Here is a 55,391-nt window from a genome sequence, read left to right as displayed (position 1 = left end):
GTCGACAGGACGACCCGTACGCAGCCGTCCGTGGCCCGTGCGCGGTCGACGCAGGCCCGGACGAGAGCCTCTCCTGTGCCCCGGCCGCGGGCGGCGTGAGCGACCGCGAGCATCCGTATCTCGGCCTCCTCCGGGCCCGCGATGTCGGCCATGGGGCCGCCGCCGGTCGGTACGAAGGCGACGCCGCCGAGCACATGCCCGCCCGCCACGGCCACCAGCACCTCTGCCGCGGCCGCCCGCCCTGCCACGTCCTTCAGTTCGTCGAGGTAGGCGTCGCTCTCCCCGAAGTCGAGGAGGCCGTCCCGGAGGTAGGCCTGCGCGGTGATCTCGCCGAGCGTGTCGTACTCGTCGGGGGTCGCCTGCCGGATGGTGAGGTCCATGGGGCCGAGTGTGCCGGACGGGTACGACAACGGGCCGCCGGATTTTCTCCGACGGCCCGCTGACCGGTGTACGACGTGGACTCAGTGCGAGGCGCCGGCCGTGGCCGGCGGCAGCTCCACCTGCACCCCCGGGTCGCCCGCGTCCGCCGTGTAGTCCTCCGGCTTCGTCTCGTCGATGCCCTCCGGAGCCTTCAGCGCCTTCAGGACGAACGTCAGCACCACCGTCACCACCACGTTCATCACGAACGCCGTCAGGCCGATGTAGCCGATCTCGCCGATGCCGGGGATCTCCTTGGCGGAGCCGCCGAAGTGCGGCTGGGTCGGGGACGCTACGCCGTACGCCGCCAGCGTGCCGTAGACCATGCCGACCGCCCAGCCCGCAAGCAGCGCCCAGCGGTGGAACCAGCGGGTGAACAGACCGCCGACCAGGGCCGGGAAGGTCTGCAGGATCCAGATGCCGCCGAGCAGCTGGAAGTTGATGGCGACCGTCTTGTCCATGGTCAGGACGAAGACCAGGGCGCCCACCTTCACCAGCAGCGACACGATCTTGGAGACCCTGGTCTCCTCTGCCGCCGTGGCGTTCGGCTTGATGAAGTCCTTGTAGATGTTGCGGGTGAAGAGGTTCGCGGCCGCGATCGACATGATCGCCGCGGGCACCAGCGCGCCGATGCCGATCGCCGCGAAGGCCACGCCCGCGAACCAGTCCGGGAACATGTTCTCGAACAGCTGCGGAATCGCCAGCTGCCCGTTCTTGACCTTCACGCCCGCGGCGATCGCCATGAAGCCCAGCAGCGCCAGCAGGCCCAGCATCAGCGAGTACAGCGGCAGGATCGTGGTGTTGCGGCGGATCACCTCACGGCTGCGCGAGGACAGCGTCGCCGTGATCGAGTGCGGGTACATGAACAGCGCGAGCGCCGAGCCCAGCGCCAGCGTCGCGTACGTCCACTGGGTCGCCTCCGAGGGCGCGAGGGCCCCGCGCGGCTTGCCCGTCACCGGGTTGACCTGCGCGAACGCCTGCCCTGCCTTCGCGAAGACGTCATCGAAGCCACCCAGCTTGATCGGGATGTAGATGATCGCCACCGCGATGACGATGTAGATCAGCGCGTCCTTCACGAACGCGATCAGGGCGGGCGCCCTGAGGCCCGACGAGTACGTGTACGCGGCCAGCACGCCGAAGGCGATCAGCAGCGGCAGGTCCTTCACGAACCAGTTGGTGTTCTCGCCGCCGCCCACACCCATCACGTCCAGCACGGCCTGGATGCCCACCAGCTGGAGCGCGATGTACGGCATGGTCGCAAGGATGCCGGTGAGCGCCACCGCCAGCGACAGGCCCTTCGAACCGAACCGGCCGCGCACGAAGTCCGAAGTCGTGACGTATCCGTGCCGGTGCGAGACCGACCACAGGCGCGGCAGGAAGGTGAAGATCAGCGGGTACACCAGGATGGTGTAGGGCACCGCGAAGAACCCCGAGGCGCCCGCCGCGTAGATCGCCGCCGGGACGGCCACGAACGTGTACGCGGTGTAGAGGTCGCCGCCGAGCAGGAACCAGGTGATCCAGGTTCCGAACGAGCGGCCGCCGAGGCCCCACTCGTCGAGGCTGGGCTCGTTGTCGGCCCTGCGCCAGCGCGCCGCCAGGAAGCCCATGACCGTGACGGCCAGGAAAAAGAAGATGAAGACGCCGAGCGCGACGCCGTTCACGCCGTCCTTCACTGCGACGCACCCCCCTTCTGGCCGGAGCGGGCGCGCTGGTCACGCTGCCACAGCTTGTACGCGAGCATCGTCAGCGCCGTCGAGATGAGCACCCAGAGCATCTGATACCAGTAGAAGAACGGGATGCCGATGAACGCGGGGTCCGTCTTGGCGTACGAGCCGACCCACAGCATCGCGACGAAGGGTGCTACAAGGCAGAGGGCGATGACGACGCGCACCGGCGTCATCACCGCCGCTCTGGCTGCATCTGGCTGATCGGACATGCGGCTCCGTCCCCTCACTGTCACCTGTGTAATGCGCAGGCAATGTAGGTGACCCCGTCATGAAAGCGGAAGCCCTCGTCCGCATATCGGTCGTGACCAGGTCCGGAAGGCGCTGCTTGGTTTACTCCGCGGGCCGCTTCAGCCGGGCCACGAACTTGTAGCGGTCCCCTCGGTAGACGGACCGCACCCACTCCACCGGCTTGCCCTCGCGGTCCAGCGAGTGGCGGGAGAGCATCAGCATCGGCAGGCCCACGTCCGTGCCGAGCAGACCCGCCTCGCGCGGGGTGGCCAGCGAGGTCTCGATGGTCTCCTCGGCCTCCGCGAGATGGACGTCGTAGACCTCCGCGAGCGCCGTGTAGAGGGAGGTGTACTTCACCAGCGAGCGGCGCAGCGCCGGGAAGCGCTTGGCGGACAGGTGCGTCGTCTCGATCGCCATCGGCTCGCCGCTCGCCAGCCGCAGCCGCTCGATGCGCAGCACCCGGCCGCCGGGCGAGATGTCGAGCAGCCCGGCGAGCGTGTCGCCGGCCGTGATGTAGCCGATGTCCAGCAGCTGCGAGGTCGGCTCCAGGCCCTGCGCGCGCATGTCCTCCGTGTACGAGGTCAGTTGCAGCGCCTGGGACACCTTCGGCTTGGCGACGAACGTGCCCTTGCCCTGGATGCGTTCGAGCCGTCCCTCGACGACCAGCTCCTGCAGCGCCTGGCGCACCGTCGTACGGGAGGTGTCGAACTCCGCGGCCAGCGTGCGCTCGGGCGGCACCGGCGTGCCCGGCGCCAACGTCTCCGTCATGTCGAGCAGATGCTTCTTCAGACGGTAGTACTTGGGCACGCGCGCGGTGCGGACGGTCGTCCCGCCCTCGCTCTCCGCACTGCTGACGTCGGTGCTCATGCTCTGCCTTCCCGGCTCCGGATGCCGAAGCGACCGACAGCCCGTCGGTCACGGCTCACATCGTGGCACGGCTTCATGGGGAGCAGAGCCCCACGCTCCGTGATCCCCGTTCCACGGACGGGGATCCCCTCTGTATACCGTCGGCACCCTCGCTGGTCTAGTCCACACCGCCGAAGTGGTCCAGTCGCGGCCGCAGGAATCCGGGTGCCCGTTTTCGCTGGGTTCCTACTTAAAGGTCCTTTCATATGTAGGTCGCATAACGAACGCCCTGAGCGGCTCGAACACCCTTGACGCGCCTATTGGTCTGAGCCAAGCTCCCCCCTACTGGTCTACACCATTGGTCCAGGTCCCGGCCCCACGGGCGGTGCGCGTCGTCACGCCGCGGGGACAAGGGGGGTTTGTGGCATCCCTGAGGAGGATGGCGTGAAGCGCAAACTGACAGTCGCGATCGGTATCGCGGGCATGATGGTCTCCATCGCGGCGTGCGGGGGCGGGAAGTCCGGCGGGTCGAGCACGGGGGCGGACGCCAAGGAGCTCACCGTCTGGTTGACGGTCGACGCCCAGAACAACTGGCCGGCGCTGGTGAAGGCCGCCGACGACGCGGTGCTGAAGAAGCACCCGGACCTGAAGATCAACCACGAGTACTACGGCTGGCCGGACAAGAACACCAAGCTCGACGCCGTCCTCGCCACCGACAAGGCGCCCGACGTGGTCGAGATGGGCAACACGGAGATGCTCGGCTACATGGTCAAGGGTGCCTTCGCCCCCGTGGACGTGGCCAAGTTCGACAACTCCGCCCAGTGGCTGGACGGCCTCAAGGCCTCCGTGACGTACGACGGCAAGACCTACGGCGTCCCCTACTACGCCGGCGGCCGCGTCGCCAACTGGCGCAAGGACATCGCCGCTTCGGTCGGCGCCAAGACGCCGCCGAAGACGTACCAGGAGCTCACCGCCGACCTGGACAAGATCCAGAAGAAGGAGGGCAGCGGGTTCAGCGCCTGGTACCAGCCCACGCGCGACTGGTACGCGGCCATGTCCTTCGTCTACGACGCCGGCGGCTCCATCGCCAAGCAGGAGGGCGGCCAGTGGAAGGCCAACCTCTCCTCGCCGGAGTCCCTCAAGGGCCTCAGCGAGTTCAAGACGGTCATCGACAAGTACATGCACGGCGACAAGACCAAGGACGAGTCCGACCGGTACATCGTCTACGGCCAGGGCAAGTCAGCCATGATCTTCGCCGCCGCCTGGGAGGGCGCGACCACGGCCGACCCCAAGAACGACAAGACCGGCAAGCTGAAGAACAACCTCGAGAACTTCGTGATGCCCGGTCCGTCCGGCAAGAACATGCCCGTCTTCCTGGGCGGTTCCGACCTGGCGATCCCGGTGAAGTCCAAGGCGCAGGCACTGGCCGCCGAGTGGATCAACGCGTTCACCGGATCGCAGGGCCAGAAGGGCCTCATCGCCAAGGGCAACCTGCCCAACAACAAGACCGACCTCGCGACCCTGAAGAACGACCCGGCGACGGCGGTCCCGGCCACCGCGGCCGAGTCCAACTGGTTCGTCCCCATGGCACCCGGCTGGGGCCAGGTCGAGAAGGCGCAGGTCCTGCAGACGATGCTGCAGGACATCGGCACCGGCAAGAAGTCGGTCGAGGCCGCCGCGAAGGACACGGACGCCGCGATCGACAAGGTCATCAACACCAAGTGAGCCGACGGCAGGGCCCCGTGGAACCCGGGGGGTGTTCGGGGAGGGGCCCTGCGTCTCGTACGACCTACAGGGACCGCTGAGGAGCGCGCGATGAGTGCCGCAGACACGACCACCCCTGCCAAGGTGCCGCCGCCGCGGCCGGCGCCTCCACCACCGGGCGCCGTCGCCGCGAGGCCACGCAGAGGGCGGGCGCCGGGCGCGGCCGCCGTCCCCTGGGCGCTGCTCGCACCCTGTCTGCTGGTCCTCGCCCTGGTGATGGGCTATCCGCTGGTCCGCCTGGTGACCCTGTCCTTCCAGAAGTTCGGCCAGTCCCAGCTGTGGGGGTTCCAGCCGGCCCAGTCGGCCGGGTTCGCCAACTTCATCAACGTGCTTGAGGACGGCGAGTTCTGGGCGGTGGTCGTGCGTACGACCGTCTTCGCGGCCGGCTCGGTGATCTTCACCATGGTCCTCGGCATGCTGATCGCGCTGCTGCTCCAGCGGGTCTCCGGCTGGATGAAGACGCTGATCAACATTGCCCTGGTGGCCAGCTGGGGCATGCCGGTCATCGTGGCCACCACCGTCTTCAAGTGGCTGTTCGACTCGGACTACGGCATCCTCAACGCACTGCTGAGCAAGCTGCCCGGTGTGCATCTGATCGGCCACAACTGGTTCGCGAGCGGACCGCAGGGCCTGGCCGTGATCATGCTGCTCGTGGTCTGGGGCGCCGTCCCGTTCGTCGTCATCACGCTCGGCGCGGGCCTCACCCAGGTGCCGAAGGAGCTGGAGGAGGCGGCCCGGCTGGACGGCGCGGGCTCCTGGGGGGTGTTCCGCCACGTCACCCTCCCGATTCTTAAGCCGATCATCGTGATGCTCGCGACCCTCTCCGTCATCTGGGACATGGGCGTCTTCCCGCAGGTCTTCGTGATGCGCGGCGGCCACCCCGAGGCCGAGTTCCAGCTGCTCACCACGTACTCGTACGACCGGGCGTTCGTGGTCGGCGACTACGGCCAGGGCTCCGCGATCGCGCTGATCACCGTGCTGTTGCTGCTCGGCGTCGTCGCCCTCTACATGCGCCAGATGCTGAAGATCGGAGAAGTCGAATGAGCGGCATGAGCGCGACGACGCTCACCGGGCGGGACCTTGCCCGCCGCCGGACCAGGTCCCGGCTCGGCTGGAACCTCCTCGGACTCCTTGTCTTCCTCACCGCGGGCTTCCCCGTCTACTGGATGGTCGACACGGCGTTCAAACCGGCGAAGGACGCCATCGACCCGGACCCGAGCCTGCTGCCCACGGGCGTCACACTGGCCAACTTCCGCCGGGCGCTGGACATCGCCGACTTCTGGGGACCGGTCGGCCGCAGTCTGATCGTGTCGCTGTCGGTGGTCGCGATCGGCATCGTCTTCGGCATGCTGGCCGCGCTCGCCATCTCCCGGTTCGCCTTCCGCGGCCGGAAGATCGTGATCGTGGGCATCCTGGCGGTCCAGATGGTCCCGCTCATCGCCATGATCATCCCGGTGTTCCTGCTGCTCAACGACCTCGGCCAGTACGACAAGCTGTCCGGCCTCATCATCACCTACCTGACCTTCATCCTCCCGTTCACGGTGTGGACGCTGCGCGGATTCATCGTCAACATCCCGCGGGAGCTGGAGGAGGCGGCGATGGTGGACGGCTGCTCGCGCACCGGGGCCTTCCTGCGCGTGGTCGTCCCGCTGCTGGCCCCCGGCCTGGTCGCCACCTCGGTCTACGGCTTCATCCAGGCCTGGAACGAGTACCTGTACGCGCTGATGCTGATGAGCCAGCAGAACCAGACCGCGACCGTCTGGCTCGGCAACTTCACCACCAAGCACGGCACCGAGTACGCCCCGATGATGGCCGGTGCCACGATGATGGCGGTGCCGATCGTCGTGCTCTTCCTCCTCGTCCAGCGCAAGATGGCCGCGGGCCTCACCGCGGGCGCCGTGAAGGGATAACGCCCCCGATGACGACATTCGCCAGCGGCACGGACACTCTGACGCGCGACGCGCTGACGGTCCTCCAACCCGGCTTCATCGGCACCACCGCCCCCGACTGGCTGCTGCGCCGCCTCGGCGAGGGCCTGGCATCCGTGGGCCTGTTCGGCCGCAACATCACCTCGCCCGGCCAACTCGCCGCCTTGACCGCCCAGTTGCGCGCCGAACGCGACGACGTGCTCGTCGCGATCGACGAGGAGGGAGGAGACGTCACCCGCCTGGAGGTGCGGAACGGCTCCTCCTTCCCGGGCAACCACGCGCTGGGCGCGGTCGACGACGCCGACCTGACTCGCGAGGTGGCGTACGCACTCGGCCGCCGGCTCGCCGAGTGCGGGGTCAACCTCAACTGGGCGCCCTCGGCCGATGTGAACTCCAACCCCGCCAACCCGGTGATCGGCGTCCGGTCCTTCGGTGCCGCCCCCGAGCTGGTGGCCCGCCACACCGCCGCCTACGTCACCGGCCTGCAGTCCGCCGGTGTCGCCGCCTGCACCAAGCACTTCCCGGGCCACGGCGACACCGAGGTCGACTCCCACCACGCCCTCCCGCGCATCGACGCGGAACCAGCGGTGCTCCATGACCGCGACCTCGCCCCGTTCCGCGCGGCGATCACCGCCGGCACGCGGGCGGTGATGAGCGCGCACATCCTGGTCCCGGCCCTGGACCCGGACCGCCCGGCAACGTTGTCCCGGCGCATCCTGATCGACCTGCTGCGCGACGAGCTCGCCTACGACGGCCTGATCGTCACCGACGGCATGGAGATGCGGGCGATCGCAGGGACGTACGGCATCGAGCGCGGCAGCGTCCTCGCCATCGCGGCCGGTGCGGACGCCATCTGCGTGGGCGGCGGACTCGCGGACGACGAGACGGTACGACGTCTGCGGGACGCCCTGGTGGCGGCGGTCCGCTCCGGCGAGCTGGCCGAGGAACGGCTCGCCGAGGCCGCGGAACGCGTACGGGAGCTGGCACGGTGGACGGCGTCGGCGGCCGCGGACGGCGCCGGCGCACACCGGCCGCCCGTCGCCGACATCGGCCTGCTCGCGGCCCGCCGCGCGCTGAAGGTCACCGGCGAAGAGGGCTTCACCCCGCTCACCGAGCCGCCCTATGTCGCCGCCCTCACCCCCGTGGCCAACATCGCGGTGGGCGAAGAGACCCCGTGGGGCGTGGCCGCCGAACTGCTCCGCCTGCTTCCCGGCACGGAGACGGGCAGCTTCTCCGGGGAGGTGGCGGGCCGCGCGGCGCTGGCCGCCGCCGGGCCCCGGCGGATCGTGGCGGTGGTCCGCGACGAGCACCGCCACCCCTGGATGGCCTCCGCCCTGGACACGCTCCTCGCGCAGCGTCCCGACACGGTCGTGGTCGAGATGGGCGTGCCCCAGGCCGCTCCTCGCGGCGCCCTGCACATCGCCACCCATGGGGCGGCACGGGTGTGCGGTCAGGCGGCGGCGGAGGCCATCGCGGGCCGTTGAGCCGTGGCGGGGAGGATGCCGGGTCCGGGTGCCGTCCGGTCCCGGCGTCATCCTTTTGAGGCGTCTTCCTTGTGAGGGTGCTAGATGCCCTGCCAGTCGGGCTTGTTGGCGTAGGTGTGGCGGAAGTAGTCGGCGAGCTTCAGCTTGGACGCGGCGGCCTCGTCCACGACGACGGTCGCGTGCGGGTGGAGTTGGAGCGCGGAGGCCGGGCAGACGGCGGCGACCGGGCCCTCGACGGTCGCGGCGACCGCGTCCGCCTTGCCCTCGCCGGTCGCCAGCAGCACCAAGTGCCGCGCCTCGAGGATGGTGCCTATGCCCTGGGTGATCACATGGTGCGGCACCTGGTCGATGTCGCCGTCGAAGAAGCGGGCGTTGTCGATACGGGTCTGCTCGGTGAGCGTCTTGATACGGGTGCGGGAGGCGAGCGAGGAGCACGGCTCGTTGAACCCGATGTGCCCGTCGGTCCCGATCCCGAGCAACTGCAGATCCACGCCACCGGCCTCGGCGAGCGCCCTGTCGTACGCCGCGCACGCGGCCTGAACGTCCTCCGCAGTGCCGTCGGGCCCCAGGAAGGCGTCCATGCCTATGCCGAGCGGCTCCAGCACCTCCCGCCGGAGGACGGAACGGTACGACTCCGGGTGGTCCGCGGGGAGTCCGACGTACTCGTCGAGCTGGGCGACACGCGCCCGCGAAACGTCCACGGCACCGGAACGCGCCCTCGCTGCGAGGGCCTCGTACACGGGCAACGGTGTCGACCCGGTGGCCACACCGAGCAGGGCGTCGGGCTTGCGTCGGAGCAGCTGTGCCATGGCCTCGGCGATGAGCTCGCCACCCGCCTGGGCGTCCGGAACGATGACAACTTCCACGCTGGGCCTGCCGATCTGAGGAGAGGGGACTGGGAACCGGGGAAAGGGACCATGTGGTTTAGACCAATCTAACAGAGCCGGGACCGTCGGAGGGGCTGCGGACAGGGGTGTTGGCGGGAGGTGGGGAGGTGGTCCGGCGGGAGTCGGCGGCGACCCGAACGCGGGGCCCGACCAAGGCCGCCTGCCTGGCGGATTCGGGCCGGCACGCTTACAGATCTGCGCTGCTCTGCCCGGTATCGCCCGGCGCAGATCCGCCACTGCCTCCCGCCGAGGCATCGCCGGGTCCGAGGGGGTGGAATAGGAGCCGTCAGGCCAGAGCGAGAGCACTGCCCACCCCGGGAGGAACCCCCATGACGCCGACGACACCGGACCCCCAGCGAGACCTCCCGGGACGGACCATGGCCCGGGAGATGGCCGAACAGCCCGCCGTGCTGCGCCGCCTCCTCGAGGAGGGGGCGCCGCGCATCCGGGAGGTGGCCCGCGAGGTCGCCGCCCGCAAGCCCCGGTTCGTGCTGCTGACGGCCCGCGGCACCTCGGACAATGCCGCGCTCTACGCCAAGTACCTCCTGGAGATCCGCCTCGGCCTGCCCTGCGGTCTCACCTCGATGTCCACGACCACGGCCTACGGCGCTCGCCCCGACCTCACTGACGTCCTCGTCATCACCGTCAGTCAGTCCGGCGGGTCCCCGGACCTCTCCGCCTCGACGCGGGCCGCCCGCGAGGCCGGCGCCCTCACGCTCGCCGTGACCAACAACCCGGACTCACCGCTGGCCGCCGTCTCCGAGTACCACATCGACGTCATGGCCGGTGAGGAGAAGGCCCTCCCCGCGACCAAGACCTACACCGCCTCCCTTCTCGCCCTCTATCTCTTCGTCGAAGGACTGCGCGGCGGCGACGGCGCCCCCGCGAAGGCACTGCCCGACCTCGCCGAGCAACTCCTCGCCCGCCAGGACGAAGTCCGCACCCTCGCCGCCCGCTACCGCTTCGCCGAGCGCATGGTCATCACCTCGCGCGGCTACGGCTACCCCACCGCCAAGGAAGCCGCGCTGAAGCTGATGGAGACCAGCTACATCCCCGCGCTCTCCTACTCCGGCGCCGATCTCCTGCACGGCCCGCTCGCCATGGTCGACAACGTCTCGCCGGTCATCGCCGTCGTGACGGACGGCAAGGGCGGCGCCGCGCTCCAGCCCGTACTCGACCGGCTGCGCGGCCGCGGCGCCGACCTCGTCGTCATCGGACCGCCGAGCCAGGTCGAGCAGGCATCGGCGGGGTTCGTCCTGTCGACCGAGGGCGTGGCCGAGGAGGTCCAGCCGATCCTGGAGATCATCCCGCTCCAGCTCCTCGCGTACGAGGTCACCATCGCCCGCGGCCAGGACCCGGACGCCCCGCGCGCCCTGGCGAAGGTGACGGAGACGCACTGAGAAGCCTCTGGATGTGCCGGAAGTCCGCGGGAGGCCCTACGCCAGCGAACCTCCTGTCGCGTCCACCCAGCTGCCCGTGACCCACCGGCCGGCGTCGGAGGCCAGGAACGCCACCACGTCGGCGACGTCCGCCGGGGTGCCCACGCGGCCCAGTGCCGATATGGAGGCGGCCCAGGCCGCGCCGTCCTGCGTGGCCTGGGCGTCGCCCGGCAGCCCCAGCTCGACGCCGATCGCGAACGCGGAACCGCCGGCCGCCTCGATCGCTGCCACCGTCTCCTTCGCCGCCGCCTCGTTCCGGCCGTAGTGCACCGCCACCCGCGCACCGTCACGAGCCAGCCGCTCGGCGATTCCCCGGCCGATGCCCCTGCTCGCCCCCGTGACGAGCGCGGTCCTCCCCGCGAGCACGCCCATGCCGACGTCCCTCCCATTCTCTAGCGATCGATACACAAAAGACCGTACTGCAGGGCGGCGTCATTTCTCTAGCACCCGCTATAAAATCCACCCCATGGTGGAGAGCCAGGACGGCGACCGACAGACCGATCCGCGATCCGAGGGGCTGACGCGGGCCGTGGCCGAGGGAGAGCCGACGACCAAGTCGACGCCTGCGCGCGGCGGTTCCGGGTCCTCCCGCCCGCGCGGACGCCCCCGTTCCTTCGACCGGGGGACCGCGCTCGAAAAGGCCCTCCTCGCGTTCTGGGAGCACGGTTACGAGGCCACCTCCGTCTCCGACCTCACCCGGGTCATGGGTATCGGCGCGCCGAGCCTGTACGCGGCGTTCGGTGACAAGCGGTCCCTCTTCGAGGAGGTCGTCGGCGTCTACGACGAGCGGTACGGATCCTTCGGTGACCGTGCCCTCGCCGAGGAGCCCACCGCTCGCGCCGCTGTCGAGCGGGTGCTCCGCGAGGCCGCCGAGATCTACACCGCCCCCGGGCACCCGCACGGCTGCCTCGTCGTCCACGCCGCCGCCAACTGCACGACGCCGGAGATCGAGGAGTCCCTGCGGGCGCGGCGCAACGCGAACATCGACGCCTTCGAGAGCCGCATACGGGCCGGAGTCGCCGCCGGTGAGCTGCCCGCGGGTACCGATGCCCGCGTCCTCGCCCGGTACGTCGGCGCGATCATCCAGGGCATGTCCCAGCAGGCGCGCGACGGGGCCACCCGGGAGGAACTGGAAGCGCTCGCCGAGGTCGCCCTCGCCGTCTGGCCCCACGCACGAACCGACGGGGACTACGCTCCGAGTGGGCCGTCGGGATGGCCGGGACGGATGCGTGAAGGCATGGATGTCTGATTGAGAGACAACAACAAACATCCTCAAACGCATGGACACACGCACCCGGACCCCGGCACCATGGTCTCGTCGGCGTGGTCTAGTCCATCGGGTCGACAATGCTAGGTAAGTAAGTAAATCCACAAGCCCCGTCTTCCCCGCACAGGAAGACGGACCGAGGAACCGGCGCTCTCTGCCCTGACTGCTCCGGCTCCTCGACCTTCGGCCGATCGGGACCGCACACCCCGCGGCCGTTGATGCTCCGGGCTGCGGTGCCGGGAGGGTTGAGGGTCCCTCCCAGGCGCCGCGGCCCGTGGGTGCTTTCGGGGGCTAGCGCCGCACCCGGACCGCCTCCCGGGCAGGGTCGTACCGGGGTACCTGCACCGGCCGATCTCGATCGATGTCCGAACGCCCAGGTACCCTCGCACACGTGCCCTCCATGAACGAACTGGTCCGCCAGCACACCGCCCTCAGCGACTCCGACCTGGAGTGGCTGCATCTGCTGGTGTCGGAGTGGCAGCTGCTGTCCGATCTCTCCTTCGCCGACCTGGTCCTGTGGGTGCCCACTCTCGACGGCACCCGGTATGTTTCGGTGGCCCAGATGCGCCCCAACACCGGCCCCACGTCCTACCAGGACGACATGGTCGGCCACCTCGTCCCCCGCGGCCGCCGCCCCATGCTGGACGCGGCCCTGGACGAGGGCCGGATCGTGCGCGAGGGCGACCCGGAGTGGCGCGAGGAGGTCCCGGTCCGGGTCGAGTCCATCCCCGTACGCTGCGGGGGGCGGGTCCTCGGCGTCATCGCGCGCAACACCAACCTGCTGACCGTGCGTACCCCGAGCCGCCTGGAGCTCACGTACCTCCAGAGCGCCTCCGACCTCGCCCAGATGATCGCGGCCGGCGCCTTCCCGTTCCCCGACCAGCAGGTCGACATGGACGCCTCACCGCGCGTCGGCGACGGCCTGATCAGGCTCGATGCGGACGGCATCGTCCAGTACGCGTCACCGAACGCGCTGTCGGCGTACCACCGGCTCGGCCTCGCCGCCGACCTCGTCGGCCACCACCTCGGCAAGACCACCGCGGAACTCGCCCCGACCAAGGGGCCGGTGGACGAGGCACTGGTCAAGCTGGCCAGCGGATGGGCGCCGCGCGAGTTCGAGATCGAGGCCAAGGACGGGGTGATCCAGTTCCGGGCGATCCCCCTCAAGCCCAAGGGCACGCGCATCGGCTCGCTGGTCCTGCTGCGGGACGTCACGGAACTGCGGCGCCGCGAGCGCGAGTTGATCACCAAGGACGCGACCATCCGGGAGATCCACCACCGGGTGAAGAACAACCTCCAGACGGTCGCCGCCCTGCTCCGCCTGCAGGCCCGCCGCATCGAGTCCGATCGCGGCAGGGAGGCCCTCGAGGAGGCCGTGCGACGGGTCGGCTCGATCGCCATCGTCCATGAGACGCTGTCCCAGAACCTGGACGAACGCGTGGAGTTCGACGAGATCGCCGACCGGGTGCTCGCCATGGTCGCGGAGATCTCGCCCGGCATGGTCACCGGCCGGCGCAGCGGCCGCTTCGGCATCCTCGACGCGGAGGTCGCCACCCCGCTGTCCATGGTGCTCACCGAGGTCCTGCAGAACGCGCTGGAGCACGGCTTCCGTCAGGGCGACACCGGCACGGTCGAGGTCTCGGCCGTCCGCGGCGGTACGCCGAAGGAGGCGCGCCTCCTGGTCACCGTCCAGGACGACGGGGTCGGCCTGCCCGAGGGCTTCGACCCGCAGACCGCGGGCAACCTCGGGCTGCAGATCGTACGGACGCTGGTGGAGGGCGAGTTGGGCGGGACCTTCGACATGGTCCCGGCCCCGGGGCGCGGCACTCGGGTGATCCTGGACATCCCGGTCCGTGCGCAGAAGTGAGCCCGGGCGGCGGCCGAGCGAGTACGGACACCGCAGTCCTCCCGGCCCCTCAGGCATCGTCCCCACAGCAATGAGCCCCGGACCACCAAGTGGTCCGGGGCTAAAGCTCGTTGGTGCCAGCTGCTGCTAGCGACTGCGCGCTGCGGCTCGGGGGCGGGAGAAGCGTACTCGCTGTACGCGCCGCCAAGCTCAGGCTCGTCGGGGCGGGTGTGTCAGGCGGAGGCCTGACGGGCCCGGTTGCGGGCGGCGCGGCGCTTCATGGCGCGGCGCTCGTCCTCGCTGAGACCACCCCAGACGCCGGAGTCCTGGCCGGACTCGAGCGCCCACTGCAGGCACTGCTCGATAACCGGGCAGCGACGGCAGACGGCCTTGGCTTCCTCGATCTGCAGCAGCGCAGGACCAGTGTTGCCGATGGGGAAGAAGAGCTCGGGGTCTTCCTCGCGGCAAACGGCGTTGTGACGCCAGTCCATGGCTGCTACCTCTCCGTGGTATTACGTGCAGATTGCTTGTGAATGTGAACGCTTTCACGAATCCCTCAACAAGTGAAGGGCCGATCGTCAGACTCACTGACGTGGTCCTGTGGATTGAGGAGGGGTTCGGGCACTCTCGATGGGAGCCGGTGTTGCGGGCTGCCCCGAGCGCCACGTAGAGACTCGCAAACCTCAGCGGCGGATACAACCCCTTCCGGAAAGTTTTTTTTGATTCCTTGGTGTCGACTAGGTCACAGCCGTACTTCCAAGGGGTGGATCCTGGCCTAAACGTTCGAGTGAAAGGACTTTGGCCCCTTCTGCTCACACAATCACACGCAGTGCACGGCGTACGCCTGTGAACGTCACGCTCGTACGCACCCCCAGGTGGTCGCCGTCCATCTGAAGGGGCAGTGGCGCCTTGGAATGCAAGGTGAAGCCCGTCAGGTCGTGCAGCGAGACCACATGCCTGCCCCGGGGTCCCCGTTCGGAGGACGAAGTGAGCAACTGGGTCGCATACCGGGCAACCGAGGCCGTCGAGAGCCGGCTGAAGGCCAGTACGTCGAGGCCGGTATCGAACGAGGCCTTAGGTGAGGCGTACACCGGACGATTGCCGAGAAACGTCCAGGGCGCGGTGTTGCAGATTATGGACATGACCAGATCGGTGACCGGCTCCTCACCCGCCCGCTCCAGGGTGATCGTGCCGTGCCTGCGATGCGGTTCGTCCAGGAACTGACGGACCATCTGGCGCAGATAGAGCGCATGCGTGGACCGCTTGCCCTGCTCCCGCTGCTGCTCCACCCGTCCGACCACTCCCGCGTCGAAGCCGAAGCCTGCGTTGAAGGTGAACCAGCGGGAGGGCACCGCCTCGTCCTCGGTGCCCGGGGTACCCGCGGCCAGACCGAGGCCGACCACACGCTCACGGCGCTCGCGCAGGCCGTCGAGGATGGCGCCGGTGGCCTCCACGACGTCGTTGGGCAGGCCCAGGGCCCGGGCGAAGACATTGGTCGAGCCGCCGGGCACCACGGCGAGCAGGGGGAGGCGGTCGGGGTCGGGGCCGTGGTGCAGCAGGCCGTTGACGACCTCGTTGACCGTGCCGTCCCCGCCGAGCGCCACGACCAGGTCTATGTCCTCGCTCTCCGCGGCCTGCCGGCCGAGGTCCCGGGCGTGCCCCCGGTACTCGGTGGTCACCGGCTCGAGCTTCATCTCGCTCGCCAGCGCGTGGATGAGGACATCACGGGTACGTGCGCTTGTGGTGGTTGCCGCCGGATTGACCACGAGGAGTGCACGCATGGTGTGCAGGGTACCTACTGGGCGGTATTCGGCCCCAGCCCGGGTAGGGATCCGGTAAGAGGGCCGGGAGTGGTCTTGGGTACTGCGGGGCCGAAGGCGTCGGCGGCGGTGAACGGGGCGAGGGCTACCCTTCAGGGGTGAGCGCTGAGCAGAACCCCACCCCTGAGACCCGCGAAGCCGGGCCCCGCCCCACGCGGCTGACCGCCGCGGCGGCGCTGGCCGGCTTGGAGGGGCTGGCTCTGGTCGCGGGCGGCGTCTGGACGCTCGTCCTCGGCCTCACGGGCTCGCCGGACGACCGTCAGCAGGCCGTCACCCTCGGCATCACCCTGATCGTGCTCGCGCTGCTTCCCCTGCTGGCCGCGCGGGGTCTGCTGCTGCGGCGCGGCTGGAGCCGGGGGCCCGCCGTCATCACCCAGATCATGGCGCTGCCGGTGGCGTACAACCTGCTTCGCGCCGACGGCGTCGCGATCCCGGTCGGCATCGTGCTCGCGATCGTCGCGGTGACGGCCCTGGTGCTCCTGGTGAACCCGGCGACGACGCAGGCCCTCGGAATCCGCGGGCCCGGCCGCGCGGAGGAGCCGAAGCGGTAGCCGGCGTCCGGCTCCACGGAGGAGCCGAAGCGGTGGCCGGTCTCGAAGGGGTGGCCGGCGTCCGGCCCCGCGGAGCAGCCGGAGGGTAGCCAACGTCCGGCCGGGCCGGCTTGGCGTCGCCGGGCACGGGACCGCGCCCGATGATTTCCCTGCCCGACTACAGCAGCGACCCCAGCGACATCGCGGCCGTCGCCGGCCTTCCGCGCCCCGAGCCGACGCGAGGGATGGGCACCGCCCGGCCGTCGCGGGGCGCCGCTGACCAGCAGCCCCGCGTGCCGTCGTCCTACTCCTCCACCAACAGCTTGTCCCGCAGCTGCGCCAGTGTCCGCGCCAGCAGACGCGAGACGTGCATCTGCGAGATGCCGACCTCCTGCGCGATCTGCGACTGCGTCATGTTGCCGAAGAAGCGCAGCAGCAGGATCCGCTTCTCCCGCGGCGGAAGATCCTCCAGCAGCGGCTTGAGCGACTCGCGGTACTCGACGCCCTCCAGCGCCTCGTCCTCCGCGCCGAGCGTGTCCGCGACCGCCGGGGACTCGTCGTCCGTGTCGGGGACGTCCAGGGACAGCGTCGAGTACGCGTTGGCGGACTCCAGGCCCTCCAGGACCTCCTCCTCCGAGATGGCCAGCTTCTCGGCCAGCTCGTGGACCGTCGGAGAGCGGCCGTGCTGCTGGGACAGCTCGGCCGTGGCCGTCGTCAGGGCCAGGCGCAGCTCCTGAAGGCGCCGCGGCACCCGCACCGCCCAGCCCTTGTCACGGAAGTGCCGCTTGATCTCGCCGACGACCGTCGGGGTCGCGTAGGTCGAGAACTCGACGCCCCGCTCCGGGTCGAAGCGGTCGACCGACTTGATCAGACCGATGGTGGCGACCTGGGTCAGATCGTCCAGCGGCTCGCCGCGGTTGCGGAAGCGGCGCGCGAGGTGCTCGACGAGCGGCAGGTGCATACGGACCAGCTGGTTGCGCAGCTCGGCGTACTCCGGGCTGCCTTCATTCAGCTTGCGCAGTTCGACGAACATCGCCCGCGCGCCGCTGCGGTCCTGTGGGTCGTGCTGTGCGCCGACCGGCACACCCTGCTCAGCGTTTCGCTCGTGCTCGCTCATCGTCCCGCCCGTCGTCCGCCGCCCTCCGGAGGACGTGCCCGTGGCTCCGCCTGCATCCCGTCGTGCGCCGCCCCGGACGGAGAGCGCCTCGTCCGCTCCGGCCGGACCCGTCTGCACGGGTGCCATGACCGCCGACGCCTGGCCCTCCGGGTGCGGACGGGCCTGCTCGGGGATGCCGTCCACGCCTTCCGCCATGCGCGGCGCCCCGCCCGGGCCGCCCACGCTCCCGGCGGAGAACTTCCGTGTGCCGCGCTCTTCGTCCCGCACCGGTCCGTCCCCGTTCGTCACGCCGGCCCGGGTCCCGCGCCGCGCTGTTTGTAGAGGCTGATGGACACGGTCTTGTCGTCGGAGACCGCGGAGGAGACCTTGCCGGCCAGGGCCGACAGGACTGTCCAGGCGAAAGTGTCCCGCGAGGGGGCATGGCCGTCCGTGGTCGGGGCCGCGACCGTGACCTCCAGCGAGTCGTCGATGAGCCGGAAGACACAGCTGAGCACCGAGCCGGGCACGGCCTGCTGCAGCAGGATCGCGCAGGCCTCGTCGACCGCGATGCGCAGGTCCTCGATCTCGTCGAGGGTGAAGTCCAAACGGGCCGCGAGACCGGCCGTGGCCGTGCGCAGCACCGACAGGTAGGCACCCGCAGCCGGCAGCCGGACTTCCACGAAGTCCTGGGTCGCGGGCTCGCCTGCGATCTGGGACACCCTCACCTCCAAGGTGGTACAAGCTGTTTCGGGGGCCGAGGGTCGCCCCCCGGGGTAACGCCCCTCGTGGTTCAGCGGTGACGCTATCGCGCTCTCAACGTACCTGTCCCCGGGACACCGACCCCTTGCTGTCACTGATAGTAAACCCATGTATACGCACAGTGGCTAGGGGTCTGGCGGAACCAATCGGGAAGTGCGCGCGCCGGATTGACGTACCCGGACGTCAGGCCGGCGAACCGTCCGGGTACAGGGTCACACGGGCGCCGGTCCGGGGTCACACGAGTACATGATCGACGAAGCACCAGCGCCAGTTCTCACCCGGTTCGAAAGTGCGCATCACCGGGTGGCCGCTGGCCTCGTGGTGCGCCGTGGCGTGCCGAAGAGGCGAGGAGTCGCAGCAGCCCACGTGTCCGCACTCCAGGCACAGACGCAGTTGCACCGGGTGCGTACCGGCGGCGAGGCACTCCAGGCAGGTCTCGCTCTGGGGCGTGGGCTCGGGGTCCGGCAGCGCGTCGCCGTGCGTGCACTGTTTCATGATGGCCAGATTACGACGGGTCCGCGGGAAGCGGCGCGGAAAAAGAGGGCGGGCGGAAGACGATGAACGTGGTGCCACTGCTGTTGCTGGTCGCCGGCAGCGCGGCCGTTGCCGGGGCGGCGCGCCGGACCCCGGTGCCGGCGCCGCTGCTGCTGGTCGCCGTGGGTCTCGCGGTCTCGTACCTGCCCGGGGTGCCCGAGTACACCCTCGTCCCCGAGATCGTCCTGCCGCTGGTGCTGCCCCCGTTGCTGTACACGGCGGCCACCGACAGCTCCTACCTGGACCTGAGGGCGCAGATGCGGCCGGTCGCCCTGCTGTCCGTCGGATACGTGCTCTTCGCGACGCTCGCCGTGGGCTGGGCGGCGTACCTGATCGTGCCGGGGCTGCCGCTGACGGCTGCGCTGGTCCTGGGTGCGGTGGTCGCGCCGCCGGACGCGGTCGCGGCGACGGCGGTCGCCCGGCGGGTGGGCCTGCCCTCGCGGATCACCACGATCCTGCAGGGGGAGTCGCTGGTGAACGACGCGACCGCGATCACCGCGTACAAGGTGGCGCTGGCCGCGGCGGTCGGCGAAGGCGCGACCTGGTCGGGCGGCGTGCGGGAGTTCCTGCTCGCGGCGGTCGGCGGGGTGGTGATCGGTCTGCTGCTGATGGTGCCGATCCACTGGCTGCGCACCCACCTGAAGGAGGCGCTGCTGCAGAACACGCTCTCCTTGTTGATCCCGTTCGTCGCCTACGGCGCCGCGGAAGGGGTGCACGCCTCCGGTGTTCTCGCCGTGGTCGTCGTCGCCCTCTACCTCGGCTACCACAACTATCAGGTCGATTTCGCGACCCGGCTCCAGGAGGAGGCGGTGTGGAAGATGGTCGCGTTCGTGCTGGAGTCGGCGGTGTTCGCGCTCATCGGACTGCAGCTGCCGGTCGTCCTCAGGGGGCTCGGTCCGTACGAGGGCACGCGCGCGGCCTGGTACGCGGTGGCCGTGTTCCTGGTGGTCGTCGTGTCCCGGTTCGCCTGGGTGTATCCGGCGACCTTCCTGCCGCGTGCGCTCTTCCGGCGCATCCGGGAGCGCGAGGAGAACCCGACGTGGAAGGGGCCGTTGATCATCGGCTGGGCGGGGATGAGGGGGGTCGTGTCACTCGCGATCGCCTTCTCGATCCCGCGGACCGTACACGGCGGCGTCCCGTTCCCCGACCGCAACCTGGTCCTCTTCCTGACCTTCACGACGGTGATCGGCACGCTGGTGGTGCAGGGACTGAGCCTGCCACCGATCATCCGGCTGCTGCGGCTGCCGGGGCGCGACCCCCAGACGGAGACGCTCGCGGAGGCGAACGCGCAGGCACAGGCGTCCCGGGCCGCCGAGCAGCGCCTCGAGGAACTCCTGGAGGACGAGCGCAACGCACTGCCGCCGCCACTGGCCGACCGGCTCCGCACCGTCCTGGAGCGCCGCCGCAACGCTGTCTGGGAGCGGCTGGGCTCGGTGAACCCGGTGACCGGCGAAACGGTCGACGACACCTACCGGCGGCTGTCCAGCGAAATGATCGGCGCCGAGCGGGAGGTCTTCGTCAAACTCCGCAACCACCGGTACATCGACGACGAGATGCTCCGCACCCTGCTGCGCCGCCTGGACCTGGAGGAGGCGGCGGCGTTCCGGGAGACGGCATGAGCCCCCGGCCGGGGCCAGGGCTCCCCCAGGGGAAGGGGCGACCCGTGATGACGGCCGCCACCGTCGTCCCTCTCGGGAACGCCCCCTCCCTGGTCAGCGTGACGAGTCCGTACAGCAGCTTGGCGACATAGAACCGTTCCACCGGCAGGCCGTGGCGGGAGGCGAAGTCGGTCGCGAACGCTTCGAGTTCGGGGGTGGTGCGGGCGTACCCGCCGAAGTGGAAGCGGTCGTCGAGGGACCAGGTGCCGCGGCGGGCGCCGAAGGCGCGGGTCTGCAGGGCGGTCACCTCGGCGGTCAGGAAGCCGCCCTTCAGGACGGGGATGCCGAGGGCCCGCTGGCCGGGGGCCAGGCCGGCCGAGAGGCCGGCCAGCGTGCCGCCGGTGCCGCAGGCCACGGCGACCACGTCCGCCCGGCCGCGCAGCTCCTTACCGAGCGCGCGGCAGCCGCGCACGGCGAGGGAGTTGCTGCCGCCCTCCGGAACCACGTACGCCTCCTCGGCGTCCGCCGCCCGCAGGATGCCGGTCAGCGTCTCCGGCTCCGCTTTGTGGCGATACATCGACCTGTCGATGAAGTGCAGTCGCATGCCGTCGGCCCTGCACCGGGCCAGCGAGGGGTTGAGAGGGCGGCCGGCAAGCTCCTCGCCGCGCACCACTCCGATCGTCTCCAGCCCCAGCAGCCGGCCCGCCGCGGCCGTGGCCCGCAGATGGTTGGAGTACGCGCCGCCGAAGGTGAGCAGGGGGCGGCCTGCCGCGGCCCTCAGGTTGGGGGCGAGCTTGCGCCACTTGTTGCCGACGAGGTCAGGGTGGATCAGATCGTCGCGCTTGAGCAGCAGCCGCACGCCGTACCGCGCGAACCGCTCGTCCACGATCTCCCGCAGCGGCGACGGCAGGCGGGGGCGCAGCGCGGTCGCCGGGTCGGGCGTGTCGCGATCGTCTCGCGCGTCAGGGCTGGTCACCCCGCCATTGTCGAACACCGGTGACCGGCCGAGGGTGCTCGGAAACGCGCGCTCAAGTGCCCAGAGCAGCCGTGATCCATTCCCGCTCTTTCGTGTAATGGTGCGACTACGTTGCGTGATGGAAGGCTTGTCCTCGCAGATCGGATGCATGACCGGGAGGGGCATTACCAATGTCGGTAGGCGAAGAGGTACGCGCCGAGGAGAACAGGCCGCAGCAGAGCCTCGGCACCGCGGCGGCGCGGAACCTGGCCACCACCACCAAGTCCGCACCCCAGATGCAGGAGATCAGCTCACGGTGGCTGCTGCGCACGCTGCCGTGGGTGAACGTGCAGGGTGGCACGTACCGGGTCAACCGCCGCCTGACCTACGCGGTGGGCGACGGCCGTGTGACCTTCGTGAAGACCGGTGACCAGGTGGCGGTCATCCCCGCGGAGCTGGGCGAGCTGCCCGCCCTGCGGGCGTACGACGACCTGGACGTGCTCGGCGAACTCGCCCAGCGCTGCCAGCAGCGCAGGTTCGCACCAGGAGACGTGCTCGCCGAGTTCGGCAGTCAGGCCGACGAGGTGTTCCTGCTCGCGCACGGCAAGGTGGAGAAGATCGGCACGGGCCCCTACGGGGACGACGCGGTGCTCGGTGTCCTCGCCGACGGTGCCTACTTCGGTGACCAGGCGCTGCTCGACCCGGATGCCATCTGGGAGTACACGGCCCGCGCGGTCACCACCTGCACGGTGCTCGCCCTGCCCCGGCGGGACGTCGACCAGATCGCGGAGCGGGCCCAGTCGCTGCGCGACCACCTCCACCGACAGCGCTCGATCCCCGCCCAGCGCACCAACAAGTACGGCGAGAAGGCGATCGACCTCGCCGCCGGCCACACCGGTGAGCCGGAGATCCCGCACACCTTCGTCGACTACGAGGCCTCGCCCCGCGAGTACGAGCTGAGCATCGCCCAGACCGTCCTGCGCATCCACACGCGCGTGGCCGACCTCTACAACCAGCCGATGAACCAGACCGAGCACCAGCTCCGGCTGACGGTCGAGGCCCTCAAGGAGCGCCAGGAGCACGAACTCATCAACAACCCCGACTTCGGGCTCCTCAGCAACTGCGAGTACGACCAGCGGCTGCAGCCGCACGACGGCGTGCCGAGTCCCGACGACATGGACGAGCTGCTCAGCAGGCGGCGCGGCACCAAGCTGTTCCTCGCCCATCCGCGTGCGATCTCCGCGTTCGGCCGCGAACTCAACAAGCGCGGACTCGTCCCGGAGACCATCGACATCGGAGGCAACCGCATCCCCACCTGGCGCGGGGTGCCGATCTACCCGTGCAACAAGATCCCGGTCACCGAGGCCCGTACGACCTCGATCATCGCCATGCGTACCGGGGAGGAGGACCAGGGCGTCATCGGACTCCGCCAGTCCGGTATCCCCGACGAGATCGAACCGAGCCTGTCGGTGCGGTTCATGGGCATCGACGAGCAGGCGATCATCAGCTATCTGGTGACGGCGTACTACTCGGCCGCCGTCCTGGTCCCGGACGCGCTGGGGGTCCTGGAGAACGTCGAGATCGGCCGCTGGAGGTGATGCTCTTCCTCGGCTCCTGCCTACAAGGCGCGTTCGATCTCGGCCCGGAAGCCGCATTCGGTGTTCCGCCCGTCACCGTGGGTAGATCCTCCGAGTATGCGCCCAGCGGCAGCGGAAGCGTCACCGTCCGCAGACTCAACGAGGCGGTTCCATGAGTGAGTTCATGACGGAGCCGAAGCGGGGCCCGGCCCTCGCGCGGCGCGGCCCGGCCGGTATCCCGAGGCGGCGTGACCCGATCCCCGGCCGGCCGGCACCGCCCGACGGACACGAGGCCGCGGCGATCCTGGAGCGTGCCCGCGCCACGGTCGACCCGGAGCTGCGCCGGGCCGTCGACTCACTGCCCGGCTCGATGCGCCGGATCGCGCGCTACCACTTCGGCTGGGAGCACGCGGACGGCACCCCGGCGACCGGCAACGCGGGCAAGGCGATACGACCCACGCTCGTGCTGACCGCCGTCCGGGCACTGGGCGGGCAGGAGTCGGCCGCCGTAGGGGCCGCCGCCGCGGTGGAACTCGTCCACAACTTCACGCTGCTGCACGACGATGTGATGGACCGGGACACCACCCGCAGGCACCGCCCCACCGCGTGGACCGTGTTCGGTGACGCCGACGCGATCCTCGCGGGAGACGCCCTGCAAGGCGCTGGCCCTGCGGCTGCTCGCCGAGGACCCGCACCCGGCGTCGGGCGCGGCCGCCGCCCGGCTCGCGGCCTGCGTCGTCGAGCTGTGCGCCGGGCAGCACGCGGACACGGCCATGGAGCGGCGCGGCCCCCACGAGGTCACCCTCGCGGAGGTGCTCGCCATGGCCGAGGCGAAGACGGGCGCCCTGCTCGGCTGTGCCTGCGCGCTCGGCGCGCTGTACGCGGGAGCGGACGCGGCGGACGTGGAGGCGCTGGACGCGTTCGGCCGTGAGGCGGGGCTCGCCTTCCAGCTCATCGACGACGTGATCGGCATCTGGGGCGATCCCAGCCGCACCGGCAAGCCGGCCGGCGCGGACCTCATGGCCCGCAAGAAGTCGCTGCCCGTGGTCGCCGCGCTCGCCTCCGGTACACCGGCGGCGGCCGACCTCGCGGAGCTGTACGAGGGGCCGTATCAGGAAGGGGAGTTGGAACGCACCGTGCTCGCCGTCGAGCGGGCGGGCGGTCGTGACTGGGCGCAGTCGCAGGCGGCCGACCGGATGGGCCGGGCGATGCAGGAGCTGTCCCGCGCGGTTCCCGACCCGGACGCGGCGGGTGATCTGCTGGCGCTGGCCGAGTTCGTCACCCGGCGCAGCACCTGACCGGCACCACCGCTGGACCCCGGAGACCCGGGCCCGCGCGGCTCCTGACCCCGCGCGGTCCCGGAGACTCCGGCCCGGGGCGGCCCTCCGCACCTCCCCACGATGTGCGGGGGCCCGCCCCTTCCCACCCGCGTCGCCCCGGCCGACCGAGTTCCGGCTAGGCTACAACTTCCGTACATACAAGGGGGAGTTGACGTGAAGGGGTGGGTTGATGGGCGTGGCCATTCGGGCGGCTGACCGAGGCGACCAGGAGCTGGTCGTCCGGCTGTTGGACGAGGCGTTCCAGAACGACCCGGTCAGCAGCTGGGTCTTCCCCGGCGAGGAGTACCGCCGCAGGACGCACCACCGGCTGATGGCCGCGTTCACCGACGTCGTGCTCGCCGAGGGACGCATCGACGTGACCGAGGACGGCACGGCGTGCGCGCTGTGGCTGTCCATACCCGCGGGCGACCACTCGGCGCAGGGAGGCACGGACGGGGCGGAGGCCGAGGAGGGGGACGACGGGGTGCGGCTGCGCGAGGCCGTCGACCCGGAGAACGAGCGCGTGGAACGGATCGCCCGGCTGATGGCCGAGGCGCACCCCGCGGACCGCGCTCACGAGTACCTGTGGATGATCGGCGTGGCCCCCGGACACCAGGGCCAGGGCCTGGGCACCGCGCTCATCCAGCACGTCCTCGACCGCTGCGACAGCGAGGGCCGGCCCGCCTATCTGGAGGCGAGCAGCGCCCGCAGCACCCGGCTGTACGAACGCCTCGGTTTCGCCTTCACCGGACGCACCCTGGACCTCCCGGACGGCCCGCGGATGTGGCCGATGTGGCGCGAGCCGCGCTGAAAAGCCGCTGAACCTGGCGACGCGGTCGACGGCGGGCGGGCGCACGCCCCCCGACCCGGCCTAGGCTGGAGGCATGGGCAGCCAGGACCCCGTCTGCCCGGCCTGCGGGCAGCCCGTCGCCACCGTCGTCGTACGGCGCCACAAGACGCTGGGCGCCGTCGTCCCCGTATGGCGCCCCGGCCCCTGCCGGAATCCGCAGTGCCCGGCGTATGCGTCCCGACAACCCGAGGAGACGCAGCCGAAACCGCACGGCGAACGCACCAGGAGAGACCGCTAGTCCGGCAGGCCGCCCGTCCAGGGGTCGCGGCCCGTCAGGCAGTAGGTGCCGCCCGCCGGGTCGGTCATCACGGTCCAGTGGGTACCGTCGGCGACGTGTGTGGCGCCGAGGCGCTCGTGCCAGGCCCGGGTCGCCTGGATGTCCGTGCACGCGAGGTCCAGGTGGGCCGAGGCGGGGCGGTCGGTGCCGAGGCGTTGCAGCAGGATACGGACGGGTAGGCCCGCGGGCGGCCTGACCACGTGGAACTCCGGGAGCGAGCCGGGGGAGGACTCCCAGCCGGTGAGCTCGGTCCAGAAGGCCACCTCGGCGTCGAACACGGCCGGGGCGAGGTCGAGGCACACCTGGTCGAGGCGCGTCGCCGCGCCCCCGGGGCCCTCGACGGCCGGCGGTCGCGCCGACTCGCCGTGCCAGGGCACCGCGCAGAACAGCACGCCCCCGGGGGAGCGGAGGACCGCCCAGCCGGGATGGTCGGAGACCAGGTGCGCGCCCAGCCGTCGCGCTGCCGCGACGAGCGCGGGCACGTGGCCGACGGCGAGATCGAGATGGGCGCCGCCGCCCGCTCGTACCGCCTGGGCCTTCACACAGGCGTCGCCCGCATCCGGCACCAGCGTGACGAACTCACCGTCGTCGCCCCGCGGTTCGGACGACTTGGTGCCGGTGACGGCGGTCCAGAAGTCGCAGGCCCGGCCGAACTCCTCGGCGGGCCGGTCGACGAAGACGTACGTCCAGCGGATCGGTTCGCTCATGAGGGGCATGCGGTCTCCCTGGCAGACGGTTCACGGGTTCGTACCGTCTCCCCGCGCCGTCCGGTCGCGCAAACGAGTTTCCCGTGGGTCAGGCGGCGCGGCGCTCGTTGAAGCGCAGCAGGTTGCCCGCCGGGTCGCGGAAGGCGCAGTCCCGCACGCCGTACGGCTGGTCCATGGGCTCCTGGAGGACCTCCGCGCCGGACGCCTGGACGCGGGCGAAGAGGGCGTCGCAGTCATCGGTGGAGAAGATGACACCGCGCAGAAGACCCTTGGCGAGCAGTTCCGCCATCACACGGCGGTCGGCGGGGGAGGCGTCCGGGTTCGCCGCCGGGGGCTCCAGGACGATCTCCACGTCCGGCTGGAGCGGGGAGCCGACCGTCACCCAGCGCATGCCCTCGAAACCGACGTCGTTGCGCACCTCCAGGCCGAGGACGTCCCGGTAGAAGGCGAGCGCCTTGTCATGGTCGTCGACGGCGATGAAGCACTGGGAGAGTTTCACGTCCATGAGGCCAGGCTAGAGCGCTATAGCTGCTCGCGGGGATCTGTCCGCGTGTCGCCCGGCCGCCCCCGGCGGGGGCGCGTCAGTCCCTTCGCCACGCACGGCGGTATCGCCGCCCCCTGCTCGTGCGACCGCGCCCGGTAGGCGCTCGGGGGCTCGCCGACCAGTTCCGTGAACCGTGAACTGAAGGATCCCAGCGAGGTGCAGCCCACGGCGATGCAGACCTCCGTCACGGTCAGGTCGCCGCATCGCAGCAGCGCCTTGGCCCGCTCGATACGGCGGGTCATGAGGTAGCTGTACGGCGTCTCCCCGTAGGCCTCGCGGAAGCTGCGCTGGAAGTGCCCCGGCGACATCAGCGCGGTGCGCGCCAGCGCCGGTATGTCCAGCGGTTCGGCGTACTCACGGTCCATGCGGTCGCGCGCCCGCCGCAGCCGGACCAGGTCCTCCACATCCACGCCGTCAGCATCGCACGGGCCACTGACAGCGGACCCTGGCAGGAGCGGCCCCCGTGCTCCGGCAAAGGGAGCCGCAAGATCCACGAGGCGCCTCTGACCTGCTCGGGTGACGACCGAGCTGACCTTCCTCGCGGGTGTCCTGTCGCGACCGGGAGATCAGCGGGCCCCGGCTGCGCGGACTGCTCGCGCTGCTCGCCGACGAGCAGCGCGCCGGGTGCAGCACCGCCCGGCTGGTGGACGGACTGTGTCCCGACGAACAGCCCGAGAACCCCACCAAGGCCCTCCAGGTCCTGGTCTCCCGGGCCCGCTCCCAGCTCGGCCACGACACCACCGCCGCCACCGGCTACCGGCTCACCCTGGACGCCGAGGCCGTCGACACCTCCGCCGTCCTGTTCGCCGCCACCCGGACCGCCCGCGCCGCACGGGACGGCGACCACATCGCCGCCCTCGCCCACGCGGAGGCCGGGCTCGCCCACTGGGACGCACCGCCCGGGCGCCCACGCCCCCGGCGACCCGGTCTCGGCGCTGCGGGCGGCGCGCGCGCCCGAACGGCACCGCACCCTGCTCGCCGTCGTCGACTGGAGCTGGCACCTGCTCGATCCGGCCGGGCAGCGCGCCCTGCGCGCCCTGTCCGTCTTCCCGGACGGCTTCACCGCGGACGCCGCCGAGCAACTCCTCAGTGAGAGCGACGAGTTGGAGTACCTGGTCGGCCAGTCGCTGCTCAAGGTCGCGGACACGCCGTGCGGGGCGCCTCTTGACACACCTCGCCCCTCAGCCACCGCCGCTGGAAGACGGACCGGAACCGCCCACGCGTGCGCCGTCATCACGCTGCGGATCTACGCCCATCTGTGGCCGGGCGAAGAAGACCGCACCCGGACCGTCATGGACGCCGTGCTCGGCGGCCTGCGGACCGGGTGCGGACAGGGAGACACTGAAACCCACATAATCGCAGGTCAGAGGGCATGATCAAAGATCAGGCCTTCTTGGTCTCCCAGAAGATCTTGTCGATCTGGGCGATGTAGTCCAGCGCCTTCTGGCCCGTCGCCGGGTCCGTCGAGCCCTTGGCGGCCGAGAGGGCCTTCAGGGTGTCGTTGACCAGTTGGTGCAGCTCGGGGTACTTCTCGAAGTGCGGGGCCTTGAAGTAGTCGCTCCACAGCACCGACACGTGGTGCTTGGCGAGCTCGGCACGCTGCTCCTTGATGGTGGTGGCGCGCGTCTGGAAGTGCGGGTCGTCGTTGGCGGCCATCTTCTCCTGGATGGCCTTCACCGACTCCGCCTCGATGCGGGCCTGGGCCGGGTCGTAGACACCACAGGGGAGGTCGCAGTGGGCGCTGACCTTGACCTTCGGGGCAAACAGGCGGGAGAGCATGAAGCTGTCCTTCCTCGTGATCGTCGTCTCAGGTGGGACATTACTCCGTAGGGGACCGGTTTTGGCGAGTGCCCCCAGAGGCTTACGCCAAAAGTCCAGGGTGAGACTGGGACTGGTGGAGGATCGGACCGGGGAGGTGCCGGATGATGCCGGAGCTGTCACAGGAGACCGAGCGCACGAGGGCGTTGCTGCCGCTGGGGGTGGCGGAGGTCACAGGGCCGTCCATGGTGCCCACGCTCCAGCACGGGGACCGGCTGCTCCTGCAGTACGGGGCCCGGGTGCGGCCCGGTGACGTCATCGTGCTGCGCCACCCCTTCCAGCAGGACCTGCTGGTCGTCAAGCGTGCCGTGGAGCTGCGCGAGGGCGGCTGGTGGGTGCTCGGCGACAATCCGTACGCGGGTGGGGACAGCACCGACTACGGCACCGTCCCCGAGGAACTGGTCCTCGGGAAGGTGTGGTTCCGTTACCGCCCGCTCAGGGACGGTCAGCGCTCGGCCTTCGCGCTGCTGCGCTGGGCGTTCTCCGCCGCCCGGCCCGTGCTCTCCGACCGGTCCGCCTCCAGGCGCTTGCGGGCCCGGTAGGCGGCCACGTTCGCGCGCGTCGCACAGCGGTCCGAGCAGTAGCGCCGGGAGCGGTTCGTCGAGGTGTCGAGGTAGGCGTTGCGGCAGGGGGCCGCCTCGCACAGGCCCAGGCGGTCCACGCCGTACTCGGTGAGGTGGAAGGCGAGCCCCATCGCGGCGATGGCCGCGTAGCCCGCGGTCGCGTTCGACGGGTGGTCCGCGAGGTGCATGTGCCACAGGGGGCGGCCGTCGTCGTCCCGGTGGTCGTGCCCGGAGATCTGCGGGCTCACCGGGAATTCGAGGAGCAGGGAGTTCAGCAGGTCCACGGCGAGCGTCTCGTCGCCCCGGTCCGCCGCCTCGAAGACCGAGCGCAGTCGGGCCCGGACCGAGCGGAAGCGGGTCACATCGGCGTCGGTGGCACGGCGGGCCGCCGAATGGTTGCCCCCGAAGAGGTCGCGGACGGCCTCCACCGAGGTCAGCGAGTCCTTGCCCCGGGCCGGTTCCTCGCTGTTCACGAGACGTACGGCGTAGTCGGAGTAATAGACCAGTTCCACTTGTAGTCCTTACGAAGGCGCTCTATCGTCGTGCGTGCGATGCGTAACAGATGACCCTGCGTCCAGGGTATTACGCGGTTCTGTGAAGAAGGGGGCTTCCCATGGACACGACGACCGGATGCACGACGGGCACCGACTGGCAGGCATGGCAGGAGAGCTGGGACCGTCAGCAGGAGTGGTACATGCCCGACCGCGAGGAACGCTTCCGGATCATGCTCGACATGGTCGAGGCGTTCGTGGGCACCGAACCCCGCGTGCTCGACCTCGCGTGCGGCACCGGCAGCATCACCGCCCGGCTCCTCGCCCGCTTCCCGAAGGTCACCAGCACCGGTGTCGACCTCGACCCGGCCCTGCTCACCATCGCGCGCGGCACGTTCGAGGGCGACGACCGCGTCACGTTCGTCGAGGCCGACCTCAAGGACCCCGACTGGCCGGCGCGCCTGCCGTACGACGCGTACGACGCCGTCCTCACCGCCACGGCTCTCCACTGGCTGCGCGACGAGCCCCTCGAGGCCCTCTGCGGTCGGATCGCGGAACTCGTCCGTCACGGCGGCGTCTTCATGAACGCCGACCACATGATCGACGACACCACGCCCCGGATCAACGCGGCCGAAAGCGCCCAGCGGCACGCCCGCATGGATCAGGGCATGCGCGACGGCGCCCTCGACTGGGCCGAGTGGTGGGCGTTGGCCGCCAAGGACCCCGTCCTCGCCGCCCCCACCGCCCGCCGCTTCGAGATCTACGGCGTCCACGCCGACGGCGACATGCCCTCCGCGGCGTGGCACGCGCGCGTACTCCGCGAGAAAGGCTTCGCCGAGGCCCGCCCGGTGTGGTGCTCCCCGTCGGACACGCTGCTGCTGGCACTCAAGTAGGCGGGCACGCGTGGCCTCGGTGGAGTCGTCCTCCCTCCGGAGAACCCGCGTTCACTTTCTCACGTGCGCAGATGACTGAGAGACCTGAATGATCTTCACCCGAAGGGCGGTCCCCGCACCGCCTCCAAAAACGGGTGGAAGGTTTGTCGTGCAACTCAAGAAGACGACCAGTCTGGCCGCGGCCACGTGCGCGATCGTCGCGTTCGCCGGGCTGACCACGGCCCCGTCGGCGTACGCCGAGTCCGGTAACGGGGGGTGCTACTCCTATTCGAACGTGGACACCTACCTCAACGACGACACCGTGGTCATCTGGAAGTCGTGCATCAGCAAGAAGTCCCAGGGCGTGGGGCAGCCGAGCGCGATCGTCTCCATGGGCAAGAACCACGCGAATTGCACGATCCTGATCAGGGTCCTGACCACGGGCGAGAAGGTCGTGTCCCAGAAGTCCTACCCCTGCCCGAAGGGGAAGGTGGTCAACAAGCGCTACCTGGGCAATGACTTCAAGGGCAAGGGACAGTTCACGACCTTCGTGCAGATGAAGGGCCTGAACACGGAGGGCAACCTGTCGCCGCGCAGCCCTTGGCTGAACCTGCACTGATCGGGAACGGTCGATGCCGCCCCCCTTCCCGGGTGGGCGGCATCGACCGAAGGCAAATCCCTCAGAGGACCTTCGACAGGAATGCCTGCGTCCGCTCGTGCTGCGGGTTCGTCAGCACCTCCCGGGGGTCGCCGGACTCGACCACCACGCCGTCGTCCATGAAGACGAGCGAGTCGCCCACCTCGCGGGCGAAGCCCATCTCGTGGGTGACGACGACCATCGTCATACCGGACTCGGCGAGGTCCCGCATGACGTCCAGGACGTCGCCGACCAGCTCCGGGTCGAGGGCCGAGGTCGGCTCGTCGAACAGCATCAGCTTGGGGTCCATCGCGAGCGCGCGGGCGATCGCCACGCGCTGCTGCTGGCCGCCGGAGAGCTGCGAGGGGTAATGCCCGGCCCGGTCGGCCAGCCCGACCCGGTCCAGGAGCTGCATGGCGCGCTCCCTGGCCTCCGCCTTGTTCACGCCCTTGACCTGCACCGGCGCCTCGATGACGTTTTCCAAGGCGGTCATGTGCGGGAACAGGTTGAAGCGCTGGAAGACCATGCCGATGTCCCGGCGCTTCATCGCCACCTCGCGGTCGCGCAGCTCGTACAGCTTGTCGCCCTGCTGCCGGTAGCCGACCAGCTCGCCGTCCACGTACAGCCGCCCGGCGTTGATCTTCTCCAGGTGGTTGATGCACCGCAGGAAGGTCGACTTGCCGGAACCGGAGGGACCGATGAGGCAGAACACCTCGCCGGCCTTCACCTCGAGGTCGATGCCCCTGAGGACCTCCACCTGACCGAACGACTTGTGGACACCCTCGGCCTTGACCATCGGCACGGACGGCTTCCCGTGGGCGGGGACGGCGTCGGCCCTGGTGAGCTTCTCGGTCATGCCATGCCCCCCTTCGGGCGGCCTATGGACAGCATGTTGGCCTTCACCTTCTGCCACGGCGTAGGCGGCAGCTGGCGGCTGGAGCCGCGGGCGTAGTACCGCTCGATGTAGTACTGTCCGACGCTCAGGACCGAGGTCATGATCAGGTACCAGGCGGCAGCGAGGAAGTACATCTCCACCGGGGCGCCGGACGTCTGGCCGATGTCCTGGGCATAGCGGAAGAGCTCGGGGAACTGGACGGCCGCTACGAGCGAGGTCGTCTTCAGCATGTTGATCACTTCGTTGCCCGTCGGCGGCACGATCACACGCATCGCCTGCGGGATGATGATCCGGCGCAGCGTCTTGCCGTGGCTCATGCCCAGCGCGTGCGCCGCCTCGGTCTGCCCCTCGTCGACGGCGAGCAGGCCTGCCCGGCAGATCTCCGCCATGTACGCCGCTTCGTTCAGACCGAGGCCGAGCAGCGCCGTCAGCAGCGGCGTCATGAAGTTCGACCAGTAGTCCTTGTAGAACGGCATGAGGTTGATGTACTCGAAGACCAGGCCCAGGTTGAACCAGAGGAACAGCTGGACCAGGACCGGGGTGCCGCGGAAGAACCAGATGTAGAACCAGGCGACGGACGAGGTCACCGGGTTCTTCGACAGGCGCATCACCGCGAGGATGATGCCGCCCACGATGCCGATCAGCATGGACAGGACGGTCAGCAAGAGGGTCTTGCCCACGCCCGTCATGATGCGGTGGTCGAAGAAGTAGTCCGGTACCGCGTGCCAGTTGATCCTGCCCTGGCCGAACGCATAGATGATCGCCACGAGGAGCGCGATCGCGATGAGGGCGGAGAGGTAGCGCCCGTAGTGCCGGACCGGGATGGCCTTGATGGCCTCCGCTCCGGCCGGGGGGGTGTCCTGGGGGTCCGCCGTCTTGTCGATGTCAACAGTCACGGATGATGCCTTTCAGTGCCGCTGCGGCGCGGTCACTTTCCGCCGTTGATGGCGGACTCCTTCACGGCACCGTCCTGGGCGCCCCACTTCTCGAGGATCTTCTCGTACTCGCCGCTCTTGATGACCGCGTTCATCGCGGCCTGCAGTGCGTCGCGCAGCTGCGTGTTCTCCTTGGAGACCGCTATGCCGTACGGAGCCGCTTCGACCTGGTCGCCGACGATCTGGAAGTCCTTGCCGCCACCCGAGGTCTTCACCGCGTACGCCGCCACCGGGAAGTCGGAGGACGCCGCGTCCGCGCCGCCCGAGCGCAGCCTCGTCTGGGCCTGCTGGTCGTCGTCGAAGGCCTCGATGGTGATCTTCTTGCCGCTCGGACACTTCTTGGTCTCGCTCTTGGCGAGGTCTTCCGAGACGGTGCCGCGCTCGACCGCCAATTTCTTGCCACACAGGTCCGACCACGTCGAGATGCCACCGGTGTCGCCCTTGCGGGTGTAGATGGAGACACCCGCGGTCAGGTAGTCGACGAAGTCGACGCCTTCGCCGACCTTCTTGCCGGTGCCCGGGTCGACACCGTCCTGGCGGCTCTTGTTGTCGGTCATCGCGGACATGGCGATGTCGTAGCGCTTCGAGCGGATGCCCGTGAGCAGGGCGTCGAACGTGCCGTTCTGGAACTCGAACTTCACACCGAGCTGCTTGCCCATCGCGTCCGCGAGATCCGGGTCCAGACCGACCGTCTTGCCGGAGCTGTCCTTGAACTCCACCGGCGCGTACGCGATGTCGGAGCCGACCTTGATGACGCCGGCCTGGCGGATCTGGGCGGGGAGCTTGCCGGCCAGCGGAGCCGAGGCCGAGGCGCTGCTCGAGCCGCTGCCGTTCTGGCTCTTCGTCTGGTCGCCGCAGCCGGTCAGCACCAGGGTGCCCGCGACCGCGAGGGCGCCGACCGCGGCTATTCGGGAGCGCGTGGCGGTCGTACGACGGGTGGAGCGTGCGGTCATGGTGGTTCCTCCGGCGGAATGGGGTTTGTGCCGACGGGTCGACGAGTACACACACCTTCGGGTGTCGCGACCTCGTGTGATTGAGGCATCTTGCCAGTCGCACCGCGGCATTCAGGTGACCCGCTATGTCAAAATCGGATAACGGGTGACCCCCGAACCGCCTCGGACGGCCGATTTCGGCCGCACCTTGTGCGGGAGTCCTTCCTTCCGGCCGGAAGATCTTCGGTGCATCTCACCATGCGGTCGGTCTCACGCCCCACGCGTGATCGTGTGAGGGCGTGCAGCGGACTTGTCCAGATTTTCGGCCATGAGTCATCTCACCGGCGTGTGACCTTCGCGTTATGGACTCGTCCCGGACACCATCCGTCCGGTAAGAAGGTGCGTTACACCCCTCATCCGGGGCTCAGGGCGCGTGTGCGGCGCGCCCGTCGCGTATGTGCCCTTACGCACCAGTCACCTGGGTCGTACGCGGTGCCCGCCCACCCCTCAACCAGGAGTGGTCACCCTCAAACCATGCAGATCTAAGGGGTACGAGACAGTGGCAGCGGAGATCGTCAACTCGCGCAGCGACAGCAACGCGGATCAGGACGGCGGGGCCGAGCCCCACGATTCCTTCGATCCGGCGTTCGCGCTGCACCGCGGCGGCAAGATGGCCGTGCAGGCCACCGTGCCGGTCCGTGACAAGGACGACCTGTCCCTTGCGTACACGCCCGGCGTCGCCCGGGTGTGCACGGCCATCGCGGAGCAGCCGGAGCTGGTCCACGACTACACATGGAAGTCGTCGGTCGTCGCCGTGGTGACCGACGGCACGGCGGTGCTGGGGCTCGGTGACATCGGCCCCGAGGCCTCCCTCCCGGTGATGGAGGGCAAGGCGATCCTGTTCAAGCAGTTCGGCGGCGTGGACGCGGTGCCGATCGCCCTGGACTGCACGGACGTGGACGAGATCATCGACACCGTGGCCCGGCTCGCGCCCTCCTTCGGAGGCGTCAACCTGGAGGACATCTCGGCGCCGCGGTGCTTCGAGATCGAGCGCCGGCTCCAGGAGCGGCTGGACATCCCGGTCTTCCACGACGACCAGCACGGTACGGCCGTGGTGACGCTGGCCGCCCTGCGGAACGCGGCGCGGCTGACCGGGAAGGGGCTCGGCGATCTGCGGGCCGTCATCTCCGGCGCCGGCGCGGCGGGCTTCGCCATCGCGAAGATGCTCATCGAGGCGGGGATCGGCGACGTCGCGGTCGCCGACCGCAAGGGAGTCGTCTCGCGGGAGCGCGAGGATCTGACGCCGGTCAAGCGGGAGCTCGCCGAGTTCACCAACAAGGCGGGGCTTTCGGGGTCGCTCGAGCACGCCCTGGAGGGCGCCGACGTCTTCATCGGAGTCTCCGGCGGCACCGTGTCGGAGGAGGCGGTGGCGTCGATGGCGGAGGGTGCCTTCGTCTTCGCGATGGCCAACCCGAACCCGGAGGTGCATCCGGACGTCGCACACAAGTACGCGTCCGTGGTGGCGACGGGCCGCTCCGACTTCCCGAACCAGATCAACAACGTGCTGGCGTTCCCCGGCATCTTCGCCGGAGCCCTCCAGGTGCGGGCGTCCCGCATCACGGAGGGGATGAAGATCGCGGCGGCGGAGGCGCTGGCGGGGGTCGTCGGGGACGATCTGGCTGCCGACTATGTGATTCCCTCGCCGTTCGACGAGCGGGTCGCCCCCGCGGTGACGGCGGCGGTGGCCGCGGCAGCTCGGGCGGAGGGCGTGGCTCGGCGGTAACGGTGCGCTGGGCGGGCGGGGTCTTCTCCCCGCCCGCCCGCGTGGTGTGAAGCGCGACTTCCTGCTCGGTGTCCGCAAGGCGCCCGGCGGTGGTGGGGGCCGGGCGCCGGCTGGGCTTTCCGGCGGCGGCAGGGAAGCGGGGAGCAGGGACACGCGTCACAGCCCGTCTCGGTTCCCTCCGCCAGGCGCGGAGCCTAATCTCAAGGTCATGTTCGCTGCCTACGCCGCCCGTATCGACCGCGACAACCCCCTCTCCGGCCTTGAGCTGGGAGAGCGCCCGGCCCCCGAGCGGAGGCCCGGCTGGACGACCGTGACCGTCAAGGCCGCCTCCCTCAACCATCACGACCTCTGGTCCCTCAGGGGCGTCGGGCTCTCCGAGGACAAGCTCCCCATGATCCTCGGCTGCGACGCGGCCGGCGTCGACGAGGACGGCAACGAGGTCGTTCTCCACTCCGTCATCGGACAGACCGGCCACGGCGTCGGCCCCGACGAGCCCCGCTCCATCCTCACCGAGCGCTACCAGGGCACGTTCGCCGAACAGGTCTCCGTCCCCACCTGGAACCTCCTTCCCAAGCCCAGGGAGCTCTCCTTCGAGGAGGCCGCCTGCCTCCCCACCGCCTGGCTGACGGCCTACCGCATGCTGTTCACCAACGCCGGCGTCCGCCCCGGTGACTCCGTCCTCGTCCAGGGCGCAGGGGGCGGTGTCGCGACCGCCGCGATCGTGCTCGGCAAGGCGGCCGGCCTCAGGGTCTTCGCCACCAGCCGGGACGAGGCCAAGCGCAAGCGGGCCGTGGAACTGGGCGCCGTGGAGGCCCTGGAGTCCGGGGCCCGGCTGCCACAGCGTGTGGACGCCGTCATCGAGACCGTCGGTGCCGCCACCTGGTCCCACTCGGTCAAGTCCCTGCGTCCCGGAGGCACCCTCGTCATCTCGGGCGCGACCAGCGGCGACCGGCCCTCCCACGCCGAACTCACCCGCATCTTCTTCCTCGAACTGAAGGTCGTCGGCTCCACCATGGGCTCCAAGGACGAGCTGGAGGACCTGCTCTCCTTCTGCGCCGCCACCGGCGTACGCCCCGTCATCGACGAGGTCCTCCCCCTCGACCGGGCCCGCGAGGGCTTCGAACGTCTGGAAGCCGGAGACCAGTTCGGGAAGATCGTACTGACGGCCAACTGACCGCGTTTTCCTCCACGTGCCCATGGCGGGCTCGGGATTCGTCCCGAGCTCGCCATGGGCGTTTCCGCGACCGATGCGTCAACCACGGTTGACAAGCCTCGCCATGTCAACCTATGTTGACACCATGACCGAAGCAACGGATCTCGCCGAACGCGCAGGCGACCGCGATCCGCGAGTCGGGCTGCGAGCCGTCGCCGCGCTGCGCAGGCTGCTGGAGCAGCTGGAGGCGGTGCAGGTGCGCAGCGCGCGCAACCAGGGCTGGTCGTGGCAGGAGATCGCCGCGGAACTCGGAGTCAGCAGGCAGGCCGTGCACAAGAAGTACGGGAGGCAGTGATGTTCGAGCGGTTCACCCAGGACGCCCGCGCGGTGGTCACCGGCGCCGTCGCGCATTGCGAACGCGCCGGTGACCACCGCGTCGACGAAGCCCACCTGCTGCTCGCCCTCCTCGAGAGGGAGCGCGGCCGCGCCGCGTTCGCCCTGTCGGAGCTCGGGTTGACCGGCCGGCGGGACGCGGTGGAACGGGACCTCGCCGAGGCCCGCCGTCGCGGCGGGCTCACCCGCGCCGACGCGGACGCTCTGGCCGGGCTCGGCATCGACCTCACCGAGATCGTCTCCCGGGTCGAGGAGGCCCACGGACAGGGCGCGCTGGCCGGGACTCACGCAGGGGCCGTACGGCGGTCCGGGCGCCGCCCCTTCACCCGCGGCGCCAAGGACGTACTCACCCGGTCCCTGCGCGCCGCCCTCGCGCACGGCGACCGGCACATCGGTGACGAGCACCTGGTCCTCGCCCTGACCGCCCGCCCCGGCGTCCCCTCCGAGGTCCTCGCCGACCATGGAGCGACCTATGCGGCCGTGGAGGACCTGCTGTGGGGCGGCAGCGGCAGGGCGAAGGCGGGGTGAGCCTGCCGCCGGGTGACGCTCGGCCGGTCGTGAGGTGGAGCGCTACCCCTTCCGTGACCGCAGCGTCGCCCCGATATGCGCCGCGGCCGTCGACAGGTGCCGACGGGCGTCGCGCAACTGCTCCTCCGTCACCCCGTGGTCCCGGGCCGCGTCGCGAATGTCGTCACGGAAGCGGTCCAGGAGCCGGTCGAGGGCGCGGGCCGGGTCGCCCGGGAAGTCCTCGTGCGCCCAGGACGGCTCGTACGCACCCGGGAAGTCCTCCGGGGTCGTCGCGTACTCGGCCTGCTCCGCCGTCTTGGACGCGCCCGCGGCCCCCGGGCGCCCGAAGCCGAAGTCCTTTCCGAAGTCCTTGCCGAACTCGCCGAACTCCTTGGCCAGTTCCGCCAGGCCCTCCCGGACGCCCGTCGGCCAGTCGCCCCGCGCGAAGTGGTCCTGGACCTGCTCCTGCACCCGTCGCGCCATGCGCTGCAGCTCCTCCTGCGCCTGGGCGCGCGCCCGCTCCTGCGCCTCCCGGGCCTGGCGGCGTGCCCGCTGGGCCTCCTCACGGGCCCGCCGGCTCTCGTCCTTGGCGCGCCGGGCCTGCTCCTTCCACTCCTGCTTGACGCGGCGCATCTCCTCCCGGGCTGCGCGCCACGCCTCCTTCTCTGCCTGGTCGCCGTACGCCCCGTAGGCACCCTCGTGCTCCTTGGTGCCCCGGCGCGCCTCGGAGACCGCGGCCCGCATCTCGCGGCGCAGGTCACCCGCCGCCCCTCGCACGTCCGCCTGGATCTCGGCGGCCAGCTCGGCGACCGACTCGCGGATCTCCAGCTCCAGGTCGGCCAGTTCACCGCTGCGGTCGGCCAGTTCGGCACGGCCCGCGTCCGTGATCGCGTACACCTTGCGGCCGCCCTCGGTGGTGTGCGTGACCAGGCCCTCGGCCTCCAGCTTGGCCAGCCGGGGGTAGACGGTGCCGGCGGACGGTGCGTACAGCCCCTGGAAGCGCTCCTCCAGCAGCCGGATCACCTCGTATCCGTGGCGTGGTGCCTCGTCGAGGAGCTTCAGCAGGTACAGCCGCAGGCGTCCATGGGCGAAGACGGGAGGCATGTCAGAGCCCCTTCCGCTCGGTGGGGCCGCCGGTCGGGCCGTGGGGGGAACGGTCGGCCGGGACGGCGGTGTCGTCGCTGCCGGCGCCGGGGGACGCGTCGGCGGGCGGTGTGTCCCATGCCTCGTCCTCGGCGGGTGGGCGGCGCAGCAGGGCGATGGAGCCGGAGACGGTGGTCGCCTTCAGTCGGCCGTTGCCCCCGCCCAAGCGGCCCGTGATCTTCTTCGCGCCCCACTGCCCCGTGACGCGCAGGTCGTCGAAGGCGTTGGACACCGTGCCGCTCGCGGTGTTCGCCTCGACCTCGGCGTCCGCCGGGTGGGGGAGACGGATGGCGATCTCGCCCGAGACGTTCGTCAGGCGGGCGTCGGTGGGACCGCTCGTGGTATCGAGGTCGAGGATGATCGAGCCGCTGACGGAGTCGGCTTTCACGGACGGGCACGCGCCCTCGATGACGGTCAGGTCGCCCGAGACGGAGTTGAGCCGCAACTCGCCGGTGACGCCCTGGGCCTCCACGTTTCCCGACACGGTGGTGGCGCGGACCGGGCCGGAGAGGCCGACCAGGGTCGTCGCTCCCGTGACGCCCTTGACGTCGGCACCGCCGTCGATCCCGGAGACCAGGGCGTCGGCCCCGACCACGCCCACCTCCACGCGGGTGGACGCCGGGACGGCGAGGGAGACCACCGCCCTGCGACGCCAGCCCTTGGGGTCGAGCCACTTGAGGAAGCCCTTCCAGGGCAGGTCGTCGTAGGCCACGGTGAGGGTGCCGTCCTTCTGGCTCACCGTCAGGGCGGGGCCCTCGACCTGCGAGACCTCCAGCCGTGCGGAACCCTCGTCGGTGCCCACCACGTTCACCGTTCCGTTGACGATGCGCACATGGAGCGCCGTCACCGGGTCGTCGAAGCTGAGCTTCCTGGGCTCTGCGACGGACCACTCGGTCATGGTGCTGACCTCCTCGGCCGGTGTGGGTGCGCGCGGCAAGCGGGCGGACCCGGCTCGACACGCCATATCGCGTATTCCGTCATTCACGATATATCGCGCCTACGGGAAGTCAAGAGACCCGTTCCGGTGATCAGGTACGCAAAAGGTGGGGCGCCCCGCAGACGGGGCGCCCCACCGGATGGTGATGGCTATTCGTCGTCCTCGTCGTCCAGCCGTGCCAGCCAGGTCGCCAGCCGCTCCACCGGCACTTCGAAGTCCGGGTTGAGATCGACGAACGTGCGGAGCTGCTCGGCGAGCCACTCGAAGGTGACCTCCTCCTCGCCGCGCCGCTTCTCCAGTTCCTCGATGCCACGGTCGGTGAAGTACACGGGTGCTCTCCTGAAGGCGCTGGGCCGGACGTACACCTCCAGGTTAAGCCGCGTGGGAGGGCACCGAATCACTTCATGTACCGCTCCGATTTCCGCACCTCACGCGTGCGTGGAGGGGCACAATGGGGGCTCGGCGGCCGGGCGGGCTGACAGACGCCGACGACGGCCAGGAGGCCCCTGTTCCGGTCCATTTCGTTCTGCCCAGCACGTCGTTGTGGGTTCTGCCCGTCGAGCGCTGGTGGGCGCCTGACGGCGACTCGGCCCTGGGGCGACGGTGCCCCGTCTTCGTACGCAGTCGTGACGGCGGCGGCCGCAGTCGGCTGCGGGAGCGGCAGACCCGTTGGGCCGACCTGGTACGGGGGCCGCTGGAAGGCAGGCGGACAGGGCTGGACTCCGCGACGTCGAGGGCCGTACCGGTCGCCTGTGTCCACGCTCCGCTGACGCTGGAGGAGGGAGTGGCTCTCGGCTATCCGCTGATGCTCTGGAGCCGCAGCACGCGTCACGAGGACTGCGCCGCGTTCCACCAGTGGGTCGACGAACTGCTCCGGGAGTCCGTGACCGTGCACGAACTCCTTGCCCGGCTGCGGCCGCTGGAGGCTGCGGAGTGAGCCTTCGGACACCCGCGTGGCTGACCCATCACCTCGCCGTCTACTACGACCCACCCGACGGCCCGTGACAAAGCCGAAGGGCCCGGCCCGAGTCGGGTGAACTCGGTCCGGACCCCTCGTGGTGCTGCCGTGTGGCCTACGCCTCGAACACCTCACGCACCAGCTGCTGCTGCTCCGCCTGGTGCCGCTTCGCGGAGCCCACCGCCGGGGACGAGCTGTGCGGGCGGGAGATGCGGCGCAGGCGCTCGCCGGCCGGGATGTCCGCGCCGACCGCCAGGTCCAGGTGGTCGATCAGGTTCAGGGCGATGAACGGCCAGGCGCCCTGGTTCGCCGGCTCCTCCTGGGCCCACAGGTACTTCTCGGCGTTCGGGTACTTCTTGATCTCCTCCTGGAGCTCCGCACCCGGCAGCGGGTACAGCCGCTCGAGGCGGATGATCGCGGTGTCCGTCACGCCGCGCTTCTGACGCTCGGCCTCGAGGTCGTAGTAGACCTTGCCCGCGGTGAAGACGACCTTGCGGACGGCGGCCGGGTCCACCGAGGCGTCGCCGATGACCGGGCGGAAACGGCCCGTGGTGAACTCCTCCGCCTTCGAGGCCGCGGCCTTCAGGCGCAGCATCGACTTCGGCGTGAAGACCACCAGCGGCTTGTGGTGCGGGTTGTGCACCTGCCACCGCAGGAGGTGGAAGTAGTTCGACGGGAGCGTCGGCATCGCGACCGTCATGTTGTTCTGCGCGCAGAGCTGCAGGAACCGCTCCGGGCGGGCCGAGGAGTGGTCCGGGCCCTGGCCCTCGTAGCCGTGAGGGAGGAGGAGGGTGACGCCGGACGTCTGGCCCCACTTCTGCTCGGCCGACGAGATGAACTCGTCCACGACCGTCTGGGCGCCGTTGACGAAGTCGCCGAACTGGGCCTCCCACATCACGAGCGCGTTCGGGCGGGCCAGCGAGTAGCCGTACTCGAAGCCCATCGCCGCGTACTCGGACAGCAGGGAGTCGTAGACGTTGTAGCGCGCCTGGTCCTCGGAGAGGTACTGCAGCGGCGTGTAGTCCTCGCCGGTCCGGCGGTCGATGATCACCGCGTGGCGCTGGCCGAAGGTGCCGCGGCGCGAGTCCTGGCCGGACAGGCGGACCGGGACGCCCTCGAGGAGCAGCGAACCGATCGCGATGGTCTCGCCCATGCCCCAGTCGATCGTGCCGTCCTCGACCATCGCCGCCCGGCGCTGCAGCTGGGGCAGCAGACGCGGGTGGACGGTGATGCTGTCCGGGATGTTGACCTGGGACTCGGCGATCCGCTTGACGACCTCGGCGGACACGGCCGTGTCGACCGCCACCGGGAAGCCGTCCTCGGGGGCCTGCGCGGCGGCCGTGGGCGGCTGCGACGTGGCCTCGCGGACCTCGGTGAAGACCTTCTCCAGCTGGCCCTGGTAGTCCTGCAGGGCCTGCTCGGCCTCTTCCAGGGTGATGTCGCCGCGACCGATCAGGGACTCGGTGTACAGCTTGCGCACCGAGCGCTTCTTGTCGATCAGGTCGTACATCAGCGGCTGGGTGAAGGCCGGGTTGTCCGACTCGTTGTGACCGCGGCGGCGGTAGCAGATGAGGTCGATCACCACGTCCTTGTTGAACGCCTGGCGGAACTCGAAGGCGAGACGCGCGACGCGCACGACGGCCTCGGGGTCGTCGCCGTTCACGTGGAAGATCGGGGCCTCGATCATGCGGGCCACGTCCGTCGCGTACATGGAGGAGCGCGAGGACTCGGGGGCCGCGGTGAAGCCGACCTGGTTGTTGATGACGATGTGGACCGTGCCGCCGGTGCGGTAGCCGCGCAGCTGCGACATGTTCAGGGTCTCGGCCACCACGCCCTGGCCCGCGAAGGCCGCGTCGCCGTGGATCGCCACCGGCAGGACCGTGAAGTCCGTACCGCCCTTGTTGATGATGTCCTGCTTGGCGCGGGAGACGCCCTCCAGGACCGGGTCCACGGCCTCCAGGTGGGAGGGGTTCGCAACCAGGGAGACCTTGATCTGCTCGCCGTCCAGGCCGGTGAAGGTGCCCTCGGCGCCCAGGTGGTACTTCACGTCGCCCGAGCCGTGCATCGACTTCGGGTCGAGGTTGCCCTCGAACTCGCGGAAGATCTGCGCGTACGACTTGCCGACGATGTTCGCGAGCACGTTCAGGCGGCCGCGGTGGGCCATGCCGATGACGACCTCGTCCAGGCGGGACTCGGCCGCCGAGTCGATCACCGCGTCGAGCAGCGGGATGACGGACTCGCCGCCCTCCAGGGAGAAGCGCTTCTGGCCGACGTACTTCGTCTGCAGGAAGGTCTCGAAGGCCTCCGCCGCGTTCAGCCGGCGCAGGATGCGCAGCTGCTCCTCGCGCTCCGGCTTGGAGTGCGCGCGCTCCACGCGGTCCTGGATCCACTTGCGCTGCTTGGGGTCCTGGATGTGCATGTACTCGATGCCGGTGGTGCGGCAGTACGAGTCGCGCAGCACGCCGAGGATGTCGCGCAGCTTCATCATCGACTTGCCGGCGAAGCCGCCCACGGCGAACTCGCGCTCCAGGTCCCACAGGGTGAGGCCGTGCTCGACGATGTCCAGGTCGGGGTGCTTGCGCTGGCGGTACTCCAGCGGGTCGGTGTCGGCCATGACGTGGCCGCGGACCCGGTAGGAGTGGATCAGCTCGAAGACACGGGCGGCCTTGGTGACGTCGTCGTCGTGGCTGGCGTCGATGTCCTTGAGCCAGCGGACCGGCTCGTAGGGGATGCGCAGGGCCTCGAAGATCTCGTCGTAGAAGCGGTTCTCGCCCAGCAGCAGGTTCGAGACCTGGCGCAGGAACTCGCCGGAGGCGGCGCCCTGGATCACCCGGTGGTCGTAGGTCGACGTGAGCGTCATGACCTTGGAGATGCCGAGCTTGTTCAGGGTGTCCTGGGAGGTGCCCTGGAACTCCGCCGGGTAGTCCATGGAGCCGACGCCCATGATCACGGACTGGCCGGGCATCAGGCGCGGCACCGAGTGGACGGTGCCGAGGCCGCCGGGGTTGGTGAGGGAGACGGTGACGCCGGTGAAGTCGTCCATCGTCAGCTTGCCGTCGCGGGCGCGGCGGACGATGTCCTCGTAAGCCTGCCAGAACTCGAAGAAGTTCAGCGTCTCGGCCTTCTTGATCGCCGCGACGACGAGCTGGCGGTCGCCGTTGGGCTTGACCAGGTCGATGGCGAGGCCGAGGTTGACGTGGTCCGGCTTGACCAGGGTGGGCTTGCCGTCCTTCTCCGCGAACGACCAGTTCATCGACGGCATCGCCTTGATGGCCTGGACCATCGCGTAGCCGATGAGGTGCGTGAAGGAGATCTTCCCGCCGCGGGCGCGCTTGAGGTGGTTGTTGATCACGATGCGGTTGTCGAAGAGCAGCTTCACCGGGACCGCGCGCACGGACGTGGCCGTGGGGATCTCCAGGGAGGCGTTCATGTTCTTCGCGACGGCGGCGGCAGGGCCACGCAGCGTCACCAGTTCGGGGCCGGCGGGGGCCTCGGACACGGGCTCGTCCTTCTTGGGCTGGGCAGGGGCCGCGGCGGGCTTCGCGGCGGCGGGTGCGGCGGGCTTGGCCGGAGCCGGTGCGGCGACCGCCGGGGCGGGCTTCGCCGGGGCCGGTGCGGCGGCGGGCTGCGGTGCGGCGGCGGCCGGGGCCTGCGGTGCGGCGGGAGCCGCGGGCGCGGCCTGCGCTGCCTGGGGCGCCGTGGTGGTCTCCGTGGCCCCCGCGGCCGCGGTACCCGCCGGAGCCGAGGCGGCAGCGGCGGCGGCCCCGGGCTTGTAGTCGGCGAAGAAGTCCCACCAGGCACGGTCTACCGAATTCGGGTCCTGGAGGTACTGCTGATAGATCTCGTCGACGAGCCACTCGTTGGGACCGAACGCAGCAGCGGGATTCTTCCCGGCTTGGTCGTCGGTCGAGACGCTCTGGTTACTCGGGGACTGTGGCGACACGGCGGCAACCGCCCTCTTCCGCTTCACAAGGTGATTGGACAGCGGGAATAAAGGCTACGCCTCCAAGACCGCGAAGGTCAGGTCGGGCCGGTTCATCGTCGCGTAAGTCACATCAGAAAATGCGTTTCAGGGGTTGAAATGGCGGGAAACAAGCGAGGTTCCGGTTGTGGGCGGGTGCGACGACCCGGGCCCGGCGCGGGGAGTACGCGGGCCTCTGCCTGATCACACGTGTCCGGCTGCGCGGACAGGCGTGGATCTTGTTGCTCCGCTTCGAACTTTACGTCAACTTGGCAGAGATGGCTCTCCCGGAAGGGTGACCTGGATCCGGCAGCCGCGCGGGGATTCGGCCACACCGATCCGGCCACCGTGCAGATCCACCGCCCAGCGGGCGATCGCCAGGCCGAGGCCCGTGCCGCCGTCGCTGCCGGGCCCGTGCGGCCGGTTGACGGCGCCGCGGTTGAATCGCTCGAAGACCCGGTGCCACTCCGACTGGGGGATGCCGGGGCCCTCGTCCAGCACCTCCAGCTCCAGGGAGTCCGGGGCGGGGCCGCGCCGGGCCTTCACCGTGACGCGGCCGTGCGGCGGGCTGTGCTTGACCGCGTTGTCGATCAGGTTGGCGACGACCTGGTGGATCCGCTCCGGGTCCGCGTGCGCGGTCAGCTCCGGCGGGGAGACGTCGAGGTGCAGATGGACGTCCGTACGGGTGTGGCTGCCGGAGCCCGAGGCGATGCCCGCGCGCGCGGAGGACACCATCTGGGCCTCCTTGAGGACGCCCGAGAGGTACGGCCACACCTCGAAGCGACGTTTCTTCAGCGGCACGACGCCGTTGTCCAGGCGGGAGAGGTCCAGCAGCGTCTCCACCAGGCGGCCCAGGCGCTCGGTCTGCTTCAGCGCCGTGCGCATGGTCTCCGGGTCGGCCTGGGTGACCCCGTCGACGATATTCTCCAGCACCGCGCGCAGACCCGCGATGGGGGTGCGCAGCTCGTGCGAGACGTTCGCCACCAGCTCCTTGCGCTGGCTGTCCTGGGCCTCCAGCTCGTCGGCCATCAGGTTGATCGTCTGGGCCAGGTCGCCCAGCTCGTCCCGGCGGTTGTCGCGCACTCGCCGGCTGTAGTCGCCGTGCGAGATGGACCGGGCCACCGCGTTCATCTCGTCCAGCGGGGCGGTGAGCGAGTGCGCCACGAACTGCGTGATCAGCAGGGTGGCGATCATCGAGAACACCGTGATGAACCGCAGCTCGGTGGCGGTGCGCACCGCGATCATCAGCAGGCCCGTCGTGATGAACACCGAGATGACGACCAACGCGCCCAGCTTGGTCTTGATCGAGAACGGACGTACGCCGCCCCAGGCCTGCCCGGGGCTCCTCCGCGCGGCCGACCGCCCGTCGCTCATGGCGTCGGGGTCTCCAGGGCGTAGCCCACGCCGTGCACCGTCCGGATGCGCTCGGCGCCGATCTTCCGCCGCAGCGCCTTGATGTGGCTGTCGACGGTGCGGGTGCCGGAGGCGTCCGCCCAGTCCCACACCTCGGCGAGCAACTGCTCACGGGAGAGCACGGCGCGCGGCGTGTTGGCCAGGCAGACCAGCAGATCGAACTCGGTGGGCGTCAAATGGACGTCCTCGCTGCGCACCCGCACCCGGCGCTGCGCATGGTCGATCTCCAGTTCACCGAGGCGGAGTATCCCGTTGCGCGGGGTCGCGGCGGCCAGCGCGGCCCGCTCCACCCGGCGCAGCAGCACGTGCACGCGCGCCGCCAGCTCCCGCATCGAGAACGGCTTGGTCATGTAGTCGTCGGCGCCGACGCCGAGCCCGACCAGCATGTCGGTCTCGTCGTCGCGCGCGGTGAGCATCAGCACCGGCACCGGACGCTGGGCCTGCACGCGCCGGCAGACCTCCAGGCCGTCGAAGCCCGGCAGCATGATGTCGAGGATCAGCAGGTCGGGCTGCCAGGCCTCCGCCGTGTCGACCGCCGCCGGACCGTCACCTGCCGTTTGCACGAGGAATCCCTCCGCGCGCAGACGGGTGGCGATGGCGTCGACGATCGTCTGGTCGTCCTCGACCACCAGGACGCGCCGCTGAGCGCCCGGGGTCGCCGTCGTGCCGTTGTGGGAGGTGTGTGTCTGCTCCATCGCCCGCCCCTGGGGTTGCTTTCCGGAATCCGTGGGGTGATCCCATGACTGCGTTTGACGCTTGAATGATCCGCGTCAGGGAAGCAGCGTACGGGGAGTTACCGCCGGTCGGCTATCCAGGTCCGATCGCGAGGTGCACGACGTCGGGAACGCCCCGGGCAACGGGCACCTCTTCGGTACGCACCTGCCGGAACCCGGCATTCCTAAGGGTTCCTTCAAATTCCGGAGAGGGCTCGGCCGACCACACCGCGAGCACACCGCCGGGTTTCAACACCCTTGCGCAGCTGGTGAGTCCGGCCGTCGAGTAGAGGCTGCCGTTGCCGTCCGTGACGGTCCACGCGGGGCCGTTGTCGATGTCCAAGCAGAGGGCGTCGTACGTGTCCGATGTCTCATTGACGTGGGCGACGAGGTCGGCCTCCACGATGCGGGTGCGCGGATCGGCGAGCGCGTCGGCGGACAGCGCGGACAGGGGGCCGTGGAGGTGCCAGTCGATGACCGCGCGTTCGCGTTCGACGACGGTGATGCGTCCCCAGCGGCGGTCGGCCGCGGCGTGCGCGAGCGAGAAGCCGACGCCGAGGCCGCCGATCAGCACGCTCGGATCCGGGCGGCCGTCCAGGGCGTCCGACGCGGCCTGCACCAGCAGCCGTTCCGAGCGCCCGTCGGAGGTGTCCATCAGGAAGCAGCCGTTGGCGATGATCTGCAGCAGCTCACCGTGGCGCCGCAGCACGACCTCGCCGTGCGGGCCCTCACGACGGTCCAGAACCACCGGGGTCTCGTCGGTGTCGTACGGATGAGGCATGGACCACATTCTGGTGACCGGCGGGGCGGGGGACGACGCACTTTCCCCGGCGATCGAACTGATTCTCCCGCAGCGGTCGAACGGACCGCCGTCGTCGGCAGCCGTGCGCGGTCACCCCGGACGCCGGAAACAGCTGGGAAGTTGCTATGAATCGCGTCTCGGGTGGCGTCGGTCATAGACAGCGACCGGCGCGGCGCGAAGGGTGGAGCGTGACGGAAGGAGCGCCGCACCTTGGAACGTACGGTCTCGGCGGCTGACGCCACGCTCACGTCCCCCGAGACGGGCGCGCCGCTTCTGGACGGCATGCCGCGTCAGCGCACGGCGCCGCCGCCCGTCGAGCCCCCGGCCGCGCTCCCGGTGCGGTGGACGGCACCGCGCCTGGCGTCGCTGCTGCCGAGCCCCAGGCGGGCGCCGTTCACCTTCGGCTACGCCGCCGTGTTGCTGGTGACCTCGCTGTTCGCCCAGTTCGCCGACCCGTCGCTGATGGAGGCCCTGTACCAGGGATCCAGCACGGACGTCGTGCACCTGATGCGCAGTCCGGTGGTGGTGCTGCTGGCCAGCGCGCTGTGGATCGCGGGCGGGATGGTGTCCTACTACACGCTCGTCTTCCTGGTCGTGCTGACGGCGCTGGAGCGGCGGATAGGCGGCGCCCGCACGGCGGTCGTCTTCCTGCTCGGCCATGTGCTCGCGACGCTGGGCACCGAGGTGCCGGTCGGCCTCGCGGTGCTGGCGGGCCATCTGCCGGACAGTTCACTGCACCGCCTCGACTACGGCATCAGCTTCGGCGTGGCGGCGAGCCTCGGCGCGCTGACGGGGTTGCTGAGGCCGTGGCTGCGCTGGACCGTGCTGATCCTGTTCGCCGCGCTACTCCTCCAGGACCTGGCCGAGTTCACGGACCCGCTGAGCAACTGGGGCCATCTGCTGGCGCTGGCGGTCGGCATCGCGGCCTGGCCGCTGGTGCGGCGCTGGGCCCGGACCGGGGTCGAGGTCACCCTGGCACCGGTTCGGTGACTCCGGCCTCCGACCCGCGGTTCCGCTGACCCGCGCCACTCACGCAGCACGGTCGGAGGTGCCGCCCGCGGACGCCGTCCCGGTCTCTCACGGTGATCCGCCCCGGCCTCTGGCGGTGGCCTGCCCCCGAGCCGCTCCGCGCCTGGTCACAGCCCTCGCACCAACTGATCGCTGAGAGCGAACAAAGGTCGGGGAACAATCCGAATCCTCTCGTGCATTGAGTCTGCACAGCTCAACTTGACTGCCGAAGGGGAGATCATGGCTTCGACGTCCACACCGCTCACCCTGCCTGTGCTGCCGCTCGACGGCGAGGTTGTGCTGCCCGGCATGGTGGTTCCGCTGGACCTGAGCGACTCCGAGGTGCGCGCGGCGGTGGAGGCCGCCCAGGCGGCCGCCCGTTCCGAGCCCGGAAAGCCCAGGGTCCTGCTCGTTCCACGCATCGACGGCACCTACGCCGCCACCGGTGTCCTCGGCACCGTCGAGCAGGTCGGCCGGCTCGCGGACGGCGACCCGGGCGCCCTCATCCGCGGCCTGGGACGGGTGAAGATCGGTGCGGGCACCACCGGGCCCGGCGCGGCGCTCTGGGTCGAGGGAACACGCATCGACGAGACGGTTCCCGACCCGCTGCCCGGCCATGTCGCCGAACTCGTCAAGGAGTACAAGGCACTCGCCGCCAGCTGGCTGAAGAAGCGCGGCGCCTGGCAGGTCGTCGACCGCGTCCAGGCCATCGACGACGTCTCCGCGCTCGCCGACAACTCCGGCTACTCGCCCTTCCTCACCACCGAACAGAAGGTCGAACTGCTGGAGACCACCGACCCGGTGGCCCGGCTGAAGCTGGCCACCCAGCAGCTCCGCGACCACCTCGCCGAGCAGGAGGTCGCCGAGTCCATCGCCAAGGACGTCCAGGAGGGCGTCGACAAGCAGCAGCGCGAGTTCCTGCTGCGCCGCCAGTTGGAAGCCGTCCGCAAGGAGCTGCGCGAGCTGGGCGGCGACACCGCCGAGGGTGAGGAGTCCGACGACTACCGCGCCCGCGTGGAGGCCGCCGACCTGCCCGAGAAGGTCCGTGAGGCCGCCCTCAAGGAGGTCGACAAGCTCGAGCGCACCAGCGACCAGTCGCCCGAGGGCTCCTGGATCCGCACCTGGCTCGACACCGTGCTCGAGATGCCCTGGAACGAGCGCACCGAGGACGCGTACGACATCCGCGGCGCCAGGGCCGTCCTGGACGCCGAGCACGCGGGCCTGGAGGACGTGAAGGAGCGCATCACCGAGTACCTCGCGGTGCGCAAGCGGCGCGCCGACCGGGGCCTCGGCGTCGTGGGCGGCCGCCGCGGCGGCGCCGTGCTGGCGCTCGTCGGCCCGCCCGGCGTCGGCAAGACCAGCCTCGGCGAGTCCGTCGCGCACGCCATGGGCCGCAAGTTCGTCCGCGTCGCCCTCGGCGGCGTCCGCGACGAGGCCGAGATCCGCGGCCACCGCCGTACGTACGTCGGCGCCCTGCCCGGCCGTGTCGTCCGTGCCGTCAAGGAGGCCGGTTCCATGAACCCGGTCGTCCTGCTGGACGAGATCGACAAGGTGGGCTCCGACTTCCGCGGCGACCCGGCCGCGGCCCTGCTGGAGGTCCTGGACCCGGCGCAGAACCACACCTTCCGCGACCACTATCTGGAGGTCGAACTCGACCTGTCGGACGTGGTGTTCCTCGCCACGGCGAACGTCCTGGAGGCCATCCCCGAGGCGCTCGCCGACCGCATGGACATCGTCCGCCTGGACGGCTACACCGAGGACGAGAAGGTCGTCATCGCCCGTGACCACCTGCTCCCGCGCCAGCTGGAGCGGGCCGGCCTGGACAAGGACGAGGTCGCGATCGACGATGCCGCGCTGCGCAGGCTCGCCGGCGAGTACACCCGCGAGGCGGGCGTGCGCACCCTGGAGCGGTCCATCGCGCGGCTGCTGCGCAAGGTCACGGCGCAGCACGAACTCGGCGAGCGGCAGCTGCCGTACACCGTCCGGGACGAGGACCTGCGCGGGCTGCTCGGGCGCCCGCACCACGTGCCCGAGTCCGCCCAGGACCCGGCCGAGCGGCGCACCGCGGTCCCCGGTGTGGCCACCGGCCTCGCGGTCACCGGCGCGGGCGGGGACGTCCTCTTCGTGGAGGCGTCGCTGGCCGACCCGGAGACGGGCGCGGCGGGCCTGACCCTGACCGGTCAGCTCGGCGACGTGATGAAGGAGTCCGCGCAGATCGCGCTCAGCTTCCTGCGCTCCCACGGCGCCGAACTGGAACTGCCCGTCGGCGACCTGAAGGACCGGGGCGTGCACATCCACTTCCCGGCGGGCGCGGTCCCCAAGGACGGCCCGAGCGCGGGCATCACGATGACGACCGCGCTGGCCTCGCTGCTGTCGGGCCGGCTGGTCCGCACGGACGTGGCGATGACCGGTGAGGTCTCGCTGACCGGCCGGGTCCTGCCGATCGGTGGCGTGAAGCAGAAGCTGCTCGCCGCGCACCGGGCGGGGGTCACCACGGTGATCATCCCCAAGCGCAACGAGCCCGACCTGGACGATGTCCCGGCGGAGGTGCTGGACAAGCTCGACGTCCACGCCGTCACGGACGTCCGCCAGGTCCTGGAGCTGGCGCTCGCGCCCGCCACGAGCGACGCGACGCCGGAGGTTCCGGTGGCGGCGTGACGGACGCTGCCGGATGAGGGAAGGCCCGGGTCCCGTGAGGGAGGCCCGGGCCCTCCCCATGGACCGGTGCTGCCGTTGGTCTACGCCTGCGAAATACTGACGGAGCTGCGGCGACGGCGACCTTCGGCGGAAACTTCGAGGAACGGGATACCGGATCAGGTGACTGACGTGCACGAGGACGGAAACGGCGAGCGGCGTCCGGTGGACCCCGGCGCGTCGGGGTCGGGTGCAGACCGGTCCGGTGGCGCGAACCAGGAGTTCCTGGCGCTCGAGCGCGAGCTGACCGTGTTCCTGCGGCGCGCCCGCGCCAACGCCGGTCAGATGGCCCGGGAGGTCCACCCGGACCTGGAGTCCGCCGCGTACGGGCTCCTCGTACGGCTGGACGAGTGCGGGCGTCAGCGTGCCACGGAACTCGCCGCCTACGTCGGTGTCGGCAAGGCCACGATGTCCCGCCAGCTGCGCGCCCTGGAGGAGCTGGGTCTGGTCGCCCGGGAGCCCGACCCGGCCGACGGCCGCGCCTGGCTCGTGCACCTCACGGAGGAGGGCCACCGGCGTGTCGGCCGTGTCCGCGAGGCCCGCCGCGCCCGCTATGTGCGCCAACTCGCCCACTGGGACCCGCGCGAGGTGGCGGAACTGGCCCGGTTGCTGCACGAGCTGAACCTGGGCATGGACAAGCAGTAGCCGTACGGGTGGCAGGAGCCCTACGAAGGCGCCGGCCCTGCGGGGCGGGAGCCCTACGGCTCCACGTACACCACCGTCGCGTCGTCGTGCGTCTTGCTGCCGCCGAGGTACGCCCGTTCCTCACGGTCGGCACTCTCCAGCGCCCGTACGCGCTCCACCAGCGCGGCCGCGCCCTCCTTGCGGACGACCGTGAACAGATCCGTCCAGTCGCCCTGGCGGAACTTCTCCGTCCAGCGCGTCGCCCCGTCCGTCAGGCCCACCAGGGCGCGCACCCGCCCGCGCGGCAGTTCCCCGGTGACGGCGCGGGCCGCGACCGAGGGGTCCGCGGCCGCCGTGAAGAAGCCGCCCTCCTTGTTGCGGACCGTCGCGTCCACCAGCGCGTCCGTGGCCAGCGCCGCGCGCGGGAGACGGGCGAGGCGGTCGTCCAGGAGGGCGGTGACCGTGCCGTCGGGGGCCTCGACGAGGAGCGCCGAGTCCGACAGGACGAGGTACTCCACCGCGGCCTCGGACCAGCGGGCGAGGACCACGGTCGCCTGGGGCGTGCGCGGGTGAGAAAGGTCACAGGTGGAGGCATGGGCGTCGGCGGTGCGGCGAACGGCCTCCGCGAGGACCTCCGACAGTGTCAGATCCCGGCGGGAAACGGACAGTTCGGTCAGCAGGCCGCCCAGGTGCGCAGAGAACCAGGGGACGGAGTGCAGACAGCCGTCGTCGCCGGCCGGCGGGGTCACCCCGTCCAGGACGACCAGCGCCCCGCCCTGCCCTGAAGCCGGAAGCGCGAGCGCGGCGAAGTCCTCGTTCGGGTGAGTCGCATCGCCGGGTTCGGACGTCAGCTCAATACGCATCCAGCCAGTCTGCACGAGGCCTTCACAAGGTCCACGAAAGGCTGTCAACGGTCGCCGCATCGATGCGGGCGCGCAGGTCAGCCGCCTGGTTTGGTACGGAATAATCACTTCCGGTGAAGCGTGGCGGCGAATACTGCCAAAGTGCGCCGCCGACGTCCAACCGGCCCACCGCGCAAGGCCTCCGCACGCGCCAGAGGAACTTGCCCGCCAACTCCCCACCGATGTTCACTCCTTCGGGTGGCGGGTCAGGCGAAGCGGGACCTCCGCCCACCGGCACTGGGAGGGTCGGAAGCCGTCGTACCGGGTCGGCATTCCCGTTGACGGAACGTCACCCCGGGCCCATGGGTACACGAGTGAGGAAGTGCGAGCACCGGTGCAGAAGACGCGGCCTCGGAGCACAGGCAAGCAGACGGCCCCCGCGCAGGGGGCCTCGTCCGAGTCCGCGGGTCACGGCCGCGCCGCCCACGTGCGCAACCGGCTGATCGTCGCCGTCGCCGTGGTCGCCGCCGCCATCGCGGGGGCCGGGGCGCCGAGCGTCGTCGCCGCTTCCGGGCAGCTGCACGACTCCCAGAACCTGGTCACGCTCGCCGAGCAGACCCAGGACGCGCTCGTCCTCGCCCATTCGCTGGCCGACGAACGGGACGAGGTCACCTCGTACGTGGCCGCCGGGCGCCCCGGGTCCAAGGCGCCCGCCGAGCAGCAGCAGGCCCGCGTCGACCGGGAGATCGAGGACCTGCGCGCCAACCCGGACCTCTCCGCCGGCCTGCGCAAGGACCTCGACGACGTGGCCACGGTGCGGCGAGCGGCGCTCACCGGCAAGAGCACCGCTCTCCAGGCGCATCAGTCGTACTCCGCCGCCATCTCCGAGCTGCACGCGCTCGCCGAGCAGCTGGCCGATCAGATGCCGCCGCGCGCCGGCTCCGGCGCCCACTCCCTCGCCGAGCTCGACACCGCCGTGCAGCAGGCCGCCGCGGCCCGCGGACTGCTCCTCGCGGCCCTGAACATCCCGCACACCACCCAGACCGTCATCAGCCCGGTCACCGGCCTGCCGACCACCACCAGCACCTCCTCGGCCGCCGACACCAAGCAGCGGGACGCGCTCACCGCCGCCGCCCAGCAGGCCGCCGTCCGCTCCGACGCGGCGATCGCCGGCTTCCGCGACACCGCGCCCACCGCGGCCAAGTCCTCCTACGACTCCACGGTCACCGGCCCCGAGGTCTCCTCCGCCGAGAAGTACCTCGCCTCCCTCACCGACCAGCCCACCCTCTCCGACAGCGACCTCGACCTGAGCACCAAGAAGGTCGACGCCGCCCTCTCCGCCCGCGTCGACCTGATGCGCGGCGTCGAGTCCTCCCTCTACGAGGCCCGCAGCAAGGACCTCGCCCTGCTGCGCGACGACGACGTCACCGCGCTGGAGATCCGCATCGCCGTCCTCGGCGCCATCCTGCTGGTCGCCGTCGGCATCGCCATGGCCATGGCCCGCACCCTCACCCGTCCCCTCGCCGTGCTCCGCCTCGGCACCGCGCGCGTGGCCGCCGACCCGGCCGGCGAGGAGCCGGTGAAGTTCACCGGCCGCAACGACGAGTTCGCGCAGGTCGTCCGCTCCGTCAACGCCCTGCACGCGCACGCCGTCGCCCTCCAGGAGCGCCTTTCGACCCTGGAGGCCGACCGCAAGCACCTCGTCGGCCAGCGGCAGACCATGGCCGACGAGCGCGAGAGGCTGCGGGCCGAACTCGCCCGGGCCGCCGCCCATCTGCAGCAGGTCCGGCACAGCATCCACTCCACCTTCGTCAACCTCGCCCTGCGCACCCTCGGCCTGGTCGAGCGCCAGCTGACCGTCATCGAGGGCCTGGAGGAGCGGGAGCAGGACCCGGAGCGGCTGTCCACGCTGTTCAAGCTCGACCACTTCGCCACGGTCATGCGCCGCCACAGCGAGAACCTCCTCGTCCTGGCCGGCGCCGAGCACGTCCAGCAGCACGCCGGGCCGGTGCCGCTCGTCGACGTGGTGCGCGCCGCGGTCAGCGAGATCGAGCGCTACGAACGCGTCCGTATCGCCGCGCTGCCCCCGCACGCGCACGTCGCCGGGTTCGCCGCCGACGACCTGTCGCACCTGGTGGCCGAACTCCTGGAGAACGCCACCTCCTTCTCGCCGCCCGACGTCCCCGTCGAGATCTCCGGCTGGCTCCTGGAGAGCGGTGAGGTGATGCTCTCCGTGCAGGACGAGGGCATCGGCATGGCCGCCGAGCGGATGAGCCGGCTCAACGCCCGGCTCGCCGACTTCGACCCCGACGACTCCCACGACCAGGAGAGCGGCGAGGGCCTCGGGCTCGGCCTGTACGTGGTGGCCCGCCTCGCCCACCGGCACGGCGTGCGGGTGCAGCTGCGGGAGCAGAAGCAGGGCGGCATCGCGGCCGTCGTGGTCCTGCCGAAGCCGCTGCTCGCCGGAGCGCCGGCTGCGGCCGTACCCGCCGGGGCCCCGGTGGCCGGGGGCGCGCTCTCCTTCTCGCTGCCCGGCGCGGACGCGGAGGTCAACTCCAACGTCCTCAGCAGCCGTGCGCGGCTCGCGCCGGGGAGGCCCGAGGGCGACGAGGACCCCCTGATCGCGGCGGCGGAGGAGGCCGTACGGGAGCGGGAGGAGAGCGAGCAGCGGCAGGGGCCCGCCCACGGTGAGGAACCCGTACGGGACGACTGGCCCGCATCACGTGCCGAACCGGTAGGGGACGACTGGCCCGCGCCACGTGCCGAACCGGTAGGGGACGACTGGCCCGCGCCACGTGCCGAACCGGTAGGGGACGACTGGGCCGCGCCACGTGCCGAACCGGTAGGGGACGACTGGGCCGCGCCACGTGCCGAACCGGTAGGGGACGACTGGGCCGCGCCACGTGCCGAACCGGTAT

General features: G+C 70.6%; 52 protein-coding genes and 3 pseudogenes (1 of these 55 cut by a window edge). 27 read left to right on the top strand and 28 right to left on the bottom strand.

Features of this window, described 5'->3' with window-relative positions:
• The 4 genes from AB0N14_RS01040 to AB0N14_RS01025 form a co-directional block, all read right to left on the bottom strand.
• Positions 1–380, bottom strand: partial view of a GNAT family N-acetyltransferase gene (locus tag AB0N14_RS01040; RefSeq protein ID WP_366023632.1) — the 5' portion only. 130 nt of this gene lie to the left of the window's left edge; 380 of the gene's 510 nt are visible here — the first part of the coding sequence; the start codon lies at positions 378–380; its stop codon lies beyond the left edge, outside the window.
• Between the two features lie 81 nt (positions 381–461).
• Positions 462–2,090, bottom strand: coding sequence for a monocarboxylate uptake permease MctP (mctP, locus tag AB0N14_RS01035; protein WP_366023631.1), 1,629 nt, complete (start codon positions 2,088–2,090; stop codon positions 462–464).
• Entirely contained in the window at positions 2,087–2,353 is a 267-nt protein-coding gene (locus tag AB0N14_RS01030; protein ID WP_366023630.1) for a DUF3311 domain-containing protein, read from the bottom strand. The genes mctP and AB0N14_RS01030 overlap by 4 nt, the downstream gene beginning before the upstream one ends.
• A 121-nt stretch (positions 2,354–2,474) precedes the next feature.
• Positions 2,475–3,239: a GntR family transcriptional regulator gene (locus AB0N14_RS01025; protein WP_366023629.1), complete on the bottom strand. Its 765-nt coding sequence runs from the start codon at positions 3,237–3,239 to the stop codon at positions 2,475–2,477.
• A 423-nt stretch (positions 3,240–3,662) separates the two neighbouring features.
• Between AB0N14_RS01025 and AB0N14_RS01020 the strand changes: the two genes are divergently transcribed.
• The 4 genes from AB0N14_RS01020 (at position 3,663) to AB0N14_RS01005 (ending at position 8,394) form a co-directional block, all read left to right on the top strand.
• Complete coding sequence (locus AB0N14_RS01020; RefSeq protein ID WP_366023628.1) at positions 3,663–4,943, top strand: extracellular solute-binding protein; 1,281 nt, start codon at positions 3,663–3,665, stop codon at positions 4,941–4,943.
• A gap of 90 nt (positions 4,944–5,033) precedes the next feature.
• Positions 5,034–6,026, top strand: coding sequence for a sugar ABC transporter permease (locus AB0N14_RS01015; RefSeq protein ID WP_366023627.1), 993 nt, complete (start codon positions 5,034–5,036; stop codon positions 6,024–6,026).
• Complete coding sequence (locus AB0N14_RS01010; protein WP_366023626.1) at positions 6,023–6,892, top strand: carbohydrate ABC transporter permease; 870 nt, start codon at positions 6,023–6,025, stop codon at positions 6,890–6,892. The genes AB0N14_RS01015 and AB0N14_RS01010 overlap by 4 nt, the downstream gene beginning before the upstream one ends.
• Before the next feature lie 8 nt (positions 6,893–6,900).
• On the top strand, positions 6,901–8,394 hold the full coding sequence (locus AB0N14_RS01005; RefSeq protein WP_366023625.1) for a glycoside hydrolase family 3 N-terminal domain-containing protein: 1,494 nt from the start codon (positions 6,901–6,903) through the stop codon (positions 8,392–8,394).
• A gap of 80 nt (positions 8,395–8,474) precedes the next feature.
• Here the strand turns inward: AB0N14_RS01005 and nagB are convergent, their stop codons facing one another.
• The gene (nagB, locus tag AB0N14_RS01000) at positions 8,475–9,260 is read right to left on the bottom strand and encodes a glucosamine-6-phosphate deaminase (RefSeq protein WP_366023624.1); all 786 of its coding nucleotides are present in this window, start codon (positions 9,258–9,260) and stop codon (positions 8,475–8,477) included.
• Positions 9,261–9,610: 350 nt separating this feature from the next.
• On the opposite strand from nagB, the gene AB0N14_RS00995 reads away from it, so the two are divergent.
• Positions 9,611–10,681, top strand: coding sequence for an SIS domain-containing protein (locus AB0N14_RS00995; protein WP_366023623.1), 1,071 nt, complete (start codon positions 9,611–9,613; stop codon positions 10,679–10,681).
• Positions 10,682–10,717: 36 nt separating this feature from the next.
• Here the strand turns inward: AB0N14_RS00995 and AB0N14_RS00990 are convergent, their stop codons facing one another.
• Complete coding sequence (locus AB0N14_RS00990; RefSeq protein ID WP_366023622.1) at positions 10,718–11,092, bottom strand: SDR family oxidoreductase; 375 nt, start codon at positions 11,090–11,092, stop codon at positions 10,718–10,720.
• Positions 11,093–11,186: 94 nt separating this feature from the next.
• Between AB0N14_RS00990 and AB0N14_RS00985 the strand changes: the two genes are divergently transcribed.
• Positions 11,187–11,969, top strand: coding sequence for a TetR/AcrR family transcriptional regulator (locus tag AB0N14_RS00985; protein WP_366023621.1), 783 nt, complete (start codon positions 11,187–11,189; stop codon positions 11,967–11,969).
• Positions 11,970–12,387: 418 nt separating this feature from the next.
• On the top strand, positions 12,388–13,854 hold the full coding sequence (locus AB0N14_RS00980) for a PAS domain-containing sensor histidine kinase (protein ID WP_366024223.1): 1,467 nt from the start codon (positions 12,388–12,390) through the stop codon (positions 13,852–13,854).
• A 212-nt stretch (positions 13,855–14,066) separates the two neighbouring features.
• Here the strand turns inward: AB0N14_RS00980 and AB0N14_RS00975 are convergent, their stop codons facing one another.
• Together AB0N14_RS00975 and AB0N14_RS00970 are read right to left on the bottom strand one after the other, a co-directional pair.
• Positions 14,067–14,324 carry a WhiB family transcriptional regulator gene (locus AB0N14_RS00975; protein WP_003992873.1) on the bottom strand — a complete coding sequence of 86 codons (258 nt, stop codon included), beginning with the start codon at positions 14,322–14,324 and terminating at the stop codon, positions 14,067–14,069.
• A 321-nt stretch (positions 14,325–14,645) separates the two neighbouring features.
• Positions 14,646–15,614: a diacylglycerol kinase family protein gene (locus AB0N14_RS00970; protein ID WP_366023620.1), complete on the bottom strand. Its 969-nt coding sequence runs from the start codon at positions 15,612–15,614 to the stop codon at positions 14,646–14,648.
• A gap of 137 nt (positions 15,615–15,751) precedes the next feature.
• Here AB0N14_RS00970 and AB0N14_RS00965 point away from each other — a divergent pair, with 137 nt between their 5' ends.
• Positions 15,752–16,204 (top strand): hypothetical protein, encoded by a 453-nt coding sequence (locus AB0N14_RS00965; protein ID WP_366023619.1) that lies wholly within the window; start codon positions 15,752–15,754, stop codon positions 16,202–16,204.
• 283 nt (positions 16,205–16,487) lie between these two features.
• On the opposite strand, the gene AB0N14_RS00960 is transcribed toward AB0N14_RS00965, so the two are convergent.
• From AB0N14_RS00960 to AB0N14_RS00950, 3 genes are all read right to left on the bottom strand, one after another.
• Complete coding sequence (locus AB0N14_RS00960) at positions 16,488–17,588, bottom strand: RNA polymerase sigma factor SigF (RefSeq protein WP_366023618.1); 1,101 nt, start codon at positions 17,586–17,588, stop codon at positions 16,488–16,490.
• The gene (locus AB0N14_RS00955; protein WP_103839295.1) at positions 17,585–17,998 is read right to left on the bottom strand and encodes an anti-sigma regulatory factor; all 414 of its coding nucleotides are present in this window, start codon (positions 17,996–17,998) and stop codon (positions 17,585–17,587) included. Before AB0N14_RS00955 ends, AB0N14_RS00960 begins: the two co-directional genes overlap by 4 nt.
• A gap of 274 nt (positions 17,999–18,272) precedes the next feature.
• Entirely contained in the window at positions 18,273–18,533 is a 261-nt protein-coding gene (locus tag AB0N14_RS00950; RefSeq protein WP_366023617.1) for a UBP-type zinc finger domain-containing protein, read from the bottom strand.
• A gap of 62 nt (positions 18,534–18,595) precedes the next feature.
• Between AB0N14_RS00950 and AB0N14_RS00945 the strand changes: the two genes are divergently transcribed.
• Positions 18,596–20,191: a Na+/H+ antiporter gene (locus AB0N14_RS00945; protein ID WP_366023616.1), complete on the top strand. Its 1,596-nt coding sequence runs from the start codon at positions 18,596–18,598 to the stop codon at positions 20,189–20,191.
• Here the strand turns inward: AB0N14_RS00945 and AB0N14_RS00940 are convergent.
• Complete coding sequence (locus tag AB0N14_RS00940; protein ID WP_366023615.1) at positions 20,091–21,146, bottom strand: pyridoxal-phosphate dependent enzyme; 1,056 nt, start codon at positions 21,144–21,146, stop codon at positions 20,091–20,093. The two genes, AB0N14_RS00945 and AB0N14_RS00940, sit on opposite strands and share 101 nt — an antisense overlap.
• Positions 21,147–21,316: 170 nt before the next feature.
• On the opposite strand from AB0N14_RS00940, the gene AB0N14_RS00935 reads away from it, so the two are divergent.
• The 4 genes and pseudogenes from AB0N14_RS00935 to AB0N14_RS00920 all read left to right on the top strand — a co-directional run bounded on the left by AB0N14_RS00935 (position 21,317) and on the right by AB0N14_RS00920 (position 25,109).
• Positions 21,317–22,723 (top strand): family 2B encapsulin nanocompartment shell protein, encoded by a 1,407-nt coding sequence (locus AB0N14_RS00935; protein ID WP_366023614.1) that lies wholly within the window; start codon positions 21,317–21,319, stop codon positions 22,721–22,723.
• 151 nt (positions 22,724–22,874) lie between these two features.
• Positions 22,875–24,000 (top strand): annotated as a pseudogene (locus AB0N14_RS00930) (family 2 encapsulin nanocompartment cargo protein polyprenyl transferase).
• A gap of 211 nt (positions 24,001–24,211) precedes the next feature.
• Complete coding sequence (locus AB0N14_RS00925) at positions 24,212–24,832, top strand: GNAT family N-acetyltransferase (RefSeq protein ID WP_366023613.1); 621 nt, start codon at positions 24,212–24,214, stop codon at positions 24,830–24,832.
• A 73-nt stretch (positions 24,833–24,905) separates the two neighbouring features.
• Positions 24,906–25,109, top strand: a complete 204-nt coding sequence (locus tag AB0N14_RS00920) for a hypothetical protein (protein WP_366023612.1) — start codon at positions 24,906–24,908, stop codon at positions 25,107–25,109.
• Here AB0N14_RS00920 and AB0N14_RS00915 read toward each other — a convergent pair.
• The 3 genes from AB0N14_RS00915 to AB0N14_RS00905 all read right to left on the bottom strand — a co-directional run bounded on the left by AB0N14_RS00915 (position 25,106) and on the right by AB0N14_RS00905 (position 26,809).
• Positions 25,106–25,855 carry a VOC family protein gene (locus AB0N14_RS00915; RefSeq protein ID WP_366023611.1) on the bottom strand — a complete coding sequence of 250 codons (750 nt, stop codon included), beginning with the start codon at positions 25,853–25,855 and terminating at the stop codon, positions 25,106–25,108. The genes AB0N14_RS00920 and AB0N14_RS00915 overlap by 4 nt on opposite strands.
• An 88-nt stretch (positions 25,856–25,943) precedes the next feature.
• Positions 25,944–26,360, bottom strand: a complete 417-nt coding sequence (locus tag AB0N14_RS00910; RefSeq protein WP_366023610.1) for a VOC family protein — start codon at positions 26,358–26,360, stop codon at positions 25,944–25,946.
• A gap of 17 nt (positions 26,361–26,377) precedes the next feature.
• Positions 26,378–26,809 (bottom strand): helix-turn-helix transcriptional regulator, encoded by a 432-nt coding sequence (locus tag AB0N14_RS00905; RefSeq protein ID WP_366023609.1) that lies wholly within the window; start codon positions 26,807–26,809, stop codon positions 26,378–26,380.
• A 106-nt stretch (positions 26,810–26,915) separates the two neighbouring features.
• Between AB0N14_RS00905 and AB0N14_RS00900 the strand changes: the two are divergent.
• Both AB0N14_RS00900 and AB0N14_RS00895 read left to right on the top strand, forming a co-directional pair.
• Positions 26,916–27,291: pseudogene (locus tag AB0N14_RS00900) on the top strand (AfsR/SARP family transcriptional regulator); the annotation flags it as partial.
• 325 nt (positions 27,292–27,616) lie between these two features.
• Positions 27,617–27,775, top strand: a pseudogene (locus AB0N14_RS00895) (site-specific integrase); the annotation flags it as partial.
• Between the two features lie 7 nt (positions 27,776–27,782).
• Here AB0N14_RS00895 and sodN read toward each other — a convergent pair.
• Positions 27,783–28,178 (bottom strand): superoxide dismutase, Ni, encoded by a 396-nt coding sequence (gene sodN / locus AB0N14_RS00890; protein WP_366023608.1) that lies wholly within the window; start codon positions 28,176–28,178, stop codon positions 27,783–27,785.
• 146 nt (positions 28,179–28,324) lie between these two features.
• Between sodN and sodX the strand changes: the two genes are divergently transcribed.
• Complete coding sequence (gene sodX / locus AB0N14_RS00885; protein ID WP_366024222.1) at positions 28,325–28,759, top strand: nickel-type superoxide dismutase maturation protease; 435 nt, start codon at positions 28,325–28,327, stop codon at positions 28,757–28,759.
• Here the strand turns inward: sodX and AB0N14_RS00880 are convergent.
• Positions 28,663–29,292: a CGNR zinc finger domain-containing protein gene (locus AB0N14_RS00880; protein ID WP_366023607.1), complete on the bottom strand. Its 630-nt coding sequence runs from the start codon at positions 29,290–29,292 to the stop codon at positions 28,663–28,665. The two genes, sodX and AB0N14_RS00880, sit on opposite strands and share 97 nt — an antisense overlap.
• Before the next feature lie 101 nt (positions 29,293–29,393).
• Here AB0N14_RS00880 and AB0N14_RS00875 point away from each other — a divergent pair, with 101 nt between their 5' ends.
• Positions 29,394–30,164, top strand: coding sequence for a class I SAM-dependent methyltransferase (locus AB0N14_RS00875; protein WP_366023606.1), 771 nt, complete (start codon positions 29,394–29,396; stop codon positions 30,162–30,164).
• Between the two features lie 148 nt (positions 30,165–30,312).
• On the top strand, positions 30,313–30,762 hold the full coding sequence (locus AB0N14_RS00870) for a hypothetical protein (protein ID WP_366023605.1): 450 nt from the start codon (positions 30,313–30,315) through the stop codon (positions 30,760–30,762).
• A gap of 61 nt (positions 30,763–30,823) precedes the next feature.
• Here the strand turns inward: AB0N14_RS00870 and AB0N14_RS00865 are convergent, their stop codons facing one another.
• From AB0N14_RS00865 to AB0N14_RS00855, 3 genes are read right to left on the bottom strand one after another with little or no spacing between them, the layout of a single operon-like run.
• The gene (locus tag AB0N14_RS00865; RefSeq protein ID WP_366024221.1) at positions 30,824–31,576 is read right to left on the bottom strand and encodes an amino acid ABC transporter ATP-binding protein; all 753 of its coding nucleotides are present in this window, start codon (positions 31,574–31,576) and stop codon (positions 30,824–30,826) included.
• Positions 31,577–31,632: 56 nt separating this feature from the next.
• A complete protein-coding gene (locus tag AB0N14_RS00860) occupies positions 31,633–32,571 on the bottom strand; it encodes an amino acid ABC transporter permease (protein ID WP_366023604.1) in 939 nt (312 codons plus the stop codon).
• Between the two features lie 32 nt (positions 32,572–32,603).
• Positions 32,604–33,563, bottom strand: a complete 960-nt coding sequence (locus AB0N14_RS00855) for an ABC transporter substrate-binding protein (RefSeq protein WP_366023603.1) — start codon at positions 33,561–33,563, stop codon at positions 32,604–32,606.
• Positions 33,564–34,101: 538 nt separating this feature from the next.
• Between AB0N14_RS00855 and AB0N14_RS00850 the strand changes: the two genes are divergently transcribed.
• The 4 genes from AB0N14_RS00850 to AB0N14_RS00835 all read left to right on the top strand — a co-directional run bounded on the left by AB0N14_RS00850 (position 34,102) and on the right by AB0N14_RS00835 (position 37,399).
• Positions 34,102–35,325, top strand: coding sequence for an NADP-dependent malic enzyme (locus AB0N14_RS00850; protein WP_366023602.1), 1,224 nt, complete (start codon positions 34,102–34,104; stop codon positions 35,323–35,325).
• Positions 35,326–35,533: 208 nt separating this feature from the next.
• Positions 35,534–36,499 (top strand): zinc-binding dehydrogenase, encoded by a 966-nt coding sequence (locus AB0N14_RS00845; RefSeq protein WP_366023601.1) that lies wholly within the window; start codon positions 35,534–35,536, stop codon positions 36,497–36,499.
• A gap of 124 nt (positions 36,500–36,623) precedes the next feature.
• A complete protein-coding gene (locus AB0N14_RS00840; RefSeq protein WP_018571396.1) occupies positions 36,624–36,833 on the top strand; it encodes an HTH domain-containing protein in 210 nt (69 codons plus the stop codon).
• Entirely contained in the window at positions 36,833–37,399 is a 567-nt protein-coding gene (locus tag AB0N14_RS00835; protein ID WP_366023600.1) for a Clp protease N-terminal domain-containing protein, read from the top strand. The genes AB0N14_RS00840 and AB0N14_RS00835 overlap by 1 nt, the downstream gene beginning before the upstream one ends.
• A gap of 42 nt (positions 37,400–37,441) precedes the next feature.
• Here the strand turns inward: AB0N14_RS00835 and AB0N14_RS00830 are convergent, their stop codons facing one another.
• The 3 genes from AB0N14_RS00830 to AB0N14_RS00820 all read right to left on the bottom strand — a co-directional run bounded on the left by AB0N14_RS00830 (position 37,442) and on the right by AB0N14_RS00820 (position 39,787).
• Complete coding sequence (locus tag AB0N14_RS00830) at positions 37,442–38,482, bottom strand: helix-turn-helix transcriptional regulator (RefSeq protein WP_366023599.1); 1,041 nt, start codon at positions 38,480–38,482, stop codon at positions 37,442–37,444.
• A 1-nt stretch (position 38,483) separates the two neighbouring features.
• On the bottom strand, positions 38,484–39,419 hold the full coding sequence (locus tag AB0N14_RS00825; RefSeq protein ID WP_366023598.1) for a DUF4097 family beta strand repeat-containing protein: 936 nt from the start codon (positions 39,417–39,419) through the stop codon (positions 38,484–38,486).
• A gap of 188 nt (positions 39,420–39,607) precedes the next feature.
• Positions 39,608–39,787 carry a DUF6104 family protein gene (locus AB0N14_RS00820; protein WP_003992906.1) on the bottom strand — a complete coding sequence of 60 codons (180 nt, stop codon included), beginning with the start codon at positions 39,785–39,787 and terminating at the stop codon, positions 39,608–39,610.
• A gap of 122 nt (positions 39,788–39,909) precedes the next feature.
• On the opposite strand from AB0N14_RS00820, the gene AB0N14_RS00815 reads away from it, so the two are divergent.
• Positions 39,910–40,395, top strand: a complete 486-nt coding sequence (locus AB0N14_RS00815) for a hypothetical protein (protein WP_366023597.1) — start codon at positions 39,910–39,912, stop codon at positions 40,393–40,395.
• 136 nt (positions 40,396–40,531) lie between these two features.
• On the opposite strand, the gene AB0N14_RS00810 is transcribed toward AB0N14_RS00815, so the two are convergent.
• From AB0N14_RS00810 to AB0N14_RS00795, 4 genes are all read right to left on the bottom strand, one after another.
• The gene (locus AB0N14_RS00810) at positions 40,532–44,359 is read right to left on the bottom strand and encodes a multifunctional oxoglutarate decarboxylase/oxoglutarate dehydrogenase thiamine pyrophosphate-binding subunit/dihydrolipoyllysine-residue succinyltransferase subunit (RefSeq protein WP_366023596.1); all 3,828 of its coding nucleotides are present in this window, start codon (positions 44,357–44,359) and stop codon (positions 40,532–40,534) included.
• Positions 44,360–44,641: 282 nt separating this feature from the next.
• Positions 44,642–45,751 carry an ATP-binding protein gene (locus AB0N14_RS00805; RefSeq protein WP_366023595.1) on the bottom strand — a complete coding sequence of 370 codons (1,110 nt, stop codon included), beginning with the start codon at positions 45,749–45,751 and terminating at the stop codon, positions 44,642–44,644.
• Positions 45,748–46,485 carry a response regulator transcription factor gene (locus tag AB0N14_RS00800; protein WP_366023594.1) on the bottom strand — a complete coding sequence of 246 codons (738 nt, stop codon included), beginning with the start codon at positions 46,483–46,485 and terminating at the stop codon, positions 45,748–45,750. Before AB0N14_RS00800 ends, AB0N14_RS00805 begins: the two co-directional genes overlap by 4 nt.
• A gap of 112 nt (positions 46,486–46,597) precedes the next feature.
• A complete protein-coding gene (locus tag AB0N14_RS00795; protein WP_366023593.1) occupies positions 46,598–47,284 on the bottom strand; it encodes a spermidine synthase in 687 nt (228 codons plus the stop codon).
• A gap of 231 nt (positions 47,285–47,515) precedes the next feature.
• On the opposite strand from AB0N14_RS00795, the gene AB0N14_RS00790 reads away from it, so the two are divergent.
• The 3 genes from AB0N14_RS00790 (at position 47,516) to AB0N14_RS00780 (ending at position 51,652) form a co-directional block, all read left to right on the top strand.
• Positions 47,516–48,295, top strand: a complete 780-nt coding sequence (locus AB0N14_RS00790; protein ID WP_366023592.1) for a rhomboid-like protein — start codon at positions 47,516–47,518, stop codon at positions 48,293–48,295.
• A 258-nt stretch (positions 48,296–48,553) separates the two neighbouring features.
• On the top strand, positions 48,554–50,971 hold the full coding sequence (lon, locus tag AB0N14_RS00785; protein ID WP_366023591.1) for an endopeptidase La: 2,418 nt from the start codon (positions 48,554–48,556) through the stop codon (positions 50,969–50,971).
• A 168-nt stretch (positions 50,972–51,139) separates the two neighbouring features.
• Complete coding sequence (locus AB0N14_RS00780; RefSeq protein ID WP_366023590.1) at positions 51,140–51,652, top strand: MarR family transcriptional regulator; 513 nt, start codon at positions 51,140–51,142, stop codon at positions 51,650–51,652.
• A 53-nt stretch (positions 51,653–51,705) separates the two neighbouring features.
• Here AB0N14_RS00780 and AB0N14_RS00775 read toward each other — a convergent pair whose 3' ends face one another.
• Complete coding sequence (locus AB0N14_RS00775) at positions 51,706–52,494, bottom strand: protein phosphatase 2C domain-containing protein (protein ID WP_366023589.1); 789 nt, start codon at positions 52,492–52,494, stop codon at positions 51,706–51,708.
• Positions 52,495–52,867: 373 nt separating this feature from the next.
• Here AB0N14_RS00775 and AB0N14_RS00770 point away from each other — a divergent pair.
• Positions 52,868–55,391: nitrate- and nitrite sensing domain-containing protein (locus AB0N14_RS00770; protein ID WP_366023588.1), on the top strand; the 2,524-nt coding region annotated here is incomplete at its 3' end.

It is taken from the genome of Streptomyces sp. NPDC051104 (genome assembly GCF_040682835.1).
GTDB lineage: Bacteria > Actinomycetota > Actinomycetes > Streptomycetales > Streptomycetaceae > Streptomyces > Streptomyces cynarae.
This window is presented reverse-complemented; position numbering and strand designations above follow the sequence as displayed.

What these genes read in the sequence shown, in the direction of transcription:
- AB0N14_RS00910 (WP_366023610.1), bottom strand. Translation starts at nt 26,360, where the DNA reads ATGGACGTGAAACTCTCCCAGTGCTTCATCGCCGTCGACGACCATGAC.
- AB0N14_RS00795 (WP_366023593.1), bottom strand. Translation starts at nt 47,284, where the DNA reads ATGCCTCATCCGTACGACACCGACGAGACCCCGGTGGTTCTGGACCGT.
- AB0N14_RS00800 (WP_366023594.1), bottom strand. Translation starts at nt 46,485, where the DNA reads ATGGAGCAGACACACACCTCCCACAACGGCACGACGGCGACCCCGGGC.
- sodX (WP_366024222.1), top strand. Translation starts at nt 28,325, where the DNA reads ATGCCGGAGCTGTCACAGGAGACCGAGCGCACGAGGGCGTTGCTGCCG.
- AB0N14_RS00935 (WP_366023614.1), top strand. Translation starts at nt 21,317, where the DNA reads ATGTCGGTAGGCGAAGAGGTACGCGCCGAGGAGAACAGGCCGCAGCAG.
- AB0N14_RS00920 (WP_366023612.1), top strand. Translation starts at nt 24,906, where the DNA reads ATGGGCAGCCAGGACCCCGTCTGCCCGGCCTGCGGGCAGCCCGTCGCC.
- AB0N14_RS01005 (WP_366023625.1), top strand. Translation starts at nt 6,901, where the DNA reads ATGACGACATTCGCCAGCGGCACGGACACTCTGACGCGCGACGCGCTG.
- AB0N14_RS00985 (WP_366023621.1), top strand. Translation starts at nt 11,187, where the DNA reads ATGGTGGAGAGCCAGGACGGCGACCGACAGACCGATCCGCGATCCGAG.
- AB0N14_RS00925 (WP_366023613.1), top strand. Translation starts at nt 24,212, where the DNA reads ATGGGCGTGGCCATTCGGGCGGCTGACCGAGGCGACCAGGAGCTGGTC.
- AB0N14_RS01015 (WP_366023627.1), top strand. Translation starts at nt 5,034, where the DNA reads ATGAGTGCCGCAGACACGACCACCCCTGCCAAGGTGCCGCCGCCGCGG.
- AB0N14_RS00830 (WP_366023599.1), bottom strand. Translation starts at nt 38,482, where the DNA reads ATGCCTCCCGTCTTCGCCCATGGACGCCTGCGGCTGTACCTGCTGAAG.
- AB0N14_RS00825 (WP_366023598.1), bottom strand. Translation starts at nt 39,419, where the DNA reads ATGACCGAGTGGTCCGTCGCAGAGCCCAGGAAGCTCAGCTTCGACGAC.
- AB0N14_RS00855 (WP_366023603.1), bottom strand. Translation starts at nt 33,563, where the DNA reads ATGACCGCACGCTCCACCCGTCGTACGACCGCCACGCGCTCCCGAATA.
- AB0N14_RS00950 (WP_366023617.1), bottom strand. Translation starts at nt 18,533, where the DNA reads ATGAAACAGTGCACGCACGGCGACGCGCTGCCGGACCCCGAGCCCACG.
- sodN (WP_366023608.1), bottom strand. Translation starts at nt 28,178, where the DNA reads ATGCTCTCCCGCCTGTTTGCCCCGAAGGTCAAGGTCAGCGCCCACTGC.
- AB0N14_RS00835 (WP_366023600.1), top strand. Translation starts at nt 36,833, where the DNA reads ATGTTCGAGCGGTTCACCCAGGACGCCCGCGCGGTGGTCACCGGCGCC.
- AB0N14_RS00805 (WP_366023595.1), bottom strand. Translation starts at nt 45,751, where the DNA reads ATGAGCGACGGGCGGTCGGCCGCGCGGAGGAGCCCCGGGCAGGCCTGG.
- lon (WP_366023591.1), top strand. Translation starts at nt 48,554, where the DNA reads ATGGCTTCGACGTCCACACCGCTCACCCTGCCTGTGCTGCCGCTCGAC.
- AB0N14_RS00990 (WP_366023622.1), bottom strand. Translation starts at nt 11,092, where the DNA reads ATGGGCGTGCTCGCGGGGAGGACCGCGCTCGTCACGGGGGCGAGCAGG.
- AB0N14_RS00845 (WP_366023601.1), top strand. Translation starts at nt 35,534, where the DNA reads ATGTTCGCTGCCTACGCCGCCCGTATCGACCGCGACAACCCCCTCTCC.
- AB0N14_RS00775 (WP_366023589.1), bottom strand. Translation starts at nt 52,494, where the DNA reads ATGCGTATTGAGCTGACGTCCGAACCCGGCGATGCGACTCACCCGAAC.
- AB0N14_RS00915 (WP_366023611.1), bottom strand. Translation starts at nt 25,855, where the DNA reads ATGAGCGAACCGATCCGCTGGACGTACGTCTTCGTCGACCGGCCCGCC.
- AB0N14_RS00975 (WP_003992873.1), bottom strand. Translation starts at nt 14,324, where the DNA reads ATGGACTGGCGTCACAACGCCGTTTGCCGCGAGGAAGACCCCGAGCTC.
- AB0N14_RS00815 (WP_366023597.1), top strand. Translation starts at nt 39,910, where the DNA reads ATGGGGGCTCGGCGGCCGGGCGGGCTGACAGACGCCGACGACGGCCAG.
- AB0N14_RS00980 (WP_366024223.1), top strand. Translation starts at nt 12,388, where the DNA reads ATGAACGAACTGGTCCGCCAGCACACCGCCCTCAGCGACTCCGACCTG.
- AB0N14_RS00875 (WP_366023606.1), top strand. Translation starts at nt 29,394, where the DNA reads ATGGACACGACGACCGGATGCACGACGGGCACCGACTGGCAGGCATGG.
- AB0N14_RS00865 (WP_366024221.1), bottom strand. Translation starts at nt 31,576, where the DNA reads ATGGTCAAGGCCGAGGGTGTCCACAAGTCGTTCGGTCAGGTGGAGGTC.
- AB0N14_RS01025 (WP_366023629.1), bottom strand. Translation starts at nt 3,239, where the DNA reads ATGAGCACCGACGTCAGCAGTGCGGAGAGCGAGGGCGGGACGACCGTC.
- AB0N14_RS00995 (WP_366023623.1), top strand. Translation starts at nt 9,611, where the DNA reads ATGACGCCGACGACACCGGACCCCCAGCGAGACCTCCCGGGACGGACC.
- AB0N14_RS00970 (WP_366023620.1), bottom strand. Translation starts at nt 15,614, where the DNA reads ATGCGTGCACTCCTCGTGGTCAATCCGGCGGCAACCACCACAAGCGCA.
- AB0N14_RS01030 (WP_366023630.1), bottom strand. Translation starts at nt 2,353, where the DNA reads ATGTCCGATCAGCCAGATGCAGCCAGAGCGGCGGTGATGACGCCGGTG.
- AB0N14_RS00945 (WP_366023616.1), top strand. Translation starts at nt 18,596, where the DNA reads ATGAACGTGGTGCCACTGCTGTTGCTGGTCGCCGGCAGCGCGGCCGTT.
- AB0N14_RS01010 (WP_366023626.1), top strand. Translation starts at nt 6,023, where the DNA reads ATGAGCGGCATGAGCGCGACGACGCTCACCGGGCGGGACCTTGCCCGC.
- AB0N14_RS00840 (WP_018571396.1), top strand. Translation starts at nt 36,624, where the DNA reads ATGACCGAAGCAACGGATCTCGCCGAACGCGCAGGCGACCGCGATCCG.